Below are 57,671 nucleotides of genomic sequence, written 5' to 3'. Positions count from 1 at the left end.
ATTGAATATTGCTAAATAGAGAGCATTTTTGTCTGCAACCACGCCGATGATGAAGTTAGGACTTACGCACTGAAGCCTGAAACCTAGATCCCCCCTAGACCGCGCCAACATTAGCACCTTCACGCGCAAAGGCGATCGCTACTGCCCGACCAATACCGGAATCGCCGCCTGTTACCAACGCCTTACGTCCCACTAGCCGTCCAGAAGCCTGATAACTTGTCTCACCGCGATCGGATCGGATCGCGAGATCATTTTGCTGGCTAAGACCAGGTGGCTCTTGCGGTTGTTGCGAAAAAGGCATAACACCATTTATTTGTGAGGCTGCGCCAAATTTTCTTTCTTCCTTTGTGTCCTTTGCGGTTCGTTCCTTATATATAGGTAGGACTTACGCAATAACTGTCTGAAACTTTTATTCCTACCCTTCGGGAACGCCAAGGGCGAACGTGTCCTTTGCGCCTTCACGGTACCCTTCGGAAAGCCTCTTCGCGTCTACGTTTTTCCATTATTTTGCGTAAGTCCTGATATAATTTGGCGCATTTTTATACAGAATTGATACAAGCTTTCGCCTAATTCTTCACACATCTGTTATTTCATCAAACTCATTCTAGATTACGCCAATGGTGAGTCATAAGACTTTTTATGACTAAACAATACAAAGCACTTGGAATTTACTTTAACAAACACCTAACTATAGAAGTCTTTTTCATGCTGTGCTTATTGAAAAAACAGTTTAATTTAGATTCATGGTTAAACAACAAGTTCTGAACACGGCAAGCACACAACCAAACAGCTAAGACTCTATTGAAAATAATAAATAATATTTATTTTCATCAAATTCTAAGCCACTAAATTCCAGTAAATATCGATTTAAATCGAAGATTTACATCTGTGCAAACCATAACTTAATCTGAACGAACTTGACCGCATTACAATCAACATCTAAAGGAGAAAAAAATGGCACTTTTCAATCTTGGTACACTCGGTAGTACCCCTGTTGTTAAGAATAACTCTGATTTAACTACATCCGATCCCACAGATGTCTTTAAGTTCCAAATCACCAGTGGCAAAAATATCAATCTGTCTCTGACAGATATCAGCACTGGCGATGATGCGGACATCCGACTGTTTCGAGACGCTAACAATAACGGTGTATTGGACAGCTTCGACCGAAGTGTTGGACTTGTTTCCAATCGCGGAAGCAACCAAGATGAGGCGATTAACTTTAAAACTAGCTCAGGTACTTTTTTTGCCGAAGTTTCTCGCTTTGCTCCAGGTAGTTCAGGCGATGTTAGTTACAATTTAGCCTTGTCTGCGACTGAACCTGCTGGAACTTTTCCGATTTCAGCTAGTTCTAGCAACCTTCTTCCCAAAGAATTTGTACTTGGTCACTTGTCAGGTAATACCACTCGTACAGGTAACGTCAATAACCAGAATACTACCGATGTTTACAGCTTCTCCTTGGGATTTCGTGAGGGTGTCGACATTAGATTGGAAGGATTAAGCAGCGATGCTGATATCCGGGTGATTCGAGACTCTAACAACAATCGCATCGTCGATGCAGGCGAGGTAATTGCCAGCTCTAATAATGGAGGCATTACTTCAGAACTGATTTCCAACATTAGTGTACGTGGTGACTACTTCTTGCAGGTAACTGAATTCACTGGCGCCACTAACTACAACGTGACTTTTAATCAGTTCTCTGTCCCTGCTTAAGTTTAGGCATTAGCAGTGGTGAGTAGTACTTGAAAGCTTTGTACGGCAATCCTTTCAAGGGTATGCAAATGATGCAAGCGGCAGAGAATCATACCTGAACTTTGCCGCTTTCATTCCACACTCTAAATAAAAAAATTACATCAGGCTTAACTAAAACTAATCTTGCTTTAACCAAATAACTATTTACACCAAAAAAACAAAAAATGACTAATTTCAATCTTGGTACTCTGTCTAGCACCCCTTCTCACTTTTCTTTTGAAACACCAGACCCTACTGATGTCTATCAGTTCCAAATCAGCAGTACCAGAAACGTTAACTTGTCTCTTAACGAGATTAGTGCTGGTGATGATTCCGATCTGAGACTTTTTCGAGACGTTAACGGTAACGGTATATTAGACGCGGCCGACCGAGCGAATGGATTGGTTGCAAGTTCACGCAATGGCAGCAACTTTGATGAATCAATTAATGTCAGAGCAAATGCAGGTACTTATTTTGCTGAAGTCTCTCGCTTTTCTGGTTCCGGCACTGTGACTTACGATTTAGACTGGTCTGCAACGACACCCAATTCAACACTTGATTTCAACAATCTTTTGCCCAAGGAATTTGAACTTGGTGACTTATCAGGTGATATCGCGCGTACTGGTTTTATCAGTGACAAAAATACCGCTGATGTTTACCATTTTTCTCTAGGAGGCTTTGAGGGTGTCAATATCACATTGAGCGGACTAAGCAATGATGCTGATATCCGACTAATTCGAGACTTTAATCGCAATGGCAGAGTTGAGGCAGGAGAGGAAATTGCCCGTTCTATTAACAGCGGTATTACCTCAGATATTATTTCTAATATTAAGGATGCTGGTGATTACTTTCTACAGGTCGATCAATTCAAAGGTAGCACTAATTACACTTTGAGTTTTGACCATTTCACCACCTCCGAAGCTTAAGTTTAAGCATCGAAAGTGGTGAATAGTACTTGAAAGTATTGTACGGCAATGCTTTCAAAGGTATGCAAATGATGCAAACGGCAGAGAGTTATACCTGAACTTTACCGCTTCATTGCATAAATTATAGCTGCACTCATCAAATATTTCAACAAAATTGACGCTAAATATTTAATCATAAGAAACCTCTGGTAACTCAGAGGTTTTTTTGGATCAATTTTATACAACAATTTTTTAGTGTTACCAAGGTTTGCCAAAGCGATCGCCTGAGGCAAGCTTTCGCCTACTTCTTTACATATCCCTTATTCGAGCAAACTCATTCTCAATTACGGCAACGGCGAATTATATGACTTTTTCTGACTAAATCATACAAAGCATTTGGAATCTACTTTAAAAAACACCTAACTATAGAAGTCTTTTTCATGCTGTGTTTCTTGAAGAAACAGTTTATTTTAGACTCATGGTTAAACAACAGGTTCTGAACGCGGCAAGCACAAAACCAAACAGCTAAGGCTCTCTTGAAAATAATAAATGTTCTTTATTTTCATCAAAATCTAAGCTTATAAAATCTAGTAAATCTCGATTTAAATCGGAATTTACATCTGTGCAAACCACAACTTAATCTGAACTTGACCAAATCGCAATCAACATCTAAAGGACAAAAAAATGGGATTTTCCAATCTTGGTACACTCGGTAGCACCCCTGTTGTTAAGAATAACTTTGGTTTAGTTACATCCGATCCCACGGATGTCTTCCAGTTCAAAATCACCAGTGGTAAAAATATCAACCTGTCTTTAACAAATATTAGTGCAGGAGATGATGCCGACCTCAGGCTGTTTCGAGATGCTAACAATAACGGCGTACTAGACAGCTTTGACCGAACTTCTGGACTTGTTTCTAATCGGGGAAGCAACCAAGATGAGGCGATTAACTTTAAAACTAGCTCAGGTACTTTTTTTGCCGAAGTTTCTCGCTTTAGCACTAGTGTGGGCGGTGTTAGTTACAATCTAGCCTTGTCTGCAACTGAACCTTCTGGAACTTTTCCGCTTGCAGCTAGTTTCAGTAACCTTCTACCGAAGGAATTTGTACTTGGTAATTTATCAGGTGATGTCACTCGTACAGGTAACGTCAGTAACACTAACACTGCTGATGTTTACAGCTTCTCTTTGGGAACTTTTGAGGGTGTCAACATTAATTTGAACGGATTAAGCACTGATGCTGACATCCGGCTGATTCGAGACTTTAACAACAATCGCATTGTTGATGCAGGAGAGGAAATTGCACGCTCTACTAGTGGAGGTACTACTTCAGAACTGATTTCTAACATTAATCAATCTGGTGACTACTTCTTGCAGGTTACTGAATTCACTGGCAACACTAATTACAACGTGACTTTTGACCATTTCACCACCCCCTTTGCTTAAGTTTAGGTATCGGCAGTAGTGAGTAATACTTGAAAGTTTTGTACGGCAATGCTTTCAAGGGTATGCAAATGATGCAAGCGGTACAAATCCATACCTAAATACCGCTTGCATTTCTAAATGTATCTCTGCACGGCTCATATCGTTTCCGGTTAAAGACTTATCATTAAGACTGCAAGGGGGCAGGGAGCAGGGAGCAGGGGAAGAAAGACTTTTCAAGTTTTTGCACAAATTATGAATAAAACATTACAACTAGGCGATGTCTACGATGGGCGTAGCGGCAGTGCCCTCTTACCGCCAGAAATTATCCCCTTTTTAGCAAGTTACAATCTAATCCCGCAATTATTATCTCAGAGCATTATTGAATTAGCGATCGCACCAATTACCTGCACACTAGCCGAAACATCCGACGCTCTAGAGCAATTTTATCAGCATTGGGATTTAAACAGCGAAGAAAAAATCCAAGATTGGTGTTTACGTTATAGTTTAACTCAAGAACAATTAGAACTTTTCGCCACCCGGAAGCTAAGAGTCGAAAAGTTCAAGCAAATGACTTGGGGACATCAACTAGAATCTTATTTCCTCAAATACAAAAGACATTTTGATAAAGTCATTTATTCTTTAATTCGGACTAATAGTAGAGGAACTGCTAACGAGCTATTCTTCCGAATTACAGAAGGAGAACAATCATTTTCGGAACTAGCACGTGAATATTCTCAAGGGCCAGAAGCTGATACAAATGGCATCATCGGCCCAGTGGAACTTGGTACGATCGCTCCCAATTTTGCTCAGTTACTTTGCACAAGTCAAGTAGGTATAGTTCAACCACCCGTACCCTTTGGAGACTCATGGATAATTATACGCGTGGAAAAGTTTATAACTGCCCAGTTGGACGATTTTATGCGACAACGATTGCTGCAAGAGAATTTTGAAACTTGGTTTCAACAGCAATTAAGTCAACTATCACCAGAAGAAAAAACCTGGATGGGAATCATACCAATTCAAAATTCAAAACTTGTACTGAGCGCAGTCGAAGTATTCAAAATTCAAAATTAAGAATGCAAATTGGGAAAATTTATTAAAATCGGGTGCAAGACGATGACAAATACAACCGTTGATATTCAAGAATATATTGCCAATTTATTTCCTTTCAATTATCTGTCACCAAATGTTTTAGAAAATTTGCTCGACAAGGTGCAATTTTGTCGTTATCGCATCGGGCAGGTAATAGTAACTAGAGAAGCTATGCCCAATTGGATTAGCATTATCTACCAAGGGCAAGCGCGTTTATTAACCTGCAATTCCGAAGGACAAAATCCGGCGACACTAAAGTTACTCTCTCAAGGAGAGGTTTTGGGTTGGGTAAGTTATCTGCGGGGTATTGCTTGTGAAACTGCGATCGCTTCTACTGAAGTTATCGCGATTAATCTACCTATTGCTGGTTTTCTAACTTTACTCAAGCAGGAACAGGCTTTTGTCCAAGCCTTGCAAAATGAGATTACTCTCTTAGAAGTGCATGAACTGCTTACCGAAGAACTCAGCCGTCGCGCAGACGGTAGCAGGAATTTAGTTAAACTTGCCCAAGCTGCAACTGAAGTTGCGATTATCCAAACAATTCCTGCACGCAAAGTCTTTCAGCAGCAGTTAGATTCAGAATTTTTGTGGTTAGTCAGCAGTAATTTTGATGCTGAGTTCCCTGTGGGGAGTTGCTTAGAGTTAGATGAACTCAACCCCAAGCTGAAATTTAATACAAATATGCGTCTGGTGGGATTGCCCAAATCAATATTTAGAGAAAATCTCGCATCTCCTACACCAAAAACACTCTTACCCGCAGAGATTCCCTACGCCTCAGAAATTACTGTCACAGAAGCACCAGCAGCTAAAGGTAAACAAAAGAAGTTTCCTTATATCAAAGGTAGAGGGCCGCTGGATGCAACACTAGCTTGCTTCCAGATGTTGAGCCAATACTTTAATATCTCTTGGCGCAGAGATACTTTGCAGCGGGTGTTGACTAAGCAGCACGAACAAAAAGGCGTTATATCTCTGCAATTTTGCGCTGCTGCTGCTGAGTTGATGGGGTTGACAACACAGATGGTAAAAGTTCCCGCTACCGCAGTCGGACGCTTGCAACTACCAGTGATGATTTCTTGGCAAGATAGTTTTGCCATTATCTATAAAAATAGCGATCGAGAGTTACTCATTGCCGTTCCAGAGATGGGACTACTGCGCTACAAAATCCGAGACTTTGCGGAAAACTGGGGGGCTGAAGGAGAAGTCCTGCTGCTGCAAACCACCAAAAATACTCCCAAGGCGCGGTTTAGTTTGAGTTGGTTTGTACCCTCACTGCGGCGCTATCGCAAAGTATTAATTGAAGTACTAATCGCTTCCATTGTTATTCAACTGTTTGGGCTGGTAAATCCCCTCGCCACACAGGTGATTATTGATAAAGTATTGGTTGGTAACAGTCCTGATACCCTGGAAGTTTTCGGCATCTTTTTGCTAGTAGTAGCAATCATCGAAGCAATACTCACCAGTATCCGCACTCATTTATTTACAGATACCACTAACCGAATTGACCTCGCCCTTGGTTCTGAGGTGATTAATCACCTGTTGCGTCTGCCATTATCTTACTTTGAACGCCGTCCTGTAGGAGAATTGGCAACGCGAATTCACGAGTTGGAAAATATTCGCTCTTTCTTAACTGGTACAGCTTTAACTGTGGTGATGGATGCGGTATTTTCAGTGGTCTACATTGTAGTAATGGCGATTTACAGCCCAGTGTTAACCTTGGTAGCTTTGGCAACAGTACCGCTGTTTGGCTTGCTCAACTTGATGGTATCACCTGTGATGCGGCGACAACTGCAAGAAAAAGCTGAGTGCAATGCTGAGACGCAATCTTATTTAGTGGAAGTGATGGGGGGAATGCAGACAGTCAAGGCACAAAATTTAGAAATGCGATCGCGTTGGCAATGGCAAGAACGCTATGCTCGTTATATTAGCGCAGGTTTCAAAACAGTCTCTACCCAAACTACTGCCGGTTCTGTTAGCAGTTTTCTCAACAAGTTTTCCAGTATGTTAGTGCTGTGGGTGGGAGCTTTTTTAGTTCTCAATCAGCATCTAACCTTGGGACAACTCATCGCTTTCCGCATCTTGGCTGGTTATGTCACTAGTCCCTTGTTACGCCTAATGCAACTTTGGCAGAACTTCCAAGAAACCGCTTTATCTCTGCAACGCCTTGCTGATATTTTAGATACTCCCCAAGAAGTAGAAATCGGTGAGTGTCAAAATATCCTGATGCCCAGTGTTCAAGGTAGCGTCCGCTTTGAAAATCTCAGCTTCAGTTTCTCGGAACACGGGCCATTGCAACTATGCAATATTAACTTAGATTTTCCTGCTGGCTCCTTTGTGGGAATTGTTGGTCAAAGCGGGTCTGGTAAAAGCACACTGCTAAAATTATTACCCCGACTTTACGAACCCAAATCCGGCAAAATCTTGATTGATGACTACGATATCAGCAAAGTAGAACTTTATTCTTTACGTCGTCAGATTGGTATGGTGTTACAAGATACCCTATTGTTTGATGGCACCATCCGCGAAAACATTACCTTGGGATATCCTGATGCTAGCGATGAAGAAATCATTACCGCCGCCAAGGTAGCTTATGCCCACGACTTTATTATGTCTTTGCCCAGTGGTTATAACACCCGTGTTGGCGAACGAGGTTCGGGACTGTCTGGAGGACAACGCCAACGAGTAGCGATCGCTCGTACTGTCCTGCAAAACCCGCAATTACTGATTCTGGATGAAGCGACGAGTGCCTTAGATTACAATGCCGAAGCCCAAGTTTGCCGTAATTTGGCAACAGCTTTTCAAGATAAAACAGTGTTTTTCATTACTCACCGCCTCAGCACAATCCGCAATGCCGATATTATTCTGATGATGGATAGAGGTGCTGTGGTAGAACAGGGAACTCATGAAGAATTGATGGCGCTCAAAGGTTATTACTACTGTCTTTATCAGCAACAGGAAGCGAAAGTTTAATCATTTGTCATTTGTTATTTGTCATTTGTCATTTGTCAGCAGTAAATACTATCGCTTCAACTTTAGATAATGAAATTTCAAGCTTAAAACTCGATACTTCAGCCTTTGAACTCGGAAGTTGCGCTTTTTTACTTGAACGTTGAGCCTTTGAACTCGAAAGTTGCACCTTTTTACTTGGAAGTTGAGCCTTTGAACTCGGAAGTTGCACCTTTTTACTGAAACGTTGAGCCTTTGAACTCGGAAGTTGCACCTTTTTGCTTGAACGTTGAGCCTTTGAACTCGGAAGTTGCACCTTTTTACTGGAACGTTGAACCTTTGAACTCAAAACTTGAACCTTTCCCCTTTCCCCCATCCCCCATCCCCCATTTATTATGAATATTCAATTCGACCAGCCAGTACTTTTACAACAAACACCTACTTGGTCAAGAGCGATCGCTTGGACTATTGTTGGAGTTAGCACCTTCGCAGTAATTTGGGCTTCGGTGTTCAAAATTGATGAATCAATTCATGCTACTGGCAAATTAGAACCACAGGGTGCAGTTAAAGAAATTCAAGCTCCGGTTCATGGTGTTGTCAATGAGATTCTAGTCAAAGATGGTCAGCGAGTCAAAAAAGGTGAAACACTTGTTACCCTAGAAAAAACTTCTTCGGAGGCAGAGTTAACTTCATTAAAGCAAAGTCGAGCGGCTCAATTGCTGGCGAAACAGGCGCTAGAGCAAGAAAATGACTTCTATCGCCGCCAGATGCAAGGGAACATATCACTACAAGAAGTAGCACAGCAAACTGCTCTGTTGAAAATTAAACCAGAACTCGCTTTTTTGACCAAAAGCCGAGCCGCGATTATTGCCGAAAACCAGTTGTATCGGACACAATTAAATGGTGCGACTGCTGGAAATAGTCTTACAAGAGAGCAACAGTTACGCTTGCGAAATCGCCAAATAGAATTGGAATCGCGTTTAGCCACAGCTAATTTAGAAACGGGACAGACGCAACAGCAATTTTTCCAAACTCAAGCGGAATTAAGTAGTGCTAAAGAGTTGCTGACAATTAATCAACAAATTCTCCACAAGTTTGAACCTCTAGCGCAGCAGGGAGCGATTTCCCAGGTGCAATATTTGAAACAACAGCAGGATGTCAGCAGCAAACAAGCAGAAGTAATCCGATTGAATCGAGAACAGCAGCGATTACAATTAGCGATCGCACAGTCAAATCAAAAACTTCGCAATACTGCGGCTGTGTCTCAAGAAGACTTACTCGCCAAAATTACAGATAATGACAAGAACATTGCCGAAATTGACAGCCAATTAACCAAGGTAATTGTAGATAATCAGAAACGCCTCTATGAAATTAATGGTCAAATTGGAGAGATAGATAGTAAGTTAATTCAGGCAGAACAAACTCTGAAATATCAGAAAATTACCGCACCCGTAGATGGAACCGTCTTTGAACTTAAAGCTAAAACAGCAGGATTTGTAATTAATTCCAGCGAACCGCTTTTAAAACTTGTTCCGAGTGATAACTTGGTTGCTAACGTTTATATCACCAACCGCGACATCGGCTTTGTCCAAGAAGGGCAACAAGTGGATGTGAGAATTGATTCCTTTCCCTTCCAAGAGTATGGTGATATCAAAGGCGAACTAGTTGAGATTGGCTCTGATGCCTTACCTCCAGACCAAGTTTATAATTTCTGGCGCTTCTCAGCAAAAGTCCGCCTACATGGGCAGAAGTTACTAATTAATCAGCGTCAAATTCCCTTGCAATCAGGGATGTCTATTAATGCGAATGTGAAATTACGTCAGCGCACGATTATGAGCATCTTCACTGATTTCTTAGTACAAAAGACTGAAAGCTTAAAGTCTCTGCGCTGAACAAAAGGGTTTTCACAGCAGTTTTCAAGCGTGAAACCCAGCATCTCATAAATATCCCATAAGTATGTTAAGTATGTGCGATCGCCTATTTCTGGAGTGCCTGTTGAAAAGTCTTGAGCGCCTCGACGTGATTCACCATATTCATGCAACGTAACAACAAATCCAGATCGATTCCTTTGACCTCTTCACTATTAGAAACTTTTTCATAGTGAAGTGTATTGCCTTCTCCCCGCAGGTGATAGACTTCTAGGACACCATCTTCCCAAAACCACACTTCCTTGATTTTCAACCGCTTGTATGCATCCAGTTTGTTGATGCCGCCACTGGAAAACACCACCTCGATCGCCAGATCGGGTAGCATCCGACCAGGAGCAAGTTTATAAGATTTATCCGCCTCTCGCTTGACAGCGACTGTTTCACTTTCCAGAGTCATTGAGCCAGTTGGAGTAAAGTCGAACCCTGCCTTAAGCAGGTAAAGCTCCAACAAAGCACCGATCCTTTCTTTAACAGTTTCGTGGGGTTCTCCAGGCATTCGTCGGATCTCCAGAACTCCATCCAGAAAAGAGAGTCGATATCCTGGACGGTCTAACAATTGCTCAACTGCTTTAAACTCTCTCCAAGTCATTCCCTCAAACAGAAGGGGTAATTCCTTTGGTGGTGTTACTATCGTTGCTGTGGTCATTTGAGTCTCCAGTTGGTTTCCAGATTAGAAATAATCAGGTTTGGAGGGCGATCGCCAGGGTAAAGGGGAAAGGGTAAAACAGATTAGAAATAATCAGGTTTGCAGGGCGATCGCTTCATTATTTTACCTGCATTAAGGGGATACGATAGGAAAGCTCAGAATCGCTAGTTAAGTTTGGTAGTGTCGTCAATGGTGATTTTTGGTTCGCTACTGGGTCTGTTTAACCAAGTCGGCGATCGCCTCAACCAGTTTTACTGGCTCGATTGGCTTCGGAATATGGTCTTGAAAACCTGCTTCTATAGCCTTTTGATAGTTAATTTCTCCAGCAAATGCTGTTAAAGCGATCGCTGGAATCTTCCCGCCCTGTTGGTAGGGCAAGGCTCTCAGCTGGCGTACCAGCATATAGCCATCCATTTCTGGCATCCCAATATCGCTAAGTAGCACGTCTGCTCTGTACTTGGTTAAAGTAGCGAGAGCTTCAACGGCTGAGGTGACAGTTGTTACATTCGCTCCATACATCTCTAGCATGAAAGCAATAAACTCCCGTGTATCTGCATTATCATCTACCACCAAAACTTTGATGCCATGCAAATTTAGGGATGGCTCAGACGGTTTACTGTCTGCGTTCTTCTGGGATGGAGTTGCCATAAGTGGAAGTCTCACAGTAAAGGTTGTCCCCTGATTTTCACCTGCACTTTCTACCCGAACAGTTCCGCCATGCAACTCAACTAAGTGACGGACGATCGCCAACCCTAACCCCAGTCCACCAAACTTTCTGGTTGTAGCACTATCTGCTTGGCGGAAGTATTCAAACACATAGGGGAGAAAGTCAGGGTGAATTCCTTGACCTGTATCGATAACAGTGACTTCGGCAAAAGAGCTAACTCGTTTCAAATGGATCTCCACTCGTCCCCCGACATCAGTGAACTTAATTGCGTTCGAGAGGAGATTCCAAATCACTTGCTGTAACCTATTTGGATCGCCCAAAACTTGCCCGACATTTGGTTCAAGCTTCACCTGAATTTGAATAGACTTGCTTTCAGCAGCCAGCTGTACAGTTTCCATTGCAGCTTGAACGATCGATACTAGATCCACTGGGGAAACCTGAAGGCTAAGTTTGCCTTGCAGAATTCGGGAGACATCTAGCAAGTCTTCAATTAGTTCGGACTGTAATTTAGCATTGCGTTCGATCGCACTCAGGGCATAAGCGGTCTTGGCTTCGTCAAGCTTAGAAGTTTGGAGCAGCTTAGACCAACCTAGAATTGGATTCAGGGGCGATCGCAACTCATGGGATAATACTGCTAGAAACTCATCTTTAATTCGGTTGGCTTGTTGCAATTGTTGAGCGTGTTGCTGGATTGAAGCGAGTAGATTTGCCCGCTCAATAGCGATCGCCATCTGCTCGCAGGTGGATTGCAGCAGATCGATTTCTTCGGGAGTAAAACAGGTGCGGGTGCGGCTGGCAAAGGAGAGCGTCCCCAGTAACCGTCCCTGCACAATCAACGGTTGTCCAGCATAAGCCGTGATGCCCATTGAGTTGACAAGCTGCGCGTTGGGATGGGTGGAGATTTGCGAGCGATCGAAGACAATTTGCTGCCGCTCTTGTGCCACCAGTCCGCAAAGATATTCACCAACTTCAATCCATTCGAGCAACTGAGCCGCTGCCTCAGAGATTCCGCCATAGTTATTCAGATGCAGCATTAGCTGCTGGTCTTTTTCCTCGACCATGTAGTTGTAGTAACAATCCAACTGTAGCTGGGCTGAGAGTTTGTTAAACAAGTTATTCATCAGCTGCATGGGATGTTCCGTGGCTAGTAAATCGCTGGTCGTTTCATACAGCAGATGCAGCCTTTCCTCTGCTCGTTTGCGTTCGGTGATGTCGAGTGCGGTTCCCAGGAACCCAACCGCTTGCTTGGACACTCCCTCTCCCTCTAATTGCACCTGCCCATTAGCGAATAGCCACCGCTCAGTTCCATCCTTCCACACGATCCGATAGTCAATTTCATAAGTACCTGCCGACATCGGGTCGAGCGCATTGCTGATAGTGTTGACTACACGCTCGCGATCGTCTGGGTGGATGCGCTCTATTACCATCGGCAAAGGGATAAGCGCGGTGTCATCTGGTTCGCCCCAAATCTCGCGCATTCGCTTGTCCAACTCGACGAGGTTCGTATTGGGGTCATAATGCCAAGTTCCAAGCCGACTGATGTTAACGGCAAGCTGTGCGCGTTCCTCACTTTGGTGTAGAGCTTTTTGTGCTTGTTTGCGCTCGCTAATATCTTCTATTAAGCCGTCAATAACGGTTGTACCATCTACTTGGGTAAAAGTTGTACTAATTCGCACCCAAATTAAACTACCATTCGCTCGTTGCAATTGCATTTCGCGATCGCGGATTTCGCTATTTTGCTTTAATTGGTTGAGAACTTGGGCATAGTCCAATGGTTGGAAATAAGGCTCAAGGGTTTGACTTGCTGGAATTTCAGTTAGAGAATTTAAACCTAACAGCCGCAGAAATGCGGGATTACCTTCGAGTAAAATACCATCTGTCGTTAAGCGATAAATTCCTACATTTAAATTATTCAGCAAAGTTTGAAAGCGTGATTCTAGCCTGACTGCTTTACGTTGAGTTTCAGTCCGCTCTATTGCTCGGCGGACTGCTACGGGTAATCGAACATAGTGCTTAGGAGATTTAATGATGTAATCTTCCAATCCCGATTTCATCGCTTCAACGGCAACTTCCTGAGTACCACTACTGGTAAACATTATTACTGGGCAATCAGGATAACGGTTTTTAATTGCCCGGATCGCGGTTAAGCCATCACTCCAGCGTAATTGATAGTCCGTTATTACTAAATCAAACTGTCCTTTCTCCAGTGCTTCTTCCAAGTCTTTTGCTTGAACAATTTCGTGAAACTGGAGGTCAAAAAACTCTTGCTCTAGTACATGAATCGCCAGTAGGCGATCGTTCAAATTATCATCAATTAGAAGAATGCGTAACATTGAGCTACATTACATTTACGTAAGGGTAACAGTGACCAAAATGCCCAAAAAACGTTCAAACAGTTCAAAATTGCGGTCTTTCGTTAAAAATAATCCAGTGGAGATTGAGGGTTATAACAATTTCTACTAATTCGTTAAAAATAACTGGTTTAACTATGTAAGCATTTACACCTATGTCATAGACATGATTGATGTCGGCATACTCTCTCGATGAGGTGAGAACTACGACCGGTAAGCGCTTGAGTTCTGGTTGTTGCCGTAACCACATCAAAACCTCAGCCCCGGATCTGCGCGGGAGTTTTAGATCGAGCAAGATTAGTACAGGCAAGGGATAACGAGTGCGATCGCCATAAGGTTCCTCCCCTGACAGATACAACACTGCTGCATCGCCATCATTTACCACCTGAACTGGATTAACAATGTTAGCCTTGCGGAGCGCGCGTTGCAGCAGCAGCACATCTTTGTGATTATCCTCTACAAGTAAAATAGTGTCTTGCTCTTTACTCATGAAATTTTTGTTTTTAAAGGCAGAGGCAGAGGTGGAGGCGGAGGAGCAGGGGGCAGGGGGAAAGACAGTTTTTCAAAACTTACTGTGTGCCCCAAAGCGTGGGGCAAGGGTTTTGCACCAAATATTTAAGAGCGTAGAAAAAATTTTATGTTTGCCCGTAATCAAGAGGACTAAAAAATTTTAGGGATTTACATCTATAACTATAGGTAAATCTATCCAAAATCGGCTTCCTTGTCCAGGTTGGGATTCTACACCAACTTGTCCACCCATACGTTCGACTCCTTTGCGGACAATTGCTAAACCGATACCACTACCAGGATAAACTTCATAGCTGTGTAGGCGCTCAAAAACATTAAAGATACGTTTGTGGTGTGTTTCCTTAATACCAATGCCATTGTCTTGTACCCATAAACGAACCAATTTATTACGTTTTTCAGTCCATATCCGTAACTGAGGTTGGACTCCCGATGCAACAAATTTAATTGCATTGGTTAGCAAATTGGTAACTACTTGAATCAAAATAGTAGGGTTTCCCGTAACTTCAGCTAAAGGCTCTTCAACTTGCACTCTCGCCTGTCGCTGTGTTATCTCTAATTCTAGCTGTCTCAGTATTTGTATCATCAATAAAGATAAGTTAATAGGTTGTAATGGCATTTCAGTCCGGCTGAGACGACTGTATTCGAGCAAATCTTGAACAAGTTTGTCTGCTTGCTGTGTACTTGTAATAATGCGCTGCAAATAGTCTTGTTGGTTCTCTAGGTTAGATTCCCTATCCTGATTTTCTAGGAGGATTGAACCAAACGCTTGGATAGCACGTAATGGTTCTCGCAGATCGTGGGAAATTGAATAACTAAATGCTTCTAAATCTTGATTAGCCACTGCTAATTGCTGATTTGTCTGCGCTAAATATCGATTTGCTACTTCTAATTCAGCAGTACGCTCCCTGACTCGCTCCTCTAAGGTTTGATTGAGTTGCTGAACTTCAATTTCAGCTTGTTTACGAGATGTAATATCTTCAATTAAGCCATCTAGTACCTGTTGTCCCTCAAAGACATTCAGGGCTATGCTTAATCCTACCCAGATCGGTCTTCCATCTGCTCGTTGTAATTGAATCTCTTGCTCTTGCTGTTGAGATGGCGGCAGTTTTTGTAGTATTGAGTAGTATTCATGGATGTTCAATAGATTCATCGCTGAGGCTTGGAATAATGAATCCAGCCCCAACAATTCCAGAAACGCTGGGTTACACTCAATAAAATTTCCATCTGGATAAGTACGAAATATACCTACTTTTAATTGGTTGAGCAAACCTTGAAGACGGATTTCAAGTAAGCTAGCTCGTCGTTTGATTTCTGCTCGTTCTAATGCAAGTCGCACAGCAGCTGGTATGCGAATGTAGCGGTTGGGTAATTTGAGGACATAATCATCTAGCCCAGACTTCATTGCCTCTACCGCAATTTCTTCACTACCTGTATTAGTAAACATAATCACTGGACAGTTGGGATACTGTTGCTTAATTGTATATAAAACTTCTAGTCCAGTACTCCAGCCCAGTTGATAGTCGGTAATAACCAAATCGAATTCACCTGCTGCTAATGCACTAGCAAAGCTAGAGGCTTCGCGAATTTCTTGAGGTTGAAATTGCGGAAATTCTCGCCTCAGTTCTCGGATTACTAAAGCGCGATCGCCTGGATTGTCATCAATTATCAGAATGCGGAGTACTTGCGTCATTCGTATAATTACTGTGAGGAAGGGCTTTTGGCAGGGCAATCCAAAAGCGACTACCAGTACCTAATTGCGATTCTACTCCGGCTCGACCGCTCATTCGCTCTAACCCTTTGCGGACAATTGCTAAACCAATACCAGTACCTGGATAGATTTCAACGCCATGCAGTCGTTCAAACACCCGAAAAATGCGCTCTTGATGTTCTGGCGCAATGCCGATGCCGTTGTCTACAATAGACAATTGTATCGAATCTTGCTGCTCCTCTGCATAGATTTCTACTTTTGGCTGTATTCCAGGCTGCACAAATTTCATTGCATTGCTGAGTAAATTGGTTACTACCTGGATAAGCGTAGAGCGATGAGCCATCACTAGCGGCAAGGGTTTTGCTACCGTAACTTGTGCTTGCTGTTCTTGAAGTTCTTTGCTGAGTTGTTTTAAAGCTTCCTCAACAACATCAGTTAAATCAACTTTTTGGATTTGAATTTGGGCACGGCTGAGGCGGCTGTATGCCAGGAGTTCGGCAATTAGGGTGTCCATTTGGACTGCACCCTCTGTAATATATTGAATGTATTCTTGCCCAACGGAGTCTAGTTTGTCTGTGTAGTCTTCTTGCAATGCCTGAGCAAAGCCTTGCATAGTACGTAATGGTGCGCGTAAATCGTGCGATATCGTGTAAGTAAATGCTTTTAACTCTTGATTTGTTTCTTGCAACTGTGCAGTGCGTTCGGCAACACGCTGTTCTAGTTCCAAAGCGTAATTTTGAAGTTGTTCGCGTAGCAGAGATTGTTGGATAGCGATGGCTAACTGAGCCGCCACCTCAATCACAACATCTTGTGATTGAGCATCAAAAACAGCTGTCTGAGTCGCCGCTAAGTTGAGTTCTCCGAGCAGCGTTTCTTCAACTAACATCGGAATCCGCAAACAACAACGCATTCCTGCCGAATGCAACTGCGCTAAAATAGCTGGGTAAAGCTCAACATTTGTCAAGTCTTTAACATAACTAAGGTTTTGTCGCAAGCTTTGATTGGGCGCAAAGTCTGATACTGCCATCTTTGTACCTTCAAGCGGTTGTAATTCTTTAGTGCTGCTGCCTGCAACAATCTCAGCTGTGCCTGTCTCAAAATTAAATAGGGCAACAAATGCTTGCTCATAGGGTACTAACTGACGCATTTGGGTCAGCGCACTTCGGACTAGAGATTTAATCGACTCAGCTGCTAGAATTGCTCTGTCAATATTATGTAAAGCAGCAAGTCTTTGGGCAGAAAGCTGAACATTTTTAGTTTGTACTTGGGCAGTTTTGAGAGCATTCTCGTAATTGTCAGACACATGTGTAATTTGCCGTCGAATATAAAAGGCAAGGATGCCACCAGCAGCAAGCGACAGGATTATGCTAGTAAAGATGACTCGCTCAGTAGTCTGTTGGACTGCTTGGTTGCGCTGATACCGTAGCTGCTCTTCAGTAGCAATAAAATCAGTAATTTGATTTCGCATTACGTCCATGTGCTGTTTGCGAACCTTAATTGCTGATAGGGGTTCAGCTTCACCTTTTTGTTTGCGGGCGATCGCTTGAGAAATAGAGTTCTTCCAGACTGTTTGCTCTGCCTTAATTTGCCTTAAGCGTTGACTTTGTTGGGGATTATCTGAAACTAAATCGCCCAACCGATCGAAAGTAATATGAATGGTAGAGTTAGCTTGCTGATAAGGTTTAAGAAATTCTGGCTCACTTGTGATCTGGTATCCACGTACTCCTGTCTCCAGATCCAGTAATAGTTTTTGTAAGTTATTTGCTTGGGCAATTACTCGATCGGTGTGGTCAACCCATTGCATAGCCCAAAGCAGGCGGTTAATTTGCCAGATTGAAACTCCTGACAATGACAATAACAAGATAATTGGCAGAGCGATCGCGCCGATCAACCTACGCCTGAATGCAACTTGAGTAATTTGTAGCATTTACTTATGCTATAGCAGCACTTGTACAGTAAACCTCTTGCATAAGTCGAATAGACCCCTCTTAATCCCCCCTTATAAAAAGGGGAAACTTGAAATCTTGCTCCCTCCCCTTTATAAGGGGAGGGTTGGGGAGGGGTGATTCAAGGATTTTTGCAAGAGGTCTAGTAAACGACACTATCTTGAAAATAACTTTGTTTACGTAGCTGCTTTGAACACGAGCTTCAGGACTGTCTAGAGGACAACGCCAACTTCTGTTGTCATTAGACCTCTTGCATAAATCAAAAATAAGAAAGAACCCCACCCCGCCAAAGCTACGCTTTGTCTCCCCTCCCGAAGAGCGGGGAGGGATTGGGGGTGGGGTGTTAGAGATTTTTGCAAGAGGTCTATTGTTTTTTCTTCATCACATTTCTAGCTTTCGGCCAACCATATACCACAAACCCACGGCATAGCGGATGTAATTGAGTTCTGTAAAACCTGCTTTCGCAAACTCGTACTCGAAGTTGAAATGGATAAAGTCATCCAACCACGGTTCTTGAAAAGAAGCACTCAGGGCGTATTCACCCCGATAAGTATCAGCATATAGTACCCAGCCTCCGGGTTTGGTAATCCGGTACATCTCCTTCAGAATCTTAGGAGTCCACTCTTTAGGTGTCTCGTGAAAGAGTAGTGATGATGTGACAAGATCGAAGGAGTTGTCAGGGTAGCCAGTGTTACGAGCATCCACCTGCTCGAACGATGCCCGCTCACTCAATCCAGCCTTGCTAAATTTGTGCTGACTAATCACCAGCATATAAGGTGAAACATCAGTAATGCGAAAAGTAGCCTGTGAAAATCGCTGTGCCAGTGCCAGCGCTCCACCAGCCGTACCTGCACCAAGCTCTAGCACCGTCTCAATTTGAGCGTCTTCAGGAATTAGTTCAGCCATTGTCTGGCGCAACTGCTGACAACTAACATTGTGGCTGAGGGGAATAATCGCATCCATCGCAGCATCCCAGGCTAAACACGACTGAGGGTTAGTGTAGGAATCAGTTGACCCATGAATGGGAGCGTGGATATAGTCAGGGTAATATTCATGCTCAGTATGGTAGCCTTTGAGTTCCTCTTGCCAATTAATTGAAGCATATTCCTGCATTACTGAGGGCATCGCTGCGGTGATGCGTTGAATTACCTCGGTTCGATACGCTTGTTTTTTCTCTGCGTTCCATCTCGGCATAATCATCTCCTACTTACACTCGTTACTCGTGTTCCTAGATTCCAATCTGGGAACGAGAAATAAACTGCAAATACAATAGAGCAATACTCCAGACAGTTTTTAATTGAGACAATAGACCTCTTGCAAAAGTGACTTTTGCACTTTTGTGGGTAAAGGGGAAAGGTTAAAGGTTAAAGGTTTTTTGTTATTCCTTTCCCCCTTACCCTTTTCCCGACAAATGCCAAGAAGTCTAATTCACAAGAAAGCTATCGATCCCATTAGAGTGCTGATTAGAACAACCAAGCACGGAACGATAGCTATATGTAAATTGTACCGAGTACGTTACGCTGTCGCTAACCCTCAATACATTTATTGGAGTATTGGATAATTTATTTTTTGATATTCCTTAAGACCTGAAAATCGCAGGCAAAAATAAAGTTAACTGTTTAAATTTAAGTAAATACTGAAAAAAGTCTGAAAAATTCCGCTAAAGTCTTATTTAAAACAAACTTTATTCTTTTTAAAAATGAATATAGAAGAAGCACTAGTAATTTTAGATACATTTCTTGAACATGGCTTAAGTGATGTTCAAGAAATCATATTTCGTAAAGCTTGGGAAGGACAAACTTATCCAGATATCGCCGAAAGCTGTGGTTACGATGCCAATTATATAAAAGATGTTGGTTCTAAGTTATGGAAGTTACTTTCACAAGCTTTCGGGGAAGAGGTGACAAAAAGTAATTTTCGCTCAGTATTGAGACGGCGAGGCCTCCAGCGGGCTTTGCCTACGCAAAATAGCGTTTTGTCAGAAAAACTACAACCTGTGCCAGCAGTCTTGAGACAGTCTCAGCCAACAAACAGAGCCAAAGATGGAATATCAGCGTCTTCTTTGGTAATCGAAAAACAAGACGAGAGAAAAACCCCAGTCTCTAATCCCGACTTTTTAGAAAATCCTGGTGGCTCAGTGCCCCTAAATTCCTTTTTTTACATAGAACGTCCGCCAATTGAAGAACGCACCTATACCGAAATCAATAAACCTGGAAGCCTAATCAGAATCAAAGCCCCCAGCAAAATGGGAAAAACCTCCCTAATGCACAGAATTCTGACTCATGCCAAACAGACTGGGGTACACACTGTACAAATCGGTTTACAGAGGGCAGATAGTCAAGTTTTCACTAGCTTGGAAAAATTCTTACGCTGGTTTTGTGCTAACGTCAGTCGGCAGTTGAACCTAGAAATCAGACTAGATGATTATTGGGATGAAGATATTGGTAGCAAAGTTAGCTGCACATTGTATTTACAGGAGTATTTGCTAGAAAAAATCGACGCTCCGGTAGTCTTAGCTTTGGATGAAGTGAATCGAATTTTCGAGTATCCAGAAATCTCTAAAGATTTTCTACCGCTACTGCGTTCTTGGTATGAGGATGCTTCCGAATTAGAAATCTGGCAAAAACTGCGATTAGTAGTAGTTCATGCCACAGAAGCTTATATCCCACTAGATATTAATCAATCACCTTTCAATGTGGGATTGCCGATTAAGTTATCAGAATTTAGTTTAGAGCAGATGCAGGATTTGGCAGTGCGTCATGGATTGGATTGGGCTAAAGGTGAGAAAGGATTGGAAAAGCTGGCTTTGCTACGAGCGATGATTGGCGGTCATCCTTATTTAGCTCGTCTGGCTCTTTATAACCTGGGAAATCAAACAGTAACCCTAGAGCAGCTATTACAAGAGGCTCCCACAATTGCCGGTATTTATAGCAACTATTTACGCCATCATCTAGCCAATCTCCAAGAACATCCAGAACTTGCGATCGCACTCAAACGGGTAGTTACCTCTCCCACAAGTGTACAACTAGAAGCGATCGCTGCTTATAAATTAGAAAGTATGGGTCTGATAAAACTTGAAGGAAATCAGGCAATGCCTAGCTGTGAGTTATATCAGCTGTATTTCCGAGAGCAATTAACCTAAACGCTATGAATAAATATGAATATCAAATTGGCGGTAGTCTCAAAGTCGATGCTCCTAGCTATGTAGAACGGCAGGCTGACTTTGAACTTTATAATGCTTTAATTCAAGGGGAATTTTGTTATGTATTTAGTTCCCGACAAATGGGTAAATCTAGTTTGCGGTTACAAACAAGACATAAATTAGAACAAGCAGGCTACAGTTGTGCTTCTATCGATATGACTCGGATCGGCAACGGCAATATTACTCCTGCTCAATGGTATAAGGGCATAGTAGTTGACTTATTAAGGAGCTTTAATCTCTTTAGCAAAGTTAATATCAAAGCTTGGTGGTCGGAGCGTGAAGATTTACCTGCATTACAGCGATTGAGCCAGTTTGTTGAAGACATTTTGTTAGTTGAACTAAAAACTGCAAAAATATTCATTTTTATTGATGAAATTGATAGTGTTTTAGGTTTAAACTTCCCAGTAGTCGATTTTTTTACTTTAATTCGCTCATGCTACAATCAACGAGCCGAAAATCCAGAATATAACCGTCTAACTTGGGCGCTGTTCGGAGTCGCAACCCCTTCAGATTTGATTGCCGATCGCAACTGTACCCCATTTAATATTGGTAAATCTATTGAACTACACGGCTTTAAGTTATCGGAAGTTCAGCCATTAGCGGCAGGTTTAGAAAATAAAGTAGCTAATCCGATGGCAGTCCTCAAAGAAATTTTAGCTTGGACAAATGGGCAGCCATTTCTGACTCAAAAACTATGTCAGATAGTGGTACAAGAAAGAAACTCTGGAAGTAAAAATGTTGAAGATCACAGAAGTATAGAAGTTGATGAGCGTTATAAATTGGATAATCATTTACCGATTATCAATCAACATCTGATAAATTTTTATTACCAATTTCCCTTGTTAATTCTAGAAAAACTAGTGCAAACCCATATTATTGAGAAATGGGAAGCAAAAGACGATCCAGAGCATTTGAAAACAATCCGCGATCGCCTGCTGATAAATGAGCAGCGTGCTGGAGGTTTGCTGGGAATGTACCAGCAAATTTTACAAGGTATTCAGGTAGCTAGTGATGAAGGAGAAGAACAAATAGAACTGCTGTTGTCGGGGTTAGTAACCAAGCAGCAAGGGCAACTAATAGTAAAGAATCGGATTTATGAAGAGGTTTTCAATCAATCTTGGGTAGAAAAACAATTAGCAAAATTACGACCATACTCTCAAGCATTCAACGCTTGGGTAGCCTCAGATCGCTGCGATCATTCCCGACTATTACGCGGGACAGCTTTACATGAAGCTCTAGCTTGGTCACAAGGCAAAAGCTTAAGCGATTTAGATTATCAGTTTTTAGCAGCTAGCCAAGAATGCGATCGGCGAGAAGTTGAGACATGGTTAGAAGCAGAACGAACAAAAGAAGTTAAAGCTAGACTAGTTCAAGAGCAAAAAGCAGCTAGATTTCAAAGATTATTTTTTCTAGGCGCATTCGGTTGGGCATTGATAGTTGTTTTGGGATTGGCGATGGTGACTTTCGAGTATAAAAAACACTGTTCAGTGACCTCAAAGCAATTACTACATCAACCATAATACTAATTCGCAATTTGCAAGAAACGCTGCTTCGCTATCACTGTCTAGAATTTTCTGAAGAACCGCAAGAAAAAATATATTTTGTAGGTTGGGTGGAGTGAAACGCAACCCAACATTACCACCAAATTTTATGTTGGGTTACGCAATCGCTGCACCCAACCTACAAAACTTATATGTTTACCTATTAAGTCTTAACCTTATATGTTTACCCATAGCTAAGACCGCAAAAAAGTGATGAAAGGGATAATTTTTTATATAATAGTATCAGTAGTAATCTCAGCAATCATAGGATCGCTCTGGGCAATAATTTATCTACTGTATAGCCAAAATCTTCAAGTAACTCTCAAGTTATTTTTCTACTCATTTTTGGGAGGATTGCTTGGTGGAATAATTGGTGCTTTTATTGGTTATTTAGTTGGTTCGAGGGTATCTAAAGAAGCACCAGGTTCTATCTTTATTGGCTCTGAAGGCTTCGCCTGGTTCTTTTGTATTTTAATTTTCTGGATTATAGGCATTATTTTAGGAGCAGTTTTAGGAGGATTGATTTTCATCAGATTTTATTCATAATCATTTCTGGATAAATACGTGTTTTTAGCTCTATTCGTGCGTATTTATTTTATGTTTTGTCGAATTCCGATCGTTACTGTTATGTGTTTAACTAGAAACTTTTACGGTTCATAATACTATACATATATAAATGAAAACTCAAACTATCATAGCAATCGTAACGACTCCAATAGTAATTTTAGGAATGCTTGGAGCGATTTGGGCAATATTTTATTTCAGATGTACCCAAAATATTCAAGCAAGTTTTGAATTGTTTTTCTACTTCTTTTGTGCCGGTTTGATTGCTGGAATAGTTGGTCTAATTACTGTTATTTTCTTTCAGTCGATTTAAGTTATTAAAGTACCAGGTTTGGGATGGACATTATTAGAAGGTTCTTTTAGAGAGAGTACGCTAGTAGTACTTATTTGTTCATGCCCAAATAGCATTTAGAATAAATCCTCTATCTCAGCATATTTCCGCAACCGTGGTAGACACTGACGTTGATAAAAACTGCTTAATGTCGCAATTGACAGCCCAAAGTCTTTAGATAATTCTTTCCAGCTAACTTCCGGGGGTAAGCGTTTGAGAATTAATACCTGACAATTTACGTCTGGACGCCCTTTAATGTGAGTACTACGTAGTTCCATATCCGAGTCTGTCTCCACCCATGTCTCCAGGTTTTCCAAAATGGGAGGTGCTTGGGGGGTAGCTGGTATATTATCTATCGGGTCAATAGTTTCACCAATTTCACCTGACTTAGACTGACGAACTCCAAAGGAGACTGTTGTGGCTTTTTCCCGGTTTTGGTTGAGATAAAAGTCTTGTAGTCTGCGTTTTAGGTAAGCATCCAGCCAATTAATTACACTACCTTGAGTGGAGTCATAGGCTTGACCTGTCAGACCATCACAAACATTGCGACAGAAATACAACCAAGTTTGTTGCAGTGCGTCTTGATAGTAGGGAGTATTTTCCTTCCAGAGTTTACCTTGTGTCAAACGAATGATTTGCGTGAGCAACTTCTGACGTTGACGGCTTCCAGGTGAATGTCTACGAGCTTGGGTAACTAAGGATGTTAGCTGTTCATTTAGCTTCTCCTTAGCTGAAATGCTAGACAACGGACACCTGACTTCCTGGTTTACTGGTAGTGAATGACTCTGAATGCCTAAATCAGTAGTAACATCTTTTACAGTTAAAGAGCTGTTGCTCACCCGATCGGTTTCAACCGCAATGCTATCTATATTTCCTTGCTCAGATGCCTGAATACAGAGATGGATTGCTTCTTCAGGCGGGATAAAATCTTGGTTTATACTATTTTTTCGCATCTTCTTTTCTTCCCTGAAGTATTTTTTTTAGGCATACTTTGCAGACTTGATGCAGTAGCCAAGCATTTCGATGCTATCTATGATTATTTGTGAGATATCAGAGATGATAACAGCATGGTTGCAATGGGCAATACACTTTTGTTCGTTGATTCAATTCAATCCACATAATCAACTCAGTAAGAGGAAATAATTAAATGTAAAATGCAAATCAGAAGAACCTGTTACTGTTGGGGTTTTCCCTTCTGCTTCTACTTATTAGACCTTTTTGAGGTTTTGGATTGAAGTTTACTTTGACCATACCTTTAATTTAGTGAATCACTCACTTTTTAACAGCATGAAAAAGTCATAATTTGTCAGGAATTTTGCTGTCAAAGTTTTATTAATTTATGTAAAAAATGTCAGTAACGTCAGAAAAAATCTATTTTTCCACCTGTGTTAGCAGTTTTAGATTAGAAATCTTGACTAAAGGTCTATTCTAGCAATCTCAGACTACTTATTCATTTAGAGAACTTTTGATATAAAATACTTTAGCGGTTTGCTGAAATGATGTTATTAAGGGACTTCCAGAAAATAAATTATCCCATTTCCCGTTCATCAAAACGACTTTCTCGCCCCCTGCTCCCCTGCCTTCAAAGCGATGGAATATTTTTTTAATTGGAAGTCTCTTAGGAGATGATATCGCGGACACTAGCGCAATGGTACTCCTGTCCGTTTAACTCTAGATAATTGACAGTTATTTCTACGGTTATGTCCTGACCATCTTGAGTTCGTTGACTAGACTTAAAAGTGAGAGAGCCTTTTTGTCTAACTTCTTCCCAATGCGATCGCCAAGTAATCGTCGAAAAATTTGGATCTATATCGTAAACAGTCATGGTCAGTAATTGTGCGCGGGAGTAGCCAAGATGACGACAGGCGGCTTCATTCACGTAGACAAGCTGGGCATCCGAATTTACAAAAAAAATAGAATCCTTAAATTTATCTAAATAAAACTGACTGAGGCGCAGTGCTGATTCTGCCTTTTGGCGATCGCTAATTTCCTGCTGCAAAAGTATATTTTGCTGGGTCAGTTGTTTTTGCAACCTGCCGATAGTCAAGTTATTTTCTACACGGGCAAAAACCTCTTCTTCACTAAAAGGTTTGGTAATATAATCCACTCCCCCAACTGCAAAAGCTTTAACTTTGTCAAAAACTTCATCCAAGGCGCTAATAAAAATCACCGGAATATCGCGGGTTTTCTCTGAGGCTTTCAAATGTTGACAGACTTCATAACCATTCATTTCTGGCATCATGATGTCAAGCAAAATTAAATCGGGCGGTGCAGCTTGTGCTGTTTTCAAAGCTGTTTGTCCGTTAATAACTCTCCGAATTTCATAGCCAACCTGAGTTAGCATAGCGGATAAAAGTCGCAGATTATCGGGTGTATCATCAACAACAAGAATATTTGCTTTTGGTAGCTGAACTTGATGGTTATCCATATTTATTAGAACTAATTTATTAGAAAATAATTCAACAGCCAGAAATCATAATTCAAAATTAAATTAGAGTCCGACTGGTGAATGTTTTAAGATCCCCACCAAAACTTTTAGTGCATTCACTACACAAAGATTTATTGATGTTTAATTAGTGGCAGATATCATATCAACTCTGGCTCATTAGTTATAATTTCCACAGTCATTGCACTCCACACGCCAGATGTGTTTAATAAATAATTAAGCGGACATCATATTAATCCCCCCATTTATTGTTCTGACTCCTAAATTCTGACTCCTAAATTCTGACCCCTGAATTCTGATTCAAAAATCATTTTTTACGATTGTGTTAAATCAATAACTTTATCAATGCGAAAGTTATTAACCCAATCAGACAGAGTGTTTGTCAAAAGAGCAGATTCTTCAGGAATTTGCTCAAGCAAGCTAAAAATCAGCTTTTCATCAGTACACAGTGCCGCTTGGTGGAGCTGTGCTACCCATTCAGTAGGCATCTGAGCCAGCATCTCTTCTAATGATAAAAGTTTCAGGTCGGAATTTTCAGCAAATTCGTCTTTTTGAAGGGGTTTCTCTGCATATATATAGCGCACCCCTAAATATTTAGACATCATATTTAAGATTACTTCCTCTCGGAACGGCTTACGTACAAAATCGTTGCAGCCAGCCGATAAAACCACAAAGCGCTCCTCATCAAAAGCACTAGCAGTTAGGGCAATAATCACAGTAGCTTGACCTTTTAAAGTAGCTCTAATTTGTTTAGTAGCTTCATACCCATCCATTACAGGCATCCGCATATCCATCCAAATCAGTTGTGGTTCCCAAGTTTCCCAAAGAGTCACCCCTTCTTGACCATTTTCTGCATGACGTACCTCGAAGCCAAGGGATACTAGCATCTTGACTAAGAGTTGGCGATTTTCCCATTTATCTTCAACTACTAAGATTCGGTATTTTGGTTGATTAGGCTCTAAACCAATTACTTGTCGTTTTAGCTGTAGAATTGGAGCTTCAGCTACTTCTGCTAAACTAATTTGCAGATCGAAAGAAAAAATCGTTCCTTGTCCCAAAGTACTGTTAACAGTAATACTTCCCCCCATTAGATGCACAAATTGTTGGCTAATAGTTAAACCCAAACCTGTTCCTTGCTGAGATTTTCGACCTGCTTCTGTTTGAACAAAGGGTTTAAACAACTTTTCAATTTCGGCAGGTGCAATCCCTGTCCCAGTATCTTCAACTTCAAAATGAAGCCAAAAGAATGACGGACGAGAGTTGCTTATTACTTGTGTCCCTTCTTGTTGCTGTAGTTTACTTTCTTCTTTCATTCTCACTCGTAAACTGACGCCACCTTCTTGAGTAAATTTGATAGCATTACCAAGGAGATTAATCAAAATTTGACGCAATTTACTTTCATCTGTATGCACATATCTAGGAACTTCCGGTCTACGTTCAAACATCAACTGTAAACCTTTGGATTCCGCTTTAATTTGAAACATCTCTTCAAGTGAATCAAGTAGAGCGTACAAGTCAAAGCTATTGTTATTCAGTGTCGTTAAACCCGCCTCAATTTTGGACATTGACAACACATCATTAATCAAGGTAAGCAAATGTTCTCCACTGCGACTGATAATTTCTAAATGTTCCAACTGAGAAACATTGATAGAAGAATCGCGCATCATTAACTGAGTAAAGCCAAGGATGCTGTTTAGAGGAGTACGAAGTTCGTGACTCATGTTTGCAAGAAATTCGCTTTTGGCACGGTTGGCAGTTTCGGCTTCTTTGGCTTTTAGTTCTAATCTATGGCTATAATTCTCTAACTGTTCGCCAGAAATTTTTAACTGTCGCGTTAGCCAAGACACTCCAATCAATAGAAATCCCATTGATAAGAATCCCACTAGCATCATCGTTCCTGCTAATCGTTGAGCCGGTGCAAAGGCTTCTTCCTGGTTCATCTCCACCATTAAGGCTAGGTCTTGGTCATTGAGCCAGTGATATACCCCAATTACTAATACTCCAGCATAGTTTGGATAAAGTCCTTGACCACTAATTCCACCCATTGCTGCATCAATACCTTGGCTGCTAACTCCTTGAGAAAAGTCCGATGTTTTATCTTTCTCTTTAGAAATAAAAGCGTTTTTAGTTACTAAAGAACCAACTAAATAAGTTTCTCCGCTCTTACCTAAGCCTGTACGTTCCCGTACAATTTGATCTATTCTGCTTAAATTTAGATCGGCTAAAAGAACACCTTGACGTACCTTGGCTGCATCACGTAGAGGGGTTGCAAAAGTAACTGATGGCTTACCAGTAATCGGTGAGGCATAAAAGATGGGGGCAAAAGAGTCTCCTGGCTGAATCTGTTCAATATAGGTGATGTTAGCTGAAATTTCATATTGACCTTCACGCTGTTTATTAGTAGATAAAATAATCCGATTGCTCCGGTCAAGAATGGAAATTTCTCCCAGACTTGGCTTGATTGTAGCCATGTTTGCAAGATAATTTGAGAGAACTTTGTAAGCTTTTCGATAATTTGCGTCGGCGGGTTTGGAATTTAAAAGGATTTGAAAATTATTTTGTACGTCTGGAAACTGAGTTACTAAGAGAAAGTCTCGTTCTTGGTCTTCAAACCAACGGGTAATTTCTTCTTCTTTGAGAGTGGCAGCAGCACTGAGCCGTTCAAAAGCAGCTTGCTTCAAAGCTTCCCTCGCATTGATAAAAGCAAATCCTCCTACTACACCTACAGTTACCAAGGATAGGAATAAGAAGGAACTGGCAACTTTAATAGTTAGGTGCTGATTCCAGAAGTTCATATATTTACAACTTGTTTCTTATTCTAAAGATATTTATCTTTTTTATTATTCATGTAGATAGGTTATTCCTTTAGTTAATATAAATAATTATTGATTACCATTGAGCAAAAATCTGTTTTATCTGCTTAATTGCTTCATCAGTTGCTTGCTCTGGAGAAATTTTATCTACAATTATTTGATTCAGAGCTTTTCCCCAGATATTCTCCTCTAACACTACGCTGTATGCCGGGTTTTGGACATAATAAAACAACCGCGTTGAACCTTCCGTCACCGTCTTAACAGCAGTTGAAACGTGTGGGTCAGCTGGGTTTTTCCAAAAAGGGTCTTGCCAAAGTGTCTTGATGACAGGTAAATTACAACCTCCAGCAGCTTTCAGATACTTATCTATCACCTGTGATTGGGTGAGATATGCAAGAAAATCCAAAGCTTTTTTCTGTTGCTGGGAATCAGCGAACAAAACTGCTTGCCGAAGTGTGACTAGATAACGCATTGGCTTGCCGTTGGGTTTGTTGGGAAATTTTAAAATACCAAGCTTATGGCGATAGGTGTCGGGATCTTGGCGCACAGAGCAAGGAATTGAGAGGGTGTTGTTAGGAGTCATCATCACCACACGGTTGAGCAAGCTGCGATTATTGTCTGGATTTAACCAATTGAGTGCATCTGGTGGCACATAACCTTGTTGGTAAAATTTGGTATACCAATCTAATGCCTGAATAATTTTTTGTCTGACCTTTGGCTCGTCGATCAAAAGTTTACCTTTTGAGTTAAGAATTTGTATATCGTATGCTTCTAAAATATGCTCAAAAAAGATGTAGGTATCTGAAGCTCCAGTAGAAAAAGGAAAACCTAGTCCATAAATATGCTGTTTTTGCTGTTTTGCCCGTAATTTGTTCTGCACTTGTTTCCAAAATTCCCAAAAACCATTCCAATCTTTGGGGATATCGCTTTCAGTGCGACCTATTTGCTTTAGCAAGTCTCGCCAGTAGAAAATGTGAACTGTTGCCTGATTGATTGGAACTGCATAGTAGCTTCGTTTTTTTGCAGCATGATTGTAATAATTAACAGCTTGCAGGGCATATTCAGGATAAAGATTTTTGACTGGCTCAATTACATCCGTTACATCCGCCAGCTTTCCTTCCCAAGCCAAATGCGGATTCAACGCTCTCTCAGCGCCGTAACTCATCATGATATCGGGTGGATTACCCGCCTGAATAGCTCTACGCGCCTTCTGCGGTAGCTCATCGCCGATATAGAAGGAAAGCTTGACTTGATTATTAGTTTGTTTTTCCCAGTTGCTTACCAACTGCTTGATTGCTTCATCCTCATCGACAGTAAAACCTTTATCCCACCAAATCTTTAAAACTGTGTTGTCAGTAGGCGAATGGGTGACTGAAGATTGTTTTAATTGAGAGGTATTAGTACATGCAATAATTATCAAACTGAGTGTCAATACGATGAACACATATCTGCGATAATGGTAATATTGCGGCTGATTATGAAAGCCTTTAGCAATTTGACTAGCTTTTGTTTTAAATGTCATATTTGTAAAAGCTTAGTGCCATTGGTCAAAAATTTGCTTAATTCGGGCGATCGCTTCATCACCTGCTTGCTCTGGAGAAATTTTATCTACAACAATTCGATTAAGCGCCTTACCCCAAACATTATCTTTTAAAACTAAGCTATAAGCTGGGTTTTGCACAAAATAAAATGGGCGAGTTTCTCTGTTGAGAAATATATTAATGGCAGTCGAGAGATAAGGATCTTTGGAATTTTTCCAAAAAGGATCTTCCCACGCCGATGTTAAAACTGGTAAATGACGGCCTCCAGAAGCCTTGAGATAATTTCCCATCACTTCTGGTTGTATTAAGTATGCAAGAAACTCCTTAGCTAGTTTCTGTTTCTGAGAATCAGCAAATAAAAACGCTTCCTTAACTGTAATTAAGTAGCGCATTGGCAAGCCATTGGGTTTATTTGGAAACTCTAAGATACCAAGTTTTTGATAATATGTATCAGGGTTTTGCCGCACAGCAGCAGGAATTGAAAGCGAGTTGTTAGGAGTCATAACCACGCTTTGATTAAGTAAACTACGATTATTATCTGGATTCAACCAATTTATGGCATCTGGTGGTACATAGCCTTGCTGATAAAAATTTGTATACCATTTTAAACTGTTAATAATGCCTTGACGCACTTTCAGGTCGTCAAGGATAAGTTTATCCATAGAATCTAAAATTTGCACGTCGTATGCTTCTAAAATCTGCTCAAACAAGTAGTATGTATCAGCAGAACTAATGCCGAAGGTAAATCCTAATCCACAAATATTTGGTTTTTTATCTGGTATTTGTTTTGTCCGCAAGTCATCCTGTATTGGTTTCCAAAGCTCCCAAAAAGCATCCCAATCTTTTGGTATATCACTTTCTTTACGACCTATTTGCTTTAGCAAATCTCGCCAGTAAAAAATGTGAATAGTTGCTTGGCTCATTGGCAGAGCATAGTAGCTTCGCTTTTGAGTAACATTGTTATAAGACTGAACAGTTTTGAGGATTTTTTCTGGGTAAAAACTTTTAAGTGGCTCAATTACATCTGATACATCTGCTAGTTTGCCTTCCCAACTTAAACGAGGAATAATTTCTCGGTCGGCAGTATAACTGGTAACAATATCAGGTAGATTACCAGCCTGAATTTCTCTTTGAATTTTCCGTGTTAGCTCATCTGTAGAATATAAAGAAAGCTTGATTTTGTTGCCAGTTTGTTTTTCCCACTGGCTAACTAGTTGCTTGAGAGCTTCATCCTCTTCCTGAGTAAACCCTTTATCCCACCAAATCCTTAAATCAGTAGTTTCACTGGATAACTTATTAAATGGGGAAGGCGAGGATTGATATGTATTAGTGCAAGCAACAATTATTAAGCAGAGGATTAATGCAATGAGTGCGTAGAGGCGATCGCTAAAAGCTTCTTTAGCTCTGTGCTGATTCTTCAAAACCTGAGTAATCTGACTGGCTTTTTTTCTGGACACCACACTTCTAAAGCTTATATTTAAACTGAATAGATACAGCAGAATTCAGAATTCAGAAGTCAGAATTCAGGAGTAAAACACGCTTTATATCTGAGTAACAGATTTAGCTTGTTTGTCTTACAACTTGAAATCTGCTGTATATTCAATTTAAGGCTTTTTGTCGATCTCTCAATAATTTACAAGCGATCGCTCTTAAAAGAGATGGGTAACTGCTTGCTCTTGGATCGGACGGAGCGCGTTAGCAAAGCAAAGCGGTAGCATATCGCCTCGCCATTTGCACTGATTGAAACAATTATTCTACCGCGTGGTTTCATAATTCCATTGATGAAGCGAATGCGAGGTGCTGAATATAACACCTCGCATTCTGAAGATTTCTATTTGACTGTAGGGTTGAGGATTAAACAACTACCAAGTTATTTTGACTTAGTGACACTCCACTAGATAGTTGGGCAAATTGTACCTGAGCAAATCCAGCCGCACTGCCATCTTGGTCAAAATATAGCGCGCCTGTAGTATTGTCATAGATAAATCGCTGATTGCTCGTTGTCGCAGATGTTCCAAGGGTAAAAGAGCTAGCTGAGAGTAAACCTGATGATAACGCACCACCAAAACCAGTAGCCGATACCTGAATCAGTTCATTAGTCGCATTGAAGTTATAAATATTATCAACGCCTTCATTGAAACTATTGAAAACAAAGGTATCAGTACCAGCTCCTCCATAAAGGTTATCATTACCCTTGCCACCTTTGAAGGTGTTTTTGCCAGAGGCACCAGAGGCTGTGAGAGTATCATTACCATCGCCTCCGTCCAGTAGATTATTGCCTGATGAATAGTCAACAATCAAGCGATCGTCACCAGCACCACCGTTAAGCGTATTATTCCCAGAGACAGTATAAGCTCCATAAGAGGAATATAAGGAGGCTGAACCAGCGGCTGTGAGAGTATCATTGCCATCGCCCCCATTCAGTAGGTTATTGCCTGATGAATAGTTAGTAACTAAGTTATCGTCACCAGCGCCACCATTGAGGGTGTTCTTACCAGAGATAGCATCAAGATCAAAATCGCCTCGGTAGTCGTCGTAGGAACCAGAGACGTTCAGAGAATCATTATCATCACCACCAGAGAGCGAATTATTCCCATTTGAATAGTCAGCACTCAAGTAATCCTTACCTGCACCGCCGAGAATCGTGTTATTTCCACGTCCCCCAGCCAGGGTATCGTTGCCATTGCTCCCCACAATCAAATCATCATAGTTCGTACCTGAGATATTTAATTGTTCGATATTCTTGTAGCTAACCTGATTCGGGCCTGCTGTAATCGAACCAGCATTAGTAGCAGCATTGAATGTCGAAGTGATTCCCTGGCTGATGGAATAGTTATAGAAAGACAACAAATCGTCACCCTTCCCTCCATCTATAGTATCTTTGCCGCGATCGCCTCCGGTGAGTGTATCGTTGCCATTGCCCCCGACAATCAAATCATCGTAGGCTGTACCTGAAATATTTAATCGTTCGATATTCTTGTAACTAACCTGATTCGTGCCTGATGTAATGGAGCCAGTGTTAGTAACAGCATTGAATGTCGAAGTGATTCCCTCACCCCCGCTAGAATTACTGTAATAATAACCTTCTAATAAATCATCACCTTTTCCGCCATCGATAGTATCATTGCCACTACTACTCCCGTAGAGCGAGATAGTATCGTTGCCATTACTCCCCACAATCAAGTCATTGTAGGCTGTACCTGAGATATGTAATCCTTCGATATTCTTGTAGTTAATCAGATCCGTGCCCGCCTTAATCGAGCCAGTGTTAGTAGCAGCATTGAATGTTGTTGTAATTCCCCCACTAGGATAGATATACGAAACGCTCAACAAATCGTTACCTGTTCCCCCATCTACTGTTTGAGTCGCTAAGGAAGATGGAGAAGTATATAGGACGAAAGAGAAGGAATCATTACCATTCTCTCCATTGAAAATGTTATTACCAAATTTGCCCTCGGCTTTTTTGTCGTCGTAATAGCCAGAGGCAAAGAAAGAATCATTGCCATCCCCCCCATTGAGAATGTTATCGCCCGTTGAATAGTTAACACTCAATTGATCGTCACCAGCACCACCATTGAGAGTGTTATTCCCGGAGGTAAAAGAGGCGGAATAGTCATATTCGCGAGAGGCGCTAAGAGAATCATTGCCATCTCCTCCATTCAGTAGGTTATCACCTGTTGAATAGTTAGCATCTAATTGATCGTCACCAGCACCACCGTTGAGAGTGTTATTGCCATCTGTCTTAGACGCAGAGAGATTATCATTGCCATCGCCACCAGAGATTAGGTTATCGCCTGTTGACGAGCTAGCACTGAATTGATCGTTACCAGCACCACCGTCAAGGATATTATCGCTTGTTGAATAATCAACATTCAAGTAATCGTTACCTTCGCCGCCAAAAATTGTATCATTGCCATAATTTGAATCGTTGCCACTACTGCCTCCGAAGAGTAAATCGTTGCCATTGCTTCCGACAATAAAATCAGCGTAGGTTGTACCTCTAATTTCTAATTGTTCGATATTGGTGTAGTTAATCCGATTTGTGCCAGCCTGAATTGAGCCAGTGTTAGTAGCAGCATCGAAACTCGAAGTGATAGCTTTAGTAGAACGGGTGTAATATACAGACAAATAATCCTGACCTGTTTCTCCATTTACACTTTGAGTCGTTAAGGAAGAGGGGGCAGTTTTTGAGACGGACAAATGGAAGTCATCATTACCAGCGCCTCCATTGAGAGTGTTTCTACCCCGGACTTCATCTGCGTAAAAGAAATCATCGCCGTCTTTGCCTGAAACCGTATTGTTACCAGCAGAATAGCTAATATCAAGGTAGTCATCCCCTGCATCTCCACTGAGGATGTTATTTCCAGAAGAATAGGAACCATCAAGGGTATCATTTCCCTCATCACCCCGCACTATGTTATTACCAGTACCACCACGGAGAGAGTCGTTACCCGTACCACCACGGAGGGAGTCGTTATCCGTACCACCAAGGAGAGTATCATTGCCTGCACCACCAATGAGGGTATCATTTCCGGCATCACCGCTTAAAAGGTCGTTGCCATTTTTGCCATCGATGATATCGTCACCCACTTTAGCGTTAATTGTATCTGCGTCCTGAGTACCCAATAGAGTATCTTTACCGTTGGTTCCAATAATATTCACCATAACTCTTACCTTCCTGAATCGATATTTTGAGTAACTTCAGCTATTAACTTGTTGTTAATGTTGTTTGAGGACATACGGAAATCGCCGAGAGTTGACGCTTTCGACATAGTGTTATGCCACCCTTGAGGGTTAGCATTTTCTCGAAGATTTACCCTATTGATGAGCTTTTAAGTAGGACTTATCTAACTGACTTGAAAAAGGCAAGAGGTGAGGCAGCCCCCGTCTTGGCGGTTCCCGTCGTTAGCGCTAGCGGTAGCGAGGAACGAGCGTCTGGGGGACTGCCGAACCCGTTCGCCTTGCGTCTCCGACAGGAGAAGGGCAGGAGATTCAAAGTTAAATTCTTTGCCTATTCCCTATTTCCTTTTTCATTCGTTATTTGTGTACCCGTTAATAATGCTAGTTAAGACTATCTAAGTCTTAGCATTCTACATATTTATGAGCGTGTATTTAGGAAAACAGATGGTTTAACACTTTTTTCTCATTCTCGATCCACAGATCAACCTAGCCATCACTGACAAAGTGTCGAAAAATCAAGCTTGAATGCCTAAAACCCACACTTCATATTTCTTCTCAAAGCGTAGCCCTACTGTGGTAAATATAGAGAATAATTCACTTTCGATAGGGAAATAATTTTTATGCAGTTGTTGTGGGCAATTGCCCGTAGGTATGTAGCTTAAAGATAGGGAACATCTAAATAACACTTTGATAACCATATCTGAAGATTTACTGAGATGTCCACACTTAAAGACATATCTTTGCATACTCTTTACATTATTTGCCGATCGGTATAATCTCAGTACTTGTCTTTATATATTCTTCATGTCTGAAAACCACTAATAATCCAAAATACAGCAGCTAAACAGCAGCTAAACAGCAGCTAAATAGTTAGTTTTATTTGCTCGTGTAGCGTGTCGTCGCCCTTAACAGACAAGCAAGCTGTGGGAGTTTTTGAAATCTAAGGTTATGCTGTGAGGTTGTGACGATAAGTTACAGGATTTGAAAGCGATCGCTCCAAAGGATTGCCATATTATTAAGAGCTATTTAAGAATAACCTCCACCAAACATACTCTCATAGCGTAGACGTAGCCCATCCTAACCATCGCTAAGAAACTACTGAGGACGGTGAATCTGAAACTCGATTATATTAGGAAGTTTTGGACAAAAATAGATTTTTATTCAAAAAAACAGTAGTCAGGAAATGAAGGCGTATTAATATAGTGGATTTCTTTAACCATGCCAATTTGAAAAAAGAATGCAATATCAATATATAGATATAAGAGAGTGTGCGAGTGTGCGTTCTGATTAGCAAAAATTTTTGAAATTGGCATCAGTATAGTATTCATATAGATGACAGTAAAGGTCAACTAGTACTTATAGATATATAAATTTATTCCTCTTCACTTCATTAATTCTTCATAAAATCAGTATTATACACGGTTACAAACATTTGTGTATCAATTTAACGTAGTATATGCTTCTTGTTTACAGCTATTTTCAGGTAAATAGACCACGCAGTAGGGGTACAAGGACTTGCGTCCCTACGACAGATATGATTCAAATACATGAAAACTGCTGTAATACCGTTTATTTGTGAAGCTGCATATAATTCACCCCCGATGGTATCTCTGCACGCGAACTGTTCGAGATCGTTATTCGGATAATGTAGGAACTCTGATGATTTCAAGGATCGTGCGATCGCAAACGACGAGATGACGGTACATCACTGCCAACGCCAGGATTCTTCTAGATTAACCACCTTGTATGGTAATTTCTGAGCTTGATAAATAAATGTAAAGAAGAAGTTGGTATTGCATAAACTTTGCTTTCTAGCTTGATGAATTAACTAAGAAACTAAAAAGTTGAAGGTACAAGATTGAAAATATCTTGTTATCTCCTTAATTAGTTGCTTCAACAACATAGTTCTTCTAAAGGAGAAAAAATGAGTACATTAGAGCAAAGTCTTAGTCAATTCCGAGCTTTACCAAAACCAGAGTCATCTCGATTAATTGACTTTGAAGAAGCAGAAATTCGTCCTGGTATAGTAAATGACACTTATATTTTAGTTGTCAAAGGAACGAAACCATACTTGAATTTGGAAGTGAATCTTGTGCCACTTGTATACGTCCAGCAACCTGAATATTGGGGAGTTGAGGTCGTTGGTACTTTGCCCGGAATCGGACTAACAGCGATCGCACCTTATATAGTTTCTCTGCCAGTAGACGGCATTCGTGGCAAACAAGGTATTGAAGTTATTGGCGCTAATGGTTCCAAGCAACTGCCTTTTCTAGATGTTAAGTATTCCTAATTCCCGACATGAATATGTGTAGAACCACCATCTTAAAAGCTGTTACAAAAGCTTAAAAACCGTCCGAAAATTTATTTTCAGGCTATTAGCTCAAGTTGATTTAAACGGACTAATAAAGTATTTTTAGTCCGTTTAAACCAATTCTTGCTATTAGAGGTTGTTTGAAAAGTTTTCTTCTCGGTAACAAAACGTTCTAGATCCCCCTAAATCCCCCTTAAAAAGGGGGACTTTGATTCCGGTTCCCCCCTTTTTAAGGGGGGCTAGGGGGGATCGGTTAGTGCCTAAAATCACAGCCAACCACTTTTCAAACAACCTCTTAGAGGTTGTTTGAAAAGTCTAATTTATTACTTGCCTCGGTGATTGGATGCTTTATGTCGGAGAATCCGCCCACCGCAGTGGCTTCGTCATGTCGATTTTGGATGCAAGGATTTACGATGCAAGGATTAACCTTTCCTTTAAAAAAGAGGCTTCAATGATGATTTTTTTAAATATTCTCCATAAATGGAGAGGCTTGAAACCTTTTTTCGATTTCAGATTTTGAGTTTAATCCTTGCATCCTTGCATCTAAAATCTAAAATTGTCTCGGTCAAATAGCGCACTTCGTACCGCTACGCTAACACGCTGTGCATCTTGGTATAATTATTTTTATTAACTGTACTTAGATCCTGAAACTTTAGTTTTAATTGATACTCCTAACCTCCTGCTTGGTTGTTGAGCGAATTGTCCTGACTTGTACTGAGTTTCGATTGCGCTCAATTACTGCGTAGTCGAAGTAGCGTAATCGTACCCCTTTGAGGAAGCAAGCTACTCTTGATAATACTCAAAGAAGAAACCAAAGGAAAAGTTGAGAAAAAACCCACCTCTTAAGAATCGATATGATAGACAAGTAAACAAAATTTAAAAAATATTTATCGAATGGTAGATCAATCATCTGGCTTGTCCAAGGTCAAAGACTCAATAACACAAAAACTCTTCTTGGGTAATGAACCTAATGCGGAGTTAATTGCAATTCTTACCGTTTACTTTGTCCAAGGAATTTTAGGGCTATCGCGTCTAGCCGTTAGCTTTTTTCTCAAAGATGAACTACTCCTGAGTCCAGTTCAGGTATCGACGCTAGTGGGAATTGTCTTCCTACCTTGGATGATCAAGCCAGTGTTTGGTTTTATCTCTGATGGCTTGCCCATATTTGGCTATCGTCGCCGTCCTTACTTGATTTTATCCGGGATACTGGGAACTGCTTCTTGGGTGAGTTTGGCCACAATAGTTCATACTAGCTGGGCAGCTACATTAGCGATCGCTCTTGGTTCTCTTAGTGTCGCCATGAGTGATGTCATCGTTGACTCGTTGGTTGTAGAACGAGCCAGAGGCGAATCGCAAGCAAAAGCCGGTTCACTACAATCTCTGTGCTGGGGTGCTTCTGCGATCGGAGGTTTAATAACAGCCTACTTTAGCGGTCTGCTGCTGCAATACTTTACTACCCGTACCGTCTTTGGGATTACCGCTTTATTTCCGCTGATCGTTTCAGGGGTAGCTTGGTTAATTGCTGAGTCCCCCGTTAGCCAAGATGCTCAAGATAGTAATCAGACCAACCCTTTACCAATAAAACATCAGCTGGGGCAGCTACGCCAAGCCATTAGCCAAAAAACAATTTGGCTACCAACGGCATTTATTTTCATCTGGCAAGCTACCCCAAATGCTGACTCAGCCTTTTTCTACTTCACTACCAACGAACTCCACTTTGAACCAGAATTTTTAGGGCGGGTGCATTTGGTAACAAGTTTCGCTTCTTTAGCAGGTGTTTGGATTTTTCAACGTTTCCTCAAAAGCATCCCTTTTCGCGTGATTTTTGTTTGGAGTACTGTCCTTTCCTCCATTTTGGGGATGACGATGCTGTTGTTAGTGACTCACACAAATAGGCTATTGGGTATAGATGACCACTGGTTTAGTTTAGGTGATAGCCTGGTTCTGACTGTGATGGGGAAAATTGCCTTTATGCAAGTGATGGTGCTAACAGCAAGGCTTTGTCCCTCTGGTGTGGAAGCGACATTATTTGCTTTGTTAATGTCAATCTATAATTCAGCCGGAACAGTTTCCCATGCATTCGGGGCATTAATCACCTATTGGCTGGGGATTACCGCAACGAACTTTGAATCACTTTGGCTCTTGGTGCTAATTACTAACCTCAGCACCCTATTACCCCTACCATTTATCAACTGGCTACCTGCTGCTGAAGAACAAACTGAGACACTCAAAAATGACGAAAAATCATTTTCGCCTGATTTGATCCCGGAGTTGGTACTGAGAGAACCAAAGTCAGAAATACTAGAATAGTGTAATACAGCAGTTTCTAAGTAAATCAGATCGAGAGTGCTGTTAGCGGAAAGCTAAGGTTAAGCCAGTGCTGAGTTAGGAGTTAAGAGTTAACAGTTAAAAGTTAGGAGTTAGGAGTTAAGAGTTAGGAGTTTTATTTATCTCGTTGTCCCTCGTCCCCTTGTCTCCCTCATCTCCCTGCCCCCTGCCCTATTTGGGTGAAACCATTTTTTCGCTGGCAATAATATGCAAATCGATGTTTTTGAGCAAGCGCACCAATTTTTGCGTCAAAGATCCTTTGAGGAGCATTTGCCAGCGCGATCGCTGACTTTCACCGATTACAATTTGAGTAATCCGATGTTTCTCGGCGACTTGGGCGATCGCATTAGCTATATTACTGTTGGTAATACGAAGAAAAGTACCTTCAAATTCTTTACAAAGTTTCTCACAAGTGTGGATATGCAAGCTTTCCTCCTTAGTGAGGAAGCGTTCTGGATCGGCAACAAACAAGGTATAAAGCGGCGCGTTCATATAGTTAGCCAGTCTCGCACCCCGGCGTAACAGCTGCACTGAGTTGGGATAAGTAGATACACACACCAAAACCCGCTCGTGAATATTACAAAATTGTCCGTTGGGAGTAGAGGCGATCGCATTTTCTTCTACGTTGTCTGCTACTTCCCGCAAAGCCAACTCCCGCAAAGCAATTAGGTTACGGCGTTGGAAAAAATTATCGAGTGATTGTTGGATTTTTGGCTGTGCGTAAATCTTCCCTTCTAATAACCGTTCTTGCAGTGTTTCTGGTGTGACATCTACTACCACTATTTCATCTGCTTCATCCATAATCCTGTCAGGAACCCGCTCGCGGACTACCACACCTGTAATTCTGGCTACTAAGTCGTTGAGACTTTCCAAATGTTGCACATTCATTGTGGAGTAGACATCAATCCCGGCTGTCAAAACTACTTCGACATCTTCGTAGCGTTTTTCGCGTGGAGAACCAGGAACATTGGTATGGGCAAGTTCATCGATTAAGACTAATTGCGGCGATCGCTTTAAAATAGCATCTGTATCCATATCTGTCAGCGTCAACTCACCGCGAGGATATTGCTTACGGGGTATAATTTCCAGTCCCTCTGCCTTTTCAGCCGTCTCCTTGCGTCCGTGGGTTTCCAAAAGCCCAACGACAACATCAATTCCTTCCTGTTTGAGTGCGTGTCCCTCTTCTAACATTCGGTAGGTTTTGCCTACTCCAGGAGCCATGCCAATAAAGATTTTATGCTTACCACGTCGTCGTGCTGGATAAAGCGAGTAACTTGCAGAATTTAGAGGCGCATTCCCAGCCGAACCAATATTACTACGATCTGACATTTCATTTTTAGTATCTGTATAATCCTAAGTAGGTTAGCGTAAAAATTTGTCGTTGGGATAAAGCAGTTCTTGCTGAACGCAGGAAAAGCAGGGGAGCAGGGGGCAGGGAGATGAGGGAGACAAAGAAAGAATAACTACTGACAAATGACCAATGACCAATGACAAATGACAAATGACAAATGACAAATTACTGATTTTGCTGACGATTAACATCTTGCAAGTCAAGAGCATAATTCAATCGGAGAACATTGACTCCTGGCTCACCAAAAATCCATAAAAATCTGCCCTCAGTAAACTTATAAATTAAACGTAGGATCTCATCTTCTTTTACTCCCCGCGCACCAGCAACCCGTGTCAATTGCTGCTTTGCTGCTTGAAAGGAAATATGCGGGTCTAAACCAGAACCAGAGGTATAAATTATATCAGCTATCGGCTGAAGATTTTCCTCTCGCAATTTATCTGCCTCTTCTAAAATCCGCTTTAGTAGTTCTGGATTGCTTGCAGCAAGATTGCTGGCTCCAGATATGCCAGTTGGCTTGGCTTTTTTGCCTTGGCTATATCTAACAGTACTGGGACGAGAATGGAAATATCGCTCAGATGTGAACACTTGACCAATCAAAGCGGAACCAATTGGTTCGCCTTTTAGATTAGGCATGATGCTGCCATTCGCTTGATAGGGCAAAAAAACTTGACCCACTACAAGAATTACCAGCGGATAGATGATTGCAGTCAACAACCAAAGCATTAGAGTTATAAAAATTGCTCTGATAGTTTCTCGAATAATAGCCATAAAAAGTTTTCCAATTGCGCCTATAATTTAATTTTTAATTTTTAATTTTTAATTCTTTTGCCTACCTAACAGGATATTACAAGATGCTGTTAGCAACAGCATAAACAACTGGGGCAGTTACCACATTCAAGCACAGCAAGATGAAAATAGCGAGTGGTAAATATTGACTTATTGGCATTTGTCTGGGAAAAGGGTAAAGAAACTCAAAATCCTTTCCCTTTAACCTTTACCCTTTCCCCTAAGAGTGCAAAAATTATGTTTGCAAGAGGTCTGTCGTTTATGCCATTGCGACTAAACAAAGGATATCGCCAAAGCAGTGCTGAATGAAAACGATATTTATTCATATTCTTCTTGTCCCTTCTATCAACAGGTAAAAGTAAAAATGTTTATTATTTTACTTTGGTCAAGATGCGATCGTTTCTCAGCGTCTCTACTTTTGCTATCCTTAAGCCAAACCTACAAGTGTAATCAGTACATCGATCAACTTAATGGCAATAAACGGTGCAATCACCCCACCTAAGCCGTAAATTAAGATATTACGTTGGAGTAACTGATTAGCTGTCAGCGGTCTAAACCTCACACCCTTTAATGCCAAGGGAATCAAAGCAGGAATAATCAAAGCATTATAAATCAATGCTGAGAGTACAGCAGATTTAGGGCTAGTCAAATTCATAATATTCAGGCTTTGCAAATTAGCAGCGACAAATATCACTGGAATAATTGCAAAGTATTTAGCAATATCATTAGCGATGGAAAATGTCGTTAATGCCCCGCGAGTAATCAACAATTGCTTACCAATACCAATGATATCGAGTAGCTTTGTAGGATCGGAGTCCAAATCGACCATGTTAGCGGCTTCTTTTGCAGCTTGCGTTCCTGTATTCATCGCCACGCCGACGTTAGCTTGAGCTAATGCTGGGGCATCATTAGTTCCATCTCCCGTCATGGCAACTAGTTTTCCTGCTGCTTGTTCCTGTTTAATGATACTGATTTTGTCTTCTGGTGTAGCTTCGGCAATGAAGTCATCAACCCCAGCTTCTTTAGCAATGACAGAAGCGGTAATTCGGTTGTCTCCGGTTAGCATGATGGTACGTACTCCCATCCGTCGCAGTGCAAGAAAGCGATCGCGGATACCAGGTTTAACTATATCTTTGAGATAAACAATCCCATAGATTTCGTTATCTAGGCTAACTGCTAGGGGTGTACCTCCCAAGCGAGAAACTCGTTCGTAGGCAGCATCCAATTCTGGCGTATCGCGTCCGTTGCGGGAACGGACAAATCCTTTAATAGCTTCTACTGCTCCCTTTCTGGCCTCATACCCACCAGGTAAATTCGTGCCACTCATCCGGGTTTTAGCGGAAAAACTGACTGCTTCTGCCTGAGTGGAATCAAAATCAAACCGTGCGCCTAACTTTTCTGCCAGTCGGACAATGGATTTTCCTTCTGGTGTATTGTCAAAGACACTAGCCGCCCAAGCAACATTAGCAATTTCCGACATTGAATGACCGTTGAGGGGAATAAACTCTTCTGCCAGACGGTTGCCGAGGGTAATTGTACCTGTTTTGTCGAGAAGTAAAGTATTGATATCACCACAGGCTTCGACTGCTCGTCCTGATGTGGCAATGACGTTAAATTGGGCAACTCGATCCATACCAGCAATACCGATGGTACTTAGTAAGCCGCCAATGGTGGTAGGAATTAACGCTACTAATAGGGCAATTAAAATTGGGACGTTAACTGGACTGTTGACATAGTAAGCAAGTGCAGGCAAGGTGACTACGACTAACAAAAACACTAAGCTCAAAACTGCTAACAATACCGTCAGGGCAATTTCATTGGGTGTTTTGCTGCGTTCTGCCCCTTCTACCAAGGCAATCATCCGGTCAATAAAGCCTTTGCCTGGGTCAGTAGTTATACGGATAATTAGTTCATCTGAGATAATCCGCGTTCCACCAGTGACGGAACTGGCAACATCGGAGCCTGATTCTTTTAATACTGGTGCAGATTCTCCAGTAATTGCCGATTCATCCACTGAGGCAACACCCATGATGACTTCACCATCGGCGGGGATGATATCGCCAGCAACGACGTAGATAGTATCCCCCTGTTTAAGGCTGGTGGATGAAACTTCACTAATTGTGCCATCGGCAGCAAGTTTTTTAGCGATCGCCTCTAACTTTGTTAACCGCAAGGCATCGGCTTGGGCTTTACCCCGTCCTTCTGCCACTGCTTCGGCAAAATTGGCAAACCAAACTGTAAAAAATAAAATCCCTGACAACAAGGCGTTGAAAACTTGCGGGTTCTTTTGCAGGGCTGGGCCAAATAGGTTGGGATCGATCGTTAGCAATAGGATGATGATTGTCCCTACCCAAACCACAAAGATTACTGGATTTTTGATTGCATACTTAGGGTTGAGCTTGACAAAAGCATCTCTAATTGCTCTTAAGTACAGCCACTTATTATTTGCCCTAGTCTTTTTACGTTTTTGGCGGCGATCGCCAGAACGAGAACTTGGGCGTCTAGCTTTGAAGTTAGTTGCCACTTGATTCATAAATAAAATTAGCAGTGAGAAGTTAGGAGTTATAGGAACTTCTAATAAAAAAATATCCAACCTGTAGGATGCGTTAGTAACGCATCCTACGAAACCGAATAATTTATAAGATAACGGCAGGAGCCAGGAGGAAATAAGTATGAATGAAAACTTTAGTTCTGAGTAATTACCCAGTTAAAAATAAGATACTGGTACGAGACGCATAGTGCAAGATATAGCTGAGTGCTGTTAGCTCGGCGTTGAGCCAGTGCTGAGTATAAACCTAGTTGCTTCCAGGTTTTTAGCAATCAACACTGTTCTAACATCATATCTGACTACAGCCATATAACCTTTCTTGCTTAAATCTCACACTTTTAAGTCTGGGTTACTCCTTCCTCCTGCCTCCTGAATTACTTTCTGATATTTTCTTAATTTCAAACTTATAACTCATAACTTTTCTAACTGCCAGATGCTAGTTTCAAACCCTCAGCTATGGGGCCTAAAGCCAGAACGGGAAAGAAAGTTAATACTCCCAAAACCAGCGTTACTCCAGCCGCGATACTAGTAAATACCAAAGAATCAGTTCTTAGGGTAGTAGGAGTTTCTTCTACTGGTTGTTTGCGAGACATCCCGTCAGCTAGCAGCAAGATAGCAATCATCGGAATGTAGCGTCCTCCGATTAGGCTCACTATTGTACTCAAGTTCCACCACTGGGTGTTATCCCCCAAACCCTCTAAGCCCGAACCATTATTTGCTGCTGCTGAGGCATATTCATAAACTACTTGAGAAATACCGTGATAGCCAGCGTTGCTAATTCCAGATAGGGAGATGGGATAAGCCAAAGCGATCGCACTGGGAATCAAAACTAGAATTGGGTGAATCAACAGCACTACGCTAGCGAGAACGATTTCCCGCTTTTCAATTTTGCGTCCGAAAAACTCTGGAGTACGTCCTGCCATGAGTCCAGTCAGGAACACTGTGAGAATTAAGTAAATAAATAAGTAAGCTGTTCCAGTTCCTTGACCACCCCAGATAACCTGGATAAATAAGTTGAAGAGAGTCGAAAATATTCCTTGTGGCATCAAAGAATCGTGCATCCCGTTCACAGCACCAGACATAGTAGCAGTAGTCATCACTGCCCAAAATGCTGTTTGTGCCCAACCAAATCGAACTTCTTTCCCCTCTAAATTGGGCTGTTCTAATCCAAAGGCGGTATTAACCAGGGGATTACCTTGCAGTTCTCCCACGGCTGTAACTCCCACGAGAATCACAAAAATCACAAACACCATCCAAAAAAGTAGCCAAGCTTGTTTGATGTTATTGGCAAATATACCGTAGGTGTAAATCAAGGCTGCTGGTATGGAAATCATGGCGAGCATTTCTATTAAGTTAGAAGCGCCATTGGGATTTTCAAAGGGATGTGCTGAGTTGACGCCAAAAAAGCCGCCGCCGTTCTCGCCCAAAAGTTTGATCATTTCAAAGGATGCCACCGGGCCTCTGGCCAGATATTGCGTCCCGCCTTCTAAGGTTTGCACATCCATAGTCCCTTGTAAGGTTTGTGGTACACCTGTTATAAGTAAGGCGATCGCGCCAATAATTGAAATCGGTAGCAAGATTCGCGTAATTCCACGGACGAGATCGACGTAAAAGTTTCCCAATTTTCTACCCGTCAAGCCGCGAATAAAGGCAATTCCCACAGCTAAACCGGTGGCTGCGGAGGTGAACATCAAAAAGCCTAAAGCCGCTACTTGGCTAAAATAGCTTAAGGTTGTCTCACCTACATAGTGTTGTTGGTCAGTATTCGTTACAAATGAAATCGTTGTATGCAGCAATACATCCCATCTGGGCGAACCGAAGCCGTTTAGATTCCAGGGTAAGAGTCTCTGAAAATAGATCGAGAAATACACTGAAATACCCATAATCAAGTTAAAACAGAGTATGGCCCGGATATACTGCCAACCCGTCATGTCATCTTTTCTCCGAACACCCGCAAATACGAACATACTCCGCTCTATGGGGTTCATTAAAAAATCAAGCAGTGTTTTTTCTCCCAAAAAGACACGAGCTATGTATTTTCCGAATAATGGAGTGATTGCTATGACAATACACAGCGTTAAGCCAATTTGCAAAAAACCTTGTCCCATATATTTCGCGCTAAATTAAATTTAAGTAGTAGCAAGCCAATTCTTAGAAATAATAGATTAACTGTAGGAGTATTTGATTTCAAGGGATTTTCCTAAACAGTACTGAGTACAAAAAGCAATAATCGCACTCAGCATCAAATCAGTTCCGAGTATTAAGTGCCTCGGCTGAGAGTAGTAAGATTCATAAGTACTAATTCTTACTCATAACTTTTTACTCAATACTGGCTGAACGTACCACTACGGCTAACATAACTCCTGAATATTTTCAGATACTTATTAAGGTTTTCGTTAAGAATATTTAATTTTGACTCTTAATTTATCTATCTCACTACTTAGGACTATTTGTTTATACAATACATTTTGCAAGTTTGCTACTTTCAAAGAATATAAATATCATAAAGTATTTTTTTAATGGGATTAGGGTTTGGGAAGATAGTGGTAGAGACGCCGCTTCTTGTGGGCAACTACCCAGTTTCCATTTTTCAGTCTTCTTGATTGCATTTAGAGAATCGTAATTTTCGGGTTAATTCTTAAGTTGGCATTTGCAGATATAGATTGCAGATAACTCATAATTGGTGAATTAAATAGTTATACAGATTGGAGAATCACAATTTTTTAGTAAATCATAAATGATAAATGACGATGTTAAGTCGATTATGGACTATGAAAGAAGCTATAAATGAGCGGGGAAAGACCTATGGACTAATAGCGATCGCCTTTGCGATCGTGATAATACTAGAATATTTGACACCCCCTGAGTACGTATTTGGCTATCTCTACACAGGGACGATTTTATTAGCAGATTCTCGATTGAGTCGGAGAGCAGTTTTGGGGATCACTCTTGCAGCTACAGGATTAACACTGTTGAATTTGTTTGTCCCCGGAGGAGAAATGATTAATTCTCCCACGTTAGCAAATCGGTTAATTGCAGTATTGGCGTTGGTGGTAACAGGTTGGTTAAGCGATCGCAACCACCGCAATGAAGAAGCGATCGCTTCTACTCAAGCACAATTACGCTCCCAAGAACAACTAGCGATCATGCGTGAAGATTTTGTTTCTACCCTAACGCATGATTTGAAAACACCTTTATTAGGAGCAATTGAAACGCTGAAATATTTTCAAAATGAGCAATTCGGTGAAATCACGCCTATGCAAGCAAAAGTATTACAAACAATGGCTCGTAGTCATCAAAGTACACTGCAATTAGTCCAAACACTTTTAGATGTGTACCGCAATGATGCCGAAGGGCTGAAACTACAGATATCACCAGTTAACTTGGTGACAGTAGCGGAAGAAATAGTTGCTACCCTAACAGAACTAGCGAAAACACGTCAGGTTTATATTTCTCTGCACTATGGCGAATCAGATTTTCGCAGCTTTCTCTGGGTAAATGGCGATTCTTTGCAACTTGGGCGAGTCTTCAGCAATCTCCTGAGTAATGGCATTAACCATACCCCTCGTGGCGGTAAAGTGGAAGTAGTATTTGAAGGTTATTCTAGCGATCAAGTGGTAAAAATACTCGATACTGGTTCCGGCATTACCGAAAAAGAGTTACCTCACTTATTTGAGAGATTTTATCAAGGAAATAGCGATCGCCACGTCTCCGGTTCTGGGCTAGGACTTTATTTAACCAGGCAAATTATTACTGCTCATGGGGGTACAATTTGGGCAGAGAATCGCTCACCACGCGGCGCATTGTTTGCTTTCCGACTCCCAGCTTGTCCGCCACCGGGGAGATGAGAAATCAATTCAAAATTCAAAATTCAAAATTCATGCATTAAAGAACTTCTGCTCCCTGCCTCCTGCCCAATGACCAATGACCAATGACAAATGACAAATGACAAATGACAAATGACAAATGACAAAAATCTTACTAGTTGAAGATGATGAACTGTTTCGGCTTGGTTTGCGGATGCGGTTGCAACAAGAAACCAGTTTGGAGATTGTCGCAGAAGCGGAAGATGGGGAACAAGCTGTAGAATTAGCCAATCACTATCCTCTGGATTTGGTGTTGCTGGATATAGGTTTACCAGGGATTGGCGGGATTGAGGCTTGTCGCCAAATCAAGCAGAAGCACCCAAATTTACCAATTCTCGTTTTAACGTCTCGTTCTGAAAAACCCCTGATTTCGCGGTTAATTGCCGCCGGGGCGCAAGGTTACTGTCTTAAAGGTATTCCGGCTGAGTCTTTGATATTAGCAGTGCGATCGGTTGCTGCGGGTGCTTCTTGGTGGGATCAAACAGCAACAACTGAAATTAGAGCCGCTTTTGAGGGTAATTCGATAGCGGTGCAGTCTGCAAAAACTGAGGAATCTTTAGAAAATCCTTTAACGAAGCGGGAGCAAGAAATTTTGGCACTGGTAGCAGCTGGCAAAAGCAATCAAGAAATTGCTGAAATTCTCTACATTGCCCCTGGTACAGTGCGGGTTCATGTCCATGCTATTTTACAAAAACTAGAAGTACGCGATCGCACTCAAGCCGCAGTCTTAGCTATTCAAAAAGGATTGGTAGCACCAGAATTGTTGATTAATTAGATTTATTGGTCATTCATCATTTGTCACTTGTACTGAGTGAAGTCGAAGTATTTGTTATTTGTCATTTGTCATTGGTGAGGAATTATTATTTTCTCCTACTTCCTTGCTCCCGTGCTTCCCCTGCTCCCCCTGCTCCCCCTGCTCCCCCTGCTCCCCCTGCTCCTCTGCTCCCCATCTCCCTAATCCCTTTTCCGATTTTGAAAATTGCGATGAGATATTAGGCTGCTCTATGGGAATTTCGATCGCAAACTCTGCTCCTTTGCCCACAGATGAGTTACAGCTTATATTTCCTCGGTGTTTTTGGACGATAATCTGATAGCTAATAGATAATCCTAGTCCACTACCTTTGCCCACAGGTTTTGTGGTAAAAAATGGGTCAAATAAACGCGATCGCAACAACTCTTCAATACCAAGACCATTATCAGCGATCGCAATTTTGACTGCGTTCAAGTCTGTTACCTCTGTATGAATCCAAATTTGGGGAGGAGAAGATTGATTCCCTATTCCCTCTTCTGGAAATTGATTCCCTGCTCCCCACTTTCCGTTCTCTACTCCCTCCTCTATTGCATCAATAGCATTATTCAACAAATGCATAAATACTTGATTTAGTTCACTTGCATAACAAGTGACTAGGGGCAAGTTACCATAATCTTTCACTACAACAATTGCCGGACGATTGGCTGTTTCCCTGAGCCGATGTTGTAACATCACTAAAGTATTTTCGATGTCTTCATGGATATTGACTCGTTTCATCTCTGCTTCATCATGCCGAGAAAAATGTTGTAGCGCCAGTACAATTTCCTGAATGCGATCGGAGCCTCTATACATTGCACCTATCAGATTTTGCAGATCCTTAATGATAAAATTCAAGTCTATATCTTTGGCTATCTGCTGAACTTTTGGTGTGGGTTTGGGATATTCTTGCTGATAGACTTCAATCATCTTCACTAGGTCTTCCACATATTGACCAGCATATTGGAGATTTCCATAAATAAAACTGATCGGGTTATTGATCTCATGAGCTAGTCCAGCTACTAACTGTCCCAGCGCCACCATCTTTTCGTTCTGAATTTGTTGAACTTGAGAGGCTTTCAAGTTGTCAATAGCCTGTTGGAGTAAAAAGTTTTGTTCTTGCAGTTTAACTTGGAGCAAGCGTAAATTAATCTGATTTTCAATTCGCAACACCACTTCTGCACCATGAAAAGGTTTTGCAATATAATCTACACCACCAACATCAAATGCTTTTACCTTATCAACAACATCATCCAGAGCGCTAATAAAAATTACTGGGACTTCACTAGTTTTATCGTCAGCTTTTAGTTGTTGACAAACTTGGTAGCCATCCATACCTGGCATATTGATATCCAGCAAAATCACATCGGGCAAAACCATTTGACATGCAGTCAGTGCCATTTTACCGTTTAAGGCTTTGCGAACTTCAAAACCTTGTGCAGTCAACATCGCTGATAAAAGCCGCAGATTATCTGGGGTATCATCGACCACCAAAATATTTCTTTTCTGATGGTTAGTTTGATTAAAATGCATTATTGATCAAAGTTACGCGTATAATTATTGAGGATAGTAAATTCTTGTTTGAAATCACCCTAAAATTTGTTGACCGATTTCACCGAAATACTTATATTTATAGTTTAACTCTCACGTGGCTGGAGAGTTTTGCAGATTATCGAAGCTATTAGCCACTTATCACCTCTGGCAACACGATGAATTGTTGTCATGATTGTAATAAATAGCACTCACAGATTATCTAGCCAAGGATCGAAATAAAATTTTTTTCCAGGTGCTACTTGATAGCTACCATTGAGGTGCTGAAGCGAGCAACTCAACAGCCAGTCGTTGTTCTACGGGTTTAGAAAATAAATATCCTTGAGCAAAATTACAGTTTAAACTTCTCAATTGGGCTAACTGTTCTTGTGTTTCGACACCTTCAGCGATCGCACTCATCCCCATTGAGTTCGCAATGCCAATCATTGCTGGTACTAACCCCATATTTTCTTTGTTATCCTGCATCCGCTTAACGAAAGATTTATCAATTTTCAGTGCATTTAAAGGAAAGCTGTGCAGATAACTTAAAGAGGAATATCCTGTACCAAAGTCATCCATAATTAACTTAATTTTTCGCTGCTTTAGTTGTTCCAGAATGATTTTGATTGCATCAGTATTTTCCATAATTACACTTTCGGTAATTTCTAATTCTAAATATGCCGGATTTATTTGATTTTCATAAATTATTCGGTCAATTTGTTCTAGAAAATTCGGCTGCAAAAATAATCTTGCACTCAAATTGACACTCATAGTTAGAGGTTCTGGTGTGACTGGATTATGTTGCCAGATGCTTAATTGATGACAAGCTGACTGTAATACCCAAGTATTGATCGCATTAATTAAACCCGTTTCTTCGGCCACAGGAATAAATTCTATAGGAGAAACCAAACCACGGATCGGATGTTGCCAGCGTACCAAGGCTTCAAATCCAGAAATTCTACCTGTAACCAGGGAAATAATTGGCTGATAGTAAACGAGGAATTCTCGCCTTTCCACAGCCCTCCGCAGGTCATTTTCTAACTCTAAAAGCTGAATAGCTTCCTGATGCATTGCTGGATTAAAAACGTGATACTTGGCCCTTCCTTGAGCCTTAGCCCGATACATTGCCGTATCAGCATCTCGCAGCAAATACTCTGGGCGATCGTAATCTTTATTGCCCCAACTAATGCCAATGCTGGCATTCATAAATACTTCATATCTTGACAGTTGAAAAGCAAGTGATAACTGCTGCAAAATCCTTTCTGCAACTTGGATTGCTATATTGACATCTGTGATATTTTCTAGGAGAATTCCAAATTCGTCCCCGCCCAATCGTGCTAAAGTATCAACAGGGATGATACATGCTTGTAAGCGGTGAGCAATGGCTATCAGCAATTCATCTCCTACCGGATGACCAAGAGAATCATTAACAACTTTGAAGCGATCGCAGTCCAAAAAAAGTACTGCAAACTGATAATTAGATTCTTGTTTCGCCCGATTTAGAGCATTTTCTAGTCGCCGAATAAACAAAACTCGGTTTGATAATCCAGTCAGGGAATCATGCAGTGCTATATCTAGCAGTTGACTTTGCAATTTCTGGCGGGAATCGATTTCTTGTTGAAGTTTTTGGAGAGTTTTTTCTAGCTCTCCAGTCCGCTGTTTTACCCGATCTTCTAGTTCAACATTTAATTTCAATATTTCTAATCGCGCCGATCTCAATGCCAGTTGATTTTGCACGCGCACTAAAACTTCTTGAAACTCAAAAGGTTTGGTGATATAGTCTACACCACCCACTTTAAAGGCTTTAACTTTGTCAAAAACATCATCTAAAGCGCTAATAAAAATTACTGGAATATCGGCTGTTAAATCCCAAGCTTTAAAGGTCTGGCAAATTTCATACCCATCTACTTCTGGCATCATGATATCGAGTAGAATCAAATCAGGTAATAATGTTTGAGTTGCTGTCAGTGCCATTTGCCAGTTCAAAGCTTTACGAACGTTATACCCTTCCCTTGTCAATATGGAGGATAAAACCCGGAGGTTATCCGCCATATCATCAACGATCAAAATATCTTTTTTATTAGGGTCTAAATGCTCGTAATTCATTCTAAGTTTGTTGTAGTCAATTCCATGATTTTCTCAAACTGATAGTTATTTGCTAAATCCCTGAGAACTTGGAAAACTTGAGCATTATCTGATGGAATTTGTTTGAGTAGCTCTAAAATCAGTTCATCGCTACAGCTGGCTGCGGCATAGTGAATCTGTTGGAGCCACTCAGGTGACATTTGTGATAATTGACCCAGGAGTTCGGCAACACTTACAAAAATCTGTGTACCTCGATCGGCAACTACTGTGTTTGTGGTTTCTACTTGATTGGTATATTTTAAACCTAGATGTTTGCTCAGTTTTTCCAATAATACTTCCTGTTTGAATGGCTTGCGAATAAAATCATCACAGCCAATGGACAAAATTTTCTGGCGTTCTTCCTCAAAGGCGCTAGCAGTTAGGGCAATAATGATTGTATTGGTATTGGAGCGATCTGGCATTGTTCTAGAGAGGTCGTCAGGAGGAGCCAAGGCTGTTGGCATCCGCTTACGCCAAGTGGACGCACCAGAAGCATCATTTTCGATCGCACCAGTTGTTTCGGGTGTAGAAGACTCTTTGCATACGACTTTCAGAACCTCACCCTCGCCGGAATCGGTTAACTCCTCTGCAAGGTACTGGCTCCCCGATGATACCAGTTGTTTCAATTTTGGAAACCTCCGCGACGTATTGGCTGTTCCATGCCCGATTTCTCTAGCTTTAATAATTCTTGTGGCTTCGTAACCGTCCATAACTGGCATTCGCATATCCATAAAAATCAGGTGTGGTTGCCAAGATTCCCAATTAGCGATCGCTTCACTACCATCTGTAGCTTCATTAACTTCAAAGCCAAGAGATGTGAGAATTTTAACTAGCAATATACGACTTTCTTTGGAATCGTCAACTACTAGGATGCGGTATACTTTTTCACTAGGTGCTAAAGCTCTAATTTGTGATTTAATTTGGTTGATCGGAATTTCTCTAGGGCAAGTTAGAGCAATCTGAACATCAAAGGCAAATGTACTACCGACACCAGGCATCGTACTGACAGTAATATCTCCTCCCATCAGTTGCACGTATTTACGGCTAATCGCTAAACCCAGCCCCGTCCCTTGTTGGAATTTTCTGCCGATTTCAGTTTGTTCAAAAGCCTCAAACAGCAAGTCAAGTTCTTGTGGGGCAATACCACAGCCAGTATCTTGTACCTCGAAGATCAGGGATTGGGGATTAGGAATTGGGGATTGGGCTGAAGAAGCAGACGGGTAGGAAGCATGAGGTAAGGGTGAAAACGAAAAATTCAATTTTTCCTCGTTCTCTCTAGTCCCCAGTCCCCAGTCCCCAGCCCCCAGCCCCCAGTCCCCAGCCCCCAGTCTCACTCGTAGCGTCACACTCCCTTTCTCGGTAAATTTAATCGCATTTCCCAAGAGATTGAGCAATACTTGACACAGTTTATTTTCGTCAGTTTCTATGTATTTAGGAATATCTGGCGCATATTCAAACAGTAATTCTAAATTTTTAGATGCAGCACGCAAGTGCAACATCTCTTCTAAGTTCTTCAACAAATGAATTAAGTCAAAGCTGCTGGAATTGAAAGTGATTTTGCCAGCTTCGATTTTAGACATTTCGAGAATGTCGTTAATCAATTTGAGTAGATGTTCGCCAGCACGATTAATTATTGCCAAGTTTTCTTGATGTTCGCTAGATAGCGAATAATCTCGACTCATGACTTGGGTAAAACCAAGAATGGCATTGAGTGGGGTACGCAATTCGTGGCTCATGTTAGCCAGGAATTCGCTTTTGGCGAGGTTGGCGGCAGCACTTCGCGCTGCTTCCCGAACGGCTGCTTGTTGTTCCTGTGCAGCGATTTTTTGCGATTGAATCAGTTCTTCTTGGGTGGTTTGCAGTTGCTGAATAACTTGCTGAAACTCTTGGGTTCGTTTTTTTACTTGAGCCTCTAAGGTGCGATTATATTCCGCTAATAACTTTTCTGTTTGTTTGCGTTGGGTGATATCAAAAAAGGTGGCGATCGCAAAAGCCACATTCCCTGATTCATCATAAATTGGCTTTCCTAAAACCTCAATGTGAGTAATCTTCCCACAATAGCGAATTTCCATATCATCAACCCTGATGCTTTCCCCAAGCAATGCTCTCAAAATCGGCAAGCGATCGCTGGGATAAAGTCGATCTGTCCCGACAAGGTAAGCTTGATATATCTCTGATAATTCTTCGACTTTAACTTCTGCGATCGCTCCTTGGCCAAGAATTTGCTGCCCAATCTGATTTGTATAATAAGGTTTACCCTCAGCATTGATGATAAATACACCGACCGGTATGGCTTCTAAAAATTGAGTTAGCTGACTCTGATTATGAGATAGCGCCTCATTTAAAACTTGCATCTGGGCATTCTTTGCTTCTAAAGCGCTAAAGGATGCTTGGAGTTGCTTTGCCATAGTTTCAAATGATTTAGCTAGTTCTCCCAGTTCATCGGAACGCTGAATGTTTGGCGTTTCCTCCCATTCACCTTCAGCAATTTTCTTTGCCGATCTGTTTAATTGTGAAATCGGTTTAATTATCCAACGAGCAGTCAAAACCCCAATTCTTGTAGCCACTAAAAAAGCAACTATGCACAGCAAAATAGTGATGCGGGTGTTGGCATTAATTTGCTCCATAAATTCGCCTTCGGGAATCACCGCCACGATTAGCCAATCTAAACCCAGTTCGTCCCTCCAGCTTTTTACCTGTACAAAATAACGCATTCCATCAGCGGTAAAACTTAGCTGTTGCTTCCCCACAACCAACTTCAGACTACCAAAGCGTTCGATCAAAGACTGTGTTGTGAGTTTAATTAAAGAATTTTGACTATTTAATGCTGATAGACGTTTTCCTTTACCATTAACGATCCGATATGGTGGCTCGCTAGTAGAAGAAGCCACTATATACCCAGAACGCTCTAAAATAAAAGTTTTACCCGACTCTTTGATTTTTAACTTAGTTAAAAACTTGCTAATTTGTGATAAGAGCAAATCAACACTAATCACCCCAACAAATTTGCGATTTTTATCGTAAACAGGATAGCTGGAAGATATGGATAAAACTTCTGGTTTATCTTCCCATTGATAAATTTGACTCCAAACTCGTTTGCCTATCTTGACTGGATCTGTATACCAAGGTTCTAAGCGAGGATCGTAATTTTTGACTTGCTGTAAATGGCGGCGATTTCCTTGCTTGTCTGTAGGATAAACATAGAGTTTGCCTGTACCACGCTTGGCGCTAACTTCATTAATTAAGAGCTGGCCATTATCTAGACGCTCAACACCAATAAACTCACCTTTGGGATTGGCAAAGCTGTTGTAGCCAACATTGAAAACCTGCATTTGTTTCCAAAAGTAATTGCCGGTGGTTTGAAAGTCCGAAAGGTTGAGCAAACCTAGCTCAATCGCATCTAAGTTGATTTGATTGATTTGCTTTGGAGTTGTTAAATAGCGATCGAGATGCTGTTCAATGCGGTCGCAGATTTCATTTTCTAATTGATTAGCAAGCTCACTTACCGCTTTTTGCCCGTTTTGATACGAAAGATAGCCCACAAGTCCCACCGCACCACAAATTTGCAAGATAAAGGGCACAATCAGAACATATCTCAGGGGCATCTTGGCATAAACTTTGCCAACTAAGCGATTAAATGATTTGACGGGCTGAAGTTTAGATAACATTGTAGTTTTATTCTTCCCCAGCATCTACTAGGTGCATTTGCCGTACTAGCTACATTCTATATAAGTACAATTACGGCAGACATCGCTCTTTATGAAAATTTTATATTTTTAGTATAAAATAGTACGAAATACTTATAATTGTTTGACTGGCTAACTTCCTCCAACGCCTAATTTTCAAACTTTGCGCAGGAGTAGTCCACTATAGAAATTGTCTATATGGATACGCCATCGCACTTGAATTTGCTCAATTTTATCTGGCAATATTTCCACAAATTTTCTCAGATGAATTGAAATTTAACCAATAAGCTCCAGTATGCCATTCTAAAATTCAGGTCGCCATTAGCACCAATCCTAAATTTAATTTTTAATTGCTGATGTGTTGATTTTCTGGTCTGGAAATCCCTGGACTTGTACAAGAACTTATATTTAATTACAGCAATTTTAGAATTGTTATGCAAATACACAGCACATAAACAAAAAATATATAAAAAATTTACTTTGTATTTTTTATTTTGACAAAATGTTAAGTTTGTTATATAATAACTTCAACTTTATCGCCAATTTGTGAAATTTTTCCGGCTGATGATGGGGGTATTTGAGTATTGATACTCAATCGATAAAAGTGATTAAAAGGCGATGAAGCAACCCAATTTGGCAAAGTTGCTTGTCGCTGGGTTGTAAAGATTTTTTGAAAGTTTGGGTAAGCTTCCCCCAAGTAAGAATTGCGTGTTGGGACTATACAACGCTGACATGGGTTAACCCCAAAAAAGTCTACATCTCCCACTCGAAAAGAGACTAAATCACCTTGTTCGCTAAATAGCCGATCTTCCCAAAATGCTGGTACACCACCAATCTCGATGTTGGCACGCATCCGACGGCGCATTTCATCTACACTTAAACCAGGAAACCAAGAAGCTACTTCTGCCAATGTGGCCGTACTAATTACCGTTGGACCAGGTGAGTGTGTATCGTCAGGAAAACCCATCAAAGAGTTTTGTCTCAATGTGACAGCAAACTCAAAATAATCACTCAAAGTTGCTTCTAATGCTTGCCGTTCCTCATCCAGATGAAAAATTTGTTGTAAGCTGCGATCGGGGATTTGCAAGGAGATAGTTCTATTTAAGAGTGCAAATTGTGCCCTTATTAAATGGATTTTAGCATGACGCTTGCCATTGACAAATCTACCTTGTTCGTCAAAAATGGCAAACTCGCGGTCATACTGTAGTGCGCCACTGGCAAGAACTCTAGCGTTCTCAACTTCAACACCATCCAGTGATTTAACTGGATACAGTAAAATCTTAGCTAGGTAAGGCGTCATGTCGCTTTGCTCCGAATTCAAAATTCAAAATTCAAAATTCAAAATTCAAAATTCAAAATTCAAAATTCA

General features: G+C 41.2%; 34 protein-coding genes and 1 pseudogene. 13 read left to right on the top strand and 22 right to left on the bottom strand.

The annotated features are described in order from the left end of the window. Window positions 1-94: 94 nt before the first annotated feature. Entirely contained in the window at window positions 95-301 is a 207-nt protein-coding gene (locus RM368_RS19140; protein ID WP_322695525.1) for a hypothetical protein, read from the bottom strand. Window positions 302-954: 653 nt separating this feature from the next. Between RM368_RS19140 and RM368_RS19135 the strand changes: the two genes are divergently transcribed. From RM368_RS19135 to RM368_RS19115, 5 genes are all read left to right on the top strand, one after another. Next, window positions 955-1,713, top strand: a complete 759-nt coding sequence (locus RM368_RS19135) for a PPC domain-containing protein (RefSeq protein ID WP_322695524.1) — start codon at window positions 955-957, stop codon at window positions 1,711-1,713. A 203-nt stretch (window positions 1,714-1,916) separates the two neighbouring features. Next, on the top strand, window positions 1,917-2,657 hold the full coding sequence (locus RM368_RS19130; RefSeq protein WP_322695523.1) for a PPC domain-containing protein: 741 nt from the start codon (window positions 1,917-1,919) through the stop codon (window positions 2,655-2,657). 663 nt (window positions 2,658-3,320) lie between these two features. Then, on the top strand, window positions 3,321-4,079 hold the full coding sequence (locus RM368_RS19125; protein WP_322695522.1) for a PPC domain-containing protein: 759 nt from the start codon (window positions 3,321-3,323) through the stop codon (window positions 4,077-4,079). A gap of 231 nt (window positions 4,080-4,310) precedes the next feature. Then, the gene (locus RM368_RS19120) at window positions 4,311-5,132 is read left to right on the top strand and encodes a peptidylprolyl isomerase (protein WP_322695521.1); all 822 of its coding nucleotides are present in this window, start codon (window positions 4,311-4,313) and stop codon (window positions 5,130-5,132) included. Window positions 5,133-5,174: 42 nt separating this feature from the next. After that, window positions 5,175-8,117: a peptidase domain-containing ABC transporter gene (locus RM368_RS19115; RefSeq protein ID WP_322695520.1), complete on the top strand. Its 2,943-nt coding sequence runs from the start codon at window positions 5,175-5,177 to the stop codon at window positions 8,115-8,117. Window positions 8,118-8,145: 28 nt separating this feature from the next. On the opposite strand, the gene RM368_RS19110 is transcribed toward RM368_RS19115, so the two are convergent. Beyond that, complete coding sequence (locus RM368_RS19110; RefSeq protein WP_322695519.1) at window positions 8,146-8,469, bottom strand: hypothetical protein; 324 nt, start codon at window positions 8,467-8,469, stop codon at window positions 8,146-8,148. Between the two features lie 19 nt (window positions 8,470-8,488). On the opposite strand from RM368_RS19110, the gene RM368_RS19105 reads away from it, so the two are divergent. Continuing rightward, window positions 8,489-9,985: an HlyD family efflux transporter periplasmic adaptor subunit gene (locus RM368_RS19105; protein ID WP_322695518.1), complete on the top strand. Its 1,497-nt coding sequence runs from the start codon at window positions 8,489-8,491 to the stop codon at window positions 9,983-9,985. Window positions 9,986-10,070: 85 nt separating this feature from the next. On the opposite strand, the gene RM368_RS19100 is transcribed toward RM368_RS19105, so the two are convergent. From RM368_RS19100 to RM368_RS19075, 6 genes are all read right to left on the bottom strand, one after another. Beyond that, window positions 10,071-10,667: a Uma2 family endonuclease gene (locus tag RM368_RS19100; RefSeq protein ID WP_322695517.1), complete on the bottom strand. Its 597-nt coding sequence runs from the start codon at window positions 10,665-10,667 to the stop codon at window positions 10,071-10,073. A 207-nt stretch (window positions 10,668-10,874) separates the two neighbouring features. Further along, window positions 10,875-13,667, bottom strand: coding sequence for a response regulator (locus tag RM368_RS19095; RefSeq protein ID WP_322695516.1), 2,793 nt, complete (start codon window positions 13,665-13,667; stop codon window positions 10,875-10,877). A 64-nt stretch (window positions 13,668-13,731) separates the two neighbouring features. Continuing rightward, window positions 13,732-14,175, bottom strand: coding sequence for a response regulator (locus RM368_RS19090; RefSeq protein ID WP_322695515.1), 444 nt, complete (start codon window positions 14,173-14,175; stop codon window positions 13,732-13,734). 180 nt (window positions 14,176-14,355) lie between these two features. Further along, a complete protein-coding gene (locus tag RM368_RS19085; RefSeq protein ID WP_322695514.1) occupies window positions 14,356-15,903 on the bottom strand; it encodes a sensor histidine kinase in 1,548 nt (515 codons plus the stop codon). Then, entirely contained in the window at window positions 15,872-17,848 is a 1,977-nt protein-coding gene (locus RM368_RS19080) for a CHASE3 domain-containing protein (protein ID WP_322695513.1), read from the bottom strand. The genes RM368_RS19085 and RM368_RS19080 overlap by 32 nt, the downstream gene beginning before the upstream one ends. A gap of 400 nt (window positions 17,849-18,248) precedes the next feature. After that, window positions 18,249-19,061 (bottom strand): class I SAM-dependent methyltransferase, encoded by an 813-nt coding sequence (locus RM368_RS19075; protein ID WP_322695512.1) that lies wholly within the window; start codon window positions 19,059-19,061, stop codon window positions 18,249-18,251. 505 nt (window positions 19,062-19,566) lie between these two features. Here RM368_RS19075 and RM368_RS19070 point away from each other — a divergent pair. From RM368_RS19070 to RM368_RS19060, 3 genes are all read left to right on the top strand, one after another. Beyond that, entirely contained in the window at window positions 19,567-21,009 is a 1,443-nt protein-coding gene (locus RM368_RS19070; protein WP_322695511.1) for an AAA-like domain-containing protein, read from the top strand. A 5-nt stretch (window positions 21,010-21,014) separates the two neighbouring features. Next, window positions 21,015-22,589 (top strand): AAA-like domain-containing protein, encoded by a 1,575-nt coding sequence (locus RM368_RS19065; RefSeq protein ID WP_322695510.1) that lies wholly within the window; start codon window positions 21,015-21,017, stop codon window positions 22,587-22,589. Between the two features lie 234 nt (window positions 22,590-22,823). Then, complete coding sequence (locus RM368_RS19060; RefSeq protein WP_322695509.1) at window positions 22,824-23,156, top strand: hypothetical protein; 333 nt, start codon at window positions 22,824-22,826, stop codon at window positions 23,154-23,156. A gap of 426 nt (window positions 23,157-23,582) precedes the next feature. Here RM368_RS19060 and RM368_RS19055 read toward each other — a convergent pair whose 3' ends face one another. The 6 genes from RM368_RS19055 to RM368_RS19030 form a co-directional block, all read right to left on the bottom strand. Continuing rightward, window positions 23,583-24,242, bottom strand: a complete 660-nt coding sequence (locus RM368_RS19055; RefSeq protein WP_322695542.1) for a sigma-70 family RNA polymerase sigma factor — start codon at window positions 24,240-24,242, stop codon at window positions 23,583-23,585. Between the two features lie 881 nt (window positions 24,243-25,123). Beyond that, a complete protein-coding gene (locus RM368_RS19050; protein ID WP_322695508.1) occupies window positions 25,124-25,933 on the bottom strand; it encodes a response regulator in 810 nt (269 codons plus the stop codon). 332 nt (window positions 25,934-26,265) lie between these two features. Continuing rightward, window positions 26,266-28,746, bottom strand: coding sequence for a hybrid sensor histidine kinase/response regulator (locus RM368_RS19045; protein ID WP_322695507.1), 2,481 nt, complete (start codon window positions 28,744-28,746; stop codon window positions 26,266-26,268). Between the two features lie 94 nt (window positions 28,747-28,840). After that, window positions 28,841-30,286 (bottom strand): ABC transporter substrate-binding protein, encoded by a 1,446-nt coding sequence (locus tag RM368_RS19040; protein ID WP_322695506.1) that lies wholly within the window; start codon window positions 30,284-30,286, stop codon window positions 28,841-28,843. 12 nt (window positions 30,287-30,298) lie between these two features. Beyond that, complete coding sequence (locus RM368_RS19035; RefSeq protein ID WP_322695505.1) at window positions 30,299-31,762, bottom strand: ABC transporter substrate-binding protein; 1,464 nt, start codon at window positions 31,760-31,762, stop codon at window positions 30,299-30,301. A gap of 397 nt (window positions 31,763-32,159) precedes the next feature. Further along, window positions 32,160-34,970 carry a calcium-binding protein gene (locus RM368_RS19030; protein ID WP_322695504.1) on the bottom strand — a complete coding sequence of 937 codons (2,811 nt, stop codon included), beginning with the start codon at window positions 34,968-34,970 and terminating at the stop codon, window positions 32,160-32,162. 1,939 nt (window positions 34,971-36,909) lie between these two features. Here RM368_RS19030 and RM368_RS19025 point away from each other — a divergent pair. Then, on the top strand, window positions 36,910-37,275 hold the full coding sequence (locus RM368_RS19025) for a hypothetical protein (RefSeq protein ID WP_322695503.1): 366 nt from the start codon (window positions 36,910-36,912) through the stop codon (window positions 37,273-37,275). A 915-nt stretch (window positions 37,276-38,190) separates the two neighbouring features. Beyond that, on the top strand, window positions 38,191-39,606 hold the full coding sequence (locus RM368_RS19020) for a folate/biopterin family MFS transporter (RefSeq protein WP_322695502.1): 1,416 nt from the start codon (window positions 38,191-38,193) through the stop codon (window positions 39,604-39,606). A gap of 189 nt (window positions 39,607-39,795) precedes the next feature. On the opposite strand, the gene RM368_RS19015 is transcribed toward RM368_RS19020, so the two are convergent. The 4 genes from RM368_RS19015 to kdpA form a co-directional block, all read right to left on the bottom strand. Continuing rightward, the gene (locus RM368_RS19015; protein ID WP_322695501.1) at window positions 39,796-40,953 is read right to left on the bottom strand and encodes a universal stress protein; all 1,158 of its coding nucleotides are present in this window, start codon (window positions 40,951-40,953) and stop codon (window positions 39,796-39,798) included. A gap of 187 nt (window positions 40,954-41,140) precedes the next feature. Next, window positions 41,141-41,743: a K(+)-transporting ATPase subunit C gene (gene kdpC / locus RM368_RS19010; protein ID WP_322695500.1), complete on the bottom strand. Its 603-nt coding sequence runs from the start codon at window positions 41,741-41,743 to the stop codon at window positions 41,141-41,143. A gap of 445 nt (window positions 41,744-42,188) precedes the next feature. Continuing rightward, on the bottom strand, window positions 42,189-44,294 hold the full coding sequence (gene kdpB, locus RM368_RS19005; protein WP_322695499.1) for a potassium-transporting ATPase subunit KdpB: 2,106 nt from the start codon (window positions 44,292-44,294) through the stop codon (window positions 42,189-42,191). Window positions 44,295-44,731: 437 nt separating this feature from the next. Beyond that, complete coding sequence (gene kdpA, locus RM368_RS19000) at window positions 44,732-46,417, bottom strand: potassium-transporting ATPase subunit KdpA (RefSeq protein WP_322695498.1); 1,686 nt, start codon at window positions 46,415-46,417, stop codon at window positions 44,732-44,734. Between the two features lie 663 nt (window positions 46,418-47,080). Here kdpA and RM368_RS18995 point away from each other — a divergent pair. Beyond that, complete coding sequence (locus tag RM368_RS18995; protein WP_416212245.1) at window positions 47,081-48,157, top strand: sensor histidine kinase; 1,077 nt, start codon at window positions 47,081-47,083, stop codon at window positions 48,155-48,157. A 118-nt stretch (window positions 48,158-48,275) separates the two neighbouring features. Beyond that, window positions 48,276-48,950, top strand: coding sequence for a response regulator transcription factor (locus tag RM368_RS18990; protein ID WP_322686180.1), 675 nt, complete (start codon window positions 48,276-48,278; stop codon window positions 48,948-48,950). Between the two features lie 54 nt (window positions 48,951-49,004). Here RM368_RS18990 and RM368_RS18985 read toward each other — a convergent pair whose 3' ends face one another. The 4 genes and pseudogenes from RM368_RS18985 to RM368_RS18970 all read right to left on the bottom strand — a co-directional run bounded on the left by RM368_RS18985 (window position 49,005) and on the right by RM368_RS18970 (window position 57,602). After that, window positions 49,005-50,495, bottom strand: coding sequence for a response regulator (locus RM368_RS18985; RefSeq protein WP_322695496.1), 1,491 nt, complete (start codon window positions 50,493-50,495; stop codon window positions 49,005-49,007). A gap of 267 nt (window positions 50,496-50,762) precedes the next feature. Continuing rightward, complete coding sequence (locus RM368_RS18980; RefSeq protein WP_322695495.1) at window positions 50,763-52,598, bottom strand: EAL domain-containing protein; 1,836 nt, start codon at window positions 52,596-52,598, stop codon at window positions 50,763-50,765. After that, window positions 52,595-56,077: pseudogene (locus RM368_RS18975) on the bottom strand (ATP-binding protein); the annotation flags it as partial. The gene RM368_RS18980 and the pseudogene RM368_RS18975, both read right to left, overlap by 4 nt. Before the next feature lie 739 nt (window positions 56,078-56,816). Beyond that, window positions 56,817-57,602: an MOSC domain-containing protein gene (locus RM368_RS18970; protein WP_322695493.1), complete on the bottom strand. Its 786-nt coding sequence runs from the start codon at window positions 57,600-57,602 to the stop codon at window positions 56,817-56,819. Window positions 57,603-57,671: the final 69 nt, after the last annotated feature.

This window comes from Nostoc sp. DedSLP03 (assembly GCF_034530815.1).
Classification (GTDB): domain Bacteria; phylum Cyanobacteriota; class Cyanobacteriia; order Cyanobacteriales; family Nostocaceae; genus Nostoc.
The sequence above is the reverse complement of the archived record's forward strand: the minus strand, read 5'-3'. Positions and strand labels throughout refer to the sequence as shown.

Excerpts from the sequence above, each read along its gene's own strand:
- RM368_RS18980 (WP_322695495.1), bottom strand. The coding sequence starts at position 52,598 with ATGAATTACGAGCATTTAGACCCTAATAAAAAAGATATTTTGATCGTT.
- RM368_RS19020 (WP_322695502.1), top strand. The coding sequence starts at position 38,191 with ATGGTAGATCAATCATCTGGCTTGTCCAAGGTCAAAGACTCAATAACA.
- RM368_RS19095 (WP_322695516.1), bottom strand. The coding sequence starts at position 13,667 with ATGTTACGCATTCTTCTAATTGATGATAATTTGAACGATCGCCTACTG.
- RM368_RS19030 (WP_322695504.1), bottom strand. The coding sequence starts at position 34,970 with ATGGTGAATATTATTGGAACCAACGGTAAAGATACTCTATTGGGTACT.
- kdpB (WP_322695499.1), bottom strand. The coding sequence starts at position 44,294 with ATGAATCAAGTGGCAACTAACTTCAAAGCTAGACGCCCAAGTTCTCGT.
- RM368_RS19120 (WP_322695521.1), top strand. The coding sequence starts at position 4,311 with ATGAATAAAACATTACAACTAGGCGATGTCTACGATGGGCGTAGCGGC.
- RM368_RS19060 (WP_322695509.1), top strand. The coding sequence starts at position 22,824 with ATGAAAGGGATAATTTTTTATATAATAGTATCAGTAGTAATCTCAGCA.
- RM368_RS19040 (WP_322695506.1), bottom strand. The coding sequence starts at position 30,286 with ATGACATTTAAAACAAAAGCTAGTCAAATTGCTAAAGGCTTTCATAAT.
- RM368_RS19100 (WP_322695517.1), bottom strand. The coding sequence starts at position 10,667 with ATGACCACAGCAACGATAGTAACACCACCAAAGGAATTACCCCTTCTG.
- RM368_RS18985 (WP_322695496.1), bottom strand. The coding sequence starts at position 50,495 with ATGCATTTTAATCAAACTAACCATCAGAAAAGAAATATTTTGGTGGTC.
- RM368_RS19050 (WP_322695508.1), bottom strand. The coding sequence starts at position 25,933 with ATGGATAACCATCAAGTTCAGCTACCAAAAGCAAATATTCTTGTTGTT.
- RM368_RS19080 (WP_322695513.1), bottom strand. The coding sequence starts at position 17,848 with ATGCTACAAATTACTCAAGTTGCATTCAGGCGTAGGTTGATCGGCGCG.
- kdpA (WP_322695498.1), bottom strand. The coding sequence starts at position 46,417 with ATGGGACAAGGTTTTTTGCAAATTGGCTTAACGCTGTGTATTGTCATA.
- RM368_RS19015 (WP_322695501.1), bottom strand. The coding sequence starts at position 40,953 with ATGTCAGATCGTAGTAATATTGGTTCGGCTGGGAATGCGCCTCTAAAT.
- RM368_RS18970 (WP_322695493.1), bottom strand. The coding sequence starts at position 57,602 with ATGACGCCTTACCTAGCTAAGATTTTACTGTATCCAGTTAAATCACTG.
- RM368_RS19105 (WP_322695518.1), top strand. The coding sequence starts at position 8,489 with ATGAATATTCAATTCGACCAGCCAGTACTTTTACAACAAACACCTACT.
- RM368_RS19075 (WP_322695512.1), bottom strand. The coding sequence starts at position 19,061 with ATGCCGAGATGGAACGCAGAGAAAAAACAAGCGTATCGAACCGAGGTA.
- RM368_RS19115 (WP_322695520.1), top strand. The coding sequence starts at position 5,175 with ATGACAAATACAACCGTTGATATTCAAGAATATATTGCCAATTTATTT.
- RM368_RS18995 (WP_416212245.1), top strand. The coding sequence starts at position 47,081 with ATGAAAGAAGCTATAAATGAGCGGGGAAAGACCTATGGACTAATAGCG.
- RM368_RS19135 (WP_322695524.1), top strand. The coding sequence starts at position 955 with ATGGCACTTTTCAATCTTGGTACACTCGGTAGTACCCCTGTTGTTAAG.
- RM368_RS19090 (WP_322695515.1), bottom strand. The coding sequence starts at position 14,175 with ATGAGTAAAGAGCAAGACACTATTTTACTTGTAGAGGATAATCACAAA.
- RM368_RS19065 (WP_322695510.1), top strand. The coding sequence starts at position 21,015 with ATGAATAAATATGAATATCAAATTGGCGGTAGTCTCAAAGTCGATGCT.
- RM368_RS19140 (WP_322695525.1), bottom strand. The coding sequence starts at position 301 with ATGCCTTTTTCGCAACAACCGCAAGAGCCACCTGGTCTTAGCCAGCAA.
- RM368_RS19025 (WP_322695503.1), top strand. The coding sequence starts at position 36,910 with ATGAGTACATTAGAGCAAAGTCTTAGTCAATTCCGAGCTTTACCAAAA.
- RM368_RS19045 (WP_322695507.1), bottom strand. The coding sequence starts at position 28,746 with ATGAACTTCTGGAATCAGCACCTAACTATTAAAGTTGCCAGTTCCTTC.
- RM368_RS19085 (WP_322695514.1), bottom strand. The coding sequence starts at position 15,903 with ATGACGCAAGTACTCCGCATTCTGATAATTGATGACAATCCAGGCGAT.
- RM368_RS19070 (WP_322695511.1), top strand. The coding sequence starts at position 19,567 with ATGAATATAGAAGAAGCACTAGTAATTTTAGATACATTTCTTGAACAT.
- RM368_RS19130 (WP_322695523.1), top strand. The coding sequence starts at position 1,917 with ATGACTAATTTCAATCTTGGTACTCTGTCTAGCACCCCTTCTCACTTT.
- RM368_RS19110 (WP_322695519.1), bottom strand. The coding sequence starts at position 8,469 with ATGGGGGAAAGGGGAAAGGTTCAAGTTTTGAGTTCAAAGGTTCAACGT.
- kdpC (WP_322695500.1), bottom strand. The coding sequence starts at position 41,743 with ATGGCTATTATTCGAGAAACTATCAGAGCAATTTTTATAACTCTAATG.
- RM368_RS18990 (WP_322686180.1), top strand. The coding sequence starts at position 48,276 with ATGACAAAAATCTTACTAGTTGAAGATGATGAACTGTTTCGGCTTGGT.
- RM368_RS19125 (WP_322695522.1), top strand. The coding sequence starts at position 3,321 with ATGGGATTTTCCAATCTTGGTACACTCGGTAGCACCCCTGTTGTTAAG.